At 63.6% G+C, this 57671-nt stretch carries 50 protein-coding genes and 3 tRNA genes (2 of these 53 cut by a window edge); 28 read left to right on the top strand and 25 right to left on the bottom strand.

The window, feature by feature from the left end; all coding sequences use genetic code 11:
* Window positions 1–937 carry the 5' portion of an acyltransferase family protein gene (locus WFP36_RS02670; protein ID WP_336977612.1) on the bottom strand. The gene continues 155 nt to the left of window position 1, outside the view, so only the first 937 of its 1092 coding nucleotides appear in the window; its start codon is at window positions 935–937; the stop codon falls past the left edge of the window.
* 182 nt (window positions 938–1119) lie between these two features.
* Here WFP36_RS02670 and WFP36_RS02665 point away from each other — a divergent pair, with 182 nt between their 5' ends.
* Window positions 1120–2007, top strand: coding sequence for a fructose bisphosphate aldolase (locus tag WFP36_RS02665; protein WP_336977610.1), 888 nt, complete (start codon window positions 1120–1122; stop codon window positions 2005–2007).
* Between the two features lie 262 nt (window positions 2008–2269).
* Here WFP36_RS02665 and WFP36_RS02660 read toward each other — a convergent pair whose 3' ends face one another.
* Window positions 2270–2665, bottom strand: coding sequence for a hypothetical protein (locus tag WFP36_RS02660; RefSeq protein WP_336977608.1), 396 nt, complete (start codon window positions 2663–2665; stop codon window positions 2270–2272).
* A gap of 80 nt (window positions 2666–2745) precedes the next feature.
* Between WFP36_RS02660 and thiE the strand changes: the two genes are divergently transcribed.
* Window positions 2746–3387, top strand: coding sequence for a thiamine phosphate synthase (gene thiE, locus WFP36_RS02655; protein WP_336977606.1), 642 nt, complete (start codon window positions 2746–2748; stop codon window positions 3385–3387).
* Here the strand turns inward: thiE and WFP36_RS02650 are convergent.
* The gene (locus WFP36_RS02650; RefSeq protein ID WP_336977604.1) at window positions 3362–3742 is read right to left on the bottom strand and encodes a hypothetical protein; all 381 of its coding nucleotides are present in this window, start codon (window positions 3740–3742) and stop codon (window positions 3362–3364) included. The genes thiE and WFP36_RS02650 overlap by 26 nt on opposite strands.
* 157 nt (window positions 3743–3899) lie before the next feature.
* Here WFP36_RS02650 and efp point away from each other — a divergent pair, with 157 nt between their 5' ends.
* The 14 genes from efp (at window position 3900) to WFP36_RS02580 (ending at window position 19482) form a co-directional block, all read left to right on the top strand.
* Window positions 3900–4463 (top strand): elongation factor P, encoded by a 564-nt coding sequence (gene efp / locus WFP36_RS02645; protein ID WP_336977602.1) that lies wholly within the window; start codon window positions 3900–3902, stop codon window positions 4461–4463.
* A gap of 2 nt (window positions 4464–4465) precedes the next feature.
* Window positions 4466–4891, top strand: coding sequence for a hypothetical protein (locus tag WFP36_RS02640; RefSeq protein WP_336977600.1), 426 nt, complete (start codon window positions 4466–4468; stop codon window positions 4889–4891).
* 59 nt (window positions 4892–4950) lie between these two features.
* Entirely contained in the window at window positions 4951–5772 is an 822-nt protein-coding gene (locus tag WFP36_RS02635) for an inositol monophosphatase family protein (protein ID WP_336977599.1), read from the top strand.
* A 105-nt stretch (window positions 5773–5877) separates the two neighbouring features.
* Window positions 5878–6189: a hypothetical protein gene (locus WFP36_RS02630; protein WP_336977597.1), complete on the top strand. Its 312-nt coding sequence runs from the start codon at window positions 5878–5880 to the stop codon at window positions 6187–6189.
* 48 nt (window positions 6190–6237) lie between these two features.
* A tRNA-Leu gene (locus WFP36_RS02625) sits at window positions 6238–6321 on the top strand.
* Between the two features lie 78 nt (window positions 6322–6399).
* Window positions 6400–8193, top strand: coding sequence for an SLC13 family permease (locus WFP36_RS02620; RefSeq protein ID WP_336977595.1), 1794 nt, complete (start codon window positions 6400–6402; stop codon window positions 8191–8193).
* A 107-nt stretch (window positions 8194–8300) separates the two neighbouring features.
* A complete protein-coding gene (locus WFP36_RS02615; RefSeq protein ID WP_336977593.1) occupies window positions 8301–10082 on the top strand; it encodes a MoaF N-terminal domain-containing protein in 1782 nt (593 codons plus the stop codon).
* A 15-nt stretch (window positions 10083–10097) separates the two neighbouring features.
* The gene (locus WFP36_RS02610) at window positions 10098–10610 is read left to right on the top strand and encodes a hypothetical protein (RefSeq protein ID WP_336977591.1); all 513 of its coding nucleotides are present in this window, start codon (window positions 10098–10100) and stop codon (window positions 10608–10610) included.
* Window positions 10561–11163 carry a hypothetical protein gene (locus WFP36_RS02605; protein WP_336977589.1) on the top strand — a complete coding sequence of 201 codons (603 nt, stop codon included), beginning with the start codon at window positions 10561–10563 and terminating at the stop codon, window positions 11161–11163. The genes WFP36_RS02610 and WFP36_RS02605 overlap by 50 nt, the downstream gene beginning before the upstream one ends.
* A 157-nt stretch (window positions 11164–11320) precedes the next feature.
* The gene (locus tag WFP36_RS02600) at window positions 11321–12706 is read left to right on the top strand and encodes a TIGR03013 family XrtA/PEP-CTERM system glycosyltransferase (RefSeq protein ID WP_336977587.1); all 1386 of its coding nucleotides are present in this window, start codon (window positions 11321–11323) and stop codon (window positions 12704–12706) included.
* Window positions 12706–14838 (top strand): XrtA/PEP-CTERM system histidine kinase PrsK, encoded by a 2133-nt coding sequence (gene prsK, locus WFP36_RS02595; protein ID WP_336977585.1) that lies wholly within the window; start codon window positions 12706–12708, stop codon window positions 14836–14838. Before WFP36_RS02600 ends, prsK begins: the two co-directional genes overlap by 1 nt.
* Entirely contained in the window at window positions 14838–16214 is a 1377-nt protein-coding gene (gene prsR, locus WFP36_RS02590) for a PEP-CTERM-box response regulator transcription factor (protein WP_336977583.1), read from the top strand. Before prsK ends, prsR begins: the two co-directional genes overlap by 1 nt.
* A 31-nt stretch (window positions 16215–16245) precedes the next feature.
* Entirely contained in the window at window positions 16246–18009 is a 1764-nt protein-coding gene (locus WFP36_RS02585) for a tetratricopeptide repeat protein (RefSeq protein WP_336977582.1), read from the top strand.
* A 495-nt stretch (window positions 18010–18504) separates the two neighbouring features.
* Complete coding sequence (locus tag WFP36_RS02580; protein WP_336977580.1) at window positions 18505–19482, top strand: bile acid:sodium symporter family protein; 978 nt, start codon at window positions 18505–18507, stop codon at window positions 19480–19482.
* 67 nt (window positions 19483–19549) lie between these two features.
* On the opposite strand, the gene WFP36_RS02575 is transcribed toward WFP36_RS02580, so the two are convergent.
* Both WFP36_RS02575 and panB read right to left on the bottom strand, forming a co-directional pair.
* On the bottom strand, window positions 19550–20602 hold the full coding sequence (locus WFP36_RS02575) for a DUF475 domain-containing protein (protein ID WP_336977578.1): 1053 nt from the start codon (window positions 20600–20602) through the stop codon (window positions 19550–19552).
* Between the two features lie 12 nt (window positions 20603–20614).
* Window positions 20615–21484 (bottom strand): 3-methyl-2-oxobutanoate hydroxymethyltransferase, encoded by an 870-nt coding sequence (gene panB, locus WFP36_RS02570; RefSeq protein ID WP_336977576.1) that lies wholly within the window; start codon window positions 21482–21484, stop codon window positions 20615–20617.
* Between the two features lie 240 nt (window positions 21485–21724).
* Between panB and WFP36_RS02565 the strand changes: the two genes are divergently transcribed.
* The 5 genes from WFP36_RS02565 to WFP36_RS02545 all read left to right on the top strand — a co-directional run bounded on the left by WFP36_RS02565 (window position 21725) and on the right by WFP36_RS02545 (window position 29993).
* Window positions 21725–23275 (top strand): amino acid permease, encoded by a 1551-nt coding sequence (locus tag WFP36_RS02565; RefSeq protein ID WP_336977574.1) that lies wholly within the window; start codon window positions 21725–21727, stop codon window positions 23273–23275.
* A 14-nt stretch (window positions 23276–23289) separates the two neighbouring features.
* A complete protein-coding gene (locus tag WFP36_RS02560) occupies window positions 23290–24102 on the top strand; it encodes an arylamine N-acetyltransferase family protein (RefSeq protein WP_336977572.1) in 813 nt (270 codons plus the stop codon).
* Window positions 24103–24185: 83 nt separating this feature from the next.
* Window positions 24186–24923, top strand: coding sequence for a hypothetical protein (locus tag WFP36_RS02555; protein WP_336977570.1), 738 nt, complete (start codon window positions 24186–24188; stop codon window positions 24921–24923).
* Window positions 24874–26487: a DUF6504 family protein gene (locus tag WFP36_RS02550; RefSeq protein ID WP_336977568.1), complete on the top strand. Its 1614-nt coding sequence runs from the start codon at window positions 24874–24876 to the stop codon at window positions 26485–26487. Before WFP36_RS02555 ends, WFP36_RS02550 begins: the two co-directional genes overlap by 50 nt.
* Window positions 26487–29993, top strand: a complete 3507-nt coding sequence (locus WFP36_RS02545) for an error-prone DNA polymerase (protein ID WP_336977567.1) — start codon at window positions 26487–26489, stop codon at window positions 29991–29993. Before WFP36_RS02550 ends, WFP36_RS02545 begins: the two co-directional genes overlap by 1 nt.
* Before the next feature lie 14 nt (window positions 29994–30007).
* Here the strand turns inward: WFP36_RS02545 and WFP36_RS02540 are convergent, their stop codons facing one another.
* The 11 genes from WFP36_RS02540 to recJ all read right to left on the bottom strand — a co-directional run bounded on the left by WFP36_RS02540 (window position 30008) and on the right by recJ (window position 39959).
* Window positions 30008–30457 carry a nuclear transport factor 2 family protein gene (locus WFP36_RS02540; protein ID WP_336977565.1) on the bottom strand — a complete coding sequence of 150 codons (450 nt, stop codon included), beginning with the start codon at window positions 30455–30457 and terminating at the stop codon, window positions 30008–30010.
* 131 nt (window positions 30458–30588) lie between these two features.
* On the bottom strand, window positions 30589–31278 hold the full coding sequence (phoB, locus tag WFP36_RS02535) for a phosphate regulon transcriptional regulator PhoB (protein ID WP_054530025.1): 690 nt from the start codon (window positions 31276–31278) through the stop codon (window positions 30589–30591).
* An 85-nt stretch (window positions 31279–31363) separates the two neighbouring features.
* Complete coding sequence (gene phoU, locus WFP36_RS02530) at window positions 31364–32053, bottom strand: phosphate signaling complex protein PhoU (protein WP_336977561.1); 690 nt, start codon at window positions 32051–32053, stop codon at window positions 31364–31366.
* On the bottom strand, window positions 32053–32808 hold the full coding sequence (gene pstB / locus WFP36_RS02525) for a phosphate ABC transporter ATP-binding protein PstB (RefSeq protein ID WP_336978686.1): 756 nt from the start codon (window positions 32806–32808) through the stop codon (window positions 32053–32055). The genes phoU and pstB overlap by 1 nt, the downstream gene beginning before the upstream one ends.
* Before the next feature lie 26 nt (window positions 32809–32834).
* Window positions 32835–34085, bottom strand: a complete 1251-nt coding sequence (pstA, locus tag WFP36_RS02520; protein WP_336977558.1) for a phosphate ABC transporter permease PstA — start codon at window positions 34083–34085, stop codon at window positions 32835–32837.
* The gene (pstC, locus tag WFP36_RS02515) at window positions 34078–35463 is read right to left on the bottom strand and encodes a phosphate ABC transporter permease subunit PstC (protein WP_336977556.1); all 1386 of its coding nucleotides are present in this window, start codon (window positions 35461–35463) and stop codon (window positions 34078–34080) included. The genes pstA and pstC overlap by 8 nt, the downstream gene beginning before the upstream one ends.
* A 15-nt stretch (window positions 35464–35478) precedes the next feature.
* Window positions 35479–36525: a substrate-binding domain-containing protein gene (locus tag WFP36_RS02510; protein WP_336977554.1), complete on the bottom strand. Its 1047-nt coding sequence runs from the start codon at window positions 36523–36525 to the stop codon at window positions 35479–35481.
* 85 nt (window positions 36526–36610) lie between these two features.
* Window positions 36611–37798, bottom strand: coding sequence for a sensor histidine kinase (locus tag WFP36_RS02505; RefSeq protein ID WP_336977553.1), 1188 nt, complete (start codon window positions 37796–37798; stop codon window positions 36611–36613).
* Between the two features lie 70 nt (window positions 37799–37868).
* Window positions 37869–37943: transfer RNA gene (locus tag WFP36_RS02500), tRNA-Glu, on the bottom strand.
* Between the two features lie 72 nt (window positions 37944–38015).
* Window positions 38016–38090, bottom strand: a tRNA-Glu gene (locus tag WFP36_RS02495).
* Window positions 38091–38159: 69 nt separating this feature from the next.
* On the bottom strand, window positions 38160–39959 hold the full coding sequence (recJ, locus tag WFP36_RS02490) for a single-stranded-DNA-specific exonuclease RecJ (protein ID WP_336977551.1): 1800 nt from the start codon (window positions 39957–39959) through the stop codon (window positions 38160–38162).
* Between the two features lie 63 nt (window positions 39960–40022).
* On the opposite strand from recJ, the gene WFP36_RS02485 reads away from it, so the two are divergent.
* Both WFP36_RS02485 and WFP36_RS02480 read left to right on the top strand, forming a co-directional pair.
* Entirely contained in the window at window positions 40023–40514 is a 492-nt protein-coding gene (locus WFP36_RS02485) for a flavodoxin family protein (protein WP_336977549.1), read from the top strand.
* Window positions 40515–40584: 70 nt separating this feature from the next.
* Window positions 40585–41136 (top strand): hypothetical protein, encoded by a 552-nt coding sequence (locus WFP36_RS02480; protein WP_336977547.1) that lies wholly within the window; start codon window positions 40585–40587, stop codon window positions 41134–41136.
* 6 nt (window positions 41137–41142) lie between these two features.
* On the opposite strand, the gene WFP36_RS02475 is transcribed toward WFP36_RS02480, so the two are convergent.
* On the bottom strand, window positions 41143–42114 hold the full coding sequence (locus tag WFP36_RS02475) for an NAD(P)H-dependent flavin oxidoreductase (RefSeq protein ID WP_336977545.1): 972 nt from the start codon (window positions 42112–42114) through the stop codon (window positions 41143–41145).
* Window positions 42115–42332: 218 nt separating this feature from the next.
* On the opposite strand from WFP36_RS02475, the gene WFP36_RS02470 reads away from it, so the two are divergent.
* The 4 genes from WFP36_RS02470 (at window position 42333) to WFP36_RS02455 (ending at window position 48540) form a co-directional block, all read left to right on the top strand.
* On the top strand, window positions 42333–42878 hold the full coding sequence (locus WFP36_RS02470; RefSeq protein WP_336977543.1) for an MOSC domain-containing protein: 546 nt from the start codon (window positions 42333–42335) through the stop codon (window positions 42876–42878).
* Window positions 42879–43012: 134 nt separating this feature from the next.
* Window positions 43013–44815, top strand: coding sequence for a vWA domain-containing protein (locus tag WFP36_RS02465; protein WP_336977541.1), 1803 nt, complete (start codon window positions 43013–43015; stop codon window positions 44813–44815).
* Window positions 44816–44977: 162 nt separating this feature from the next.
* Complete coding sequence (locus tag WFP36_RS02460) at window positions 44978–46444, top strand: carotenoid oxygenase family protein (protein ID WP_336977540.1); 1467 nt, start codon at window positions 44978–44980, stop codon at window positions 46442–46444.
* A gap of 95 nt (window positions 46445–46539) precedes the next feature.
* Window positions 46540–48540: a S9 family peptidase gene (locus WFP36_RS02455; protein ID WP_336977538.1), complete on the top strand. Its 2001-nt coding sequence runs from the start codon at window positions 46540–46542 to the stop codon at window positions 48538–48540.
* A 4-nt stretch (window positions 48541–48544) separates the two neighbouring features.
* On the opposite strand, the gene WFP36_RS02450 is transcribed toward WFP36_RS02455, so the two are convergent.
* The 8 genes from WFP36_RS02450 to miaA form a co-directional block, all read right to left on the bottom strand.
* Window positions 48545–49087 (bottom strand): nuclear transport factor 2 family protein, encoded by a 543-nt coding sequence (locus tag WFP36_RS02450; protein WP_336977536.1) that lies wholly within the window; start codon window positions 49085–49087, stop codon window positions 48545–48547.
* Window positions 49087–50772, bottom strand: coding sequence for a 2-isopropylmalate synthase (gene leuA / locus WFP36_RS02445; RefSeq protein ID WP_336977535.1), 1686 nt, complete (start codon window positions 50770–50772; stop codon window positions 49087–49089). Before leuA ends, WFP36_RS02450 begins: the two co-directional genes overlap by 1 nt.
* 341 nt (window positions 50773–51113) lie before the next feature.
* Window positions 51114–51764, bottom strand: coding sequence for a YceI family protein (locus tag WFP36_RS02440; RefSeq protein ID WP_336977533.1), 651 nt, complete (start codon window positions 51762–51764; stop codon window positions 51114–51116).
* Window positions 51765–51937: 173 nt separating this feature from the next.
* Window positions 51938–52957 (bottom strand): ketol-acid reductoisomerase, encoded by a 1020-nt coding sequence (gene ilvC / locus WFP36_RS02435; RefSeq protein ID WP_336977531.1) that lies wholly within the window; start codon window positions 52955–52957, stop codon window positions 51938–51940.
* Window positions 52958–53005: 48 nt separating this feature from the next.
* Window positions 53006–53458: a lysozyme inhibitor LprI family protein gene (locus WFP36_RS02430; RefSeq protein WP_336977529.1), complete on the bottom strand. Its 453-nt coding sequence runs from the start codon at window positions 53456–53458 to the stop codon at window positions 53006–53008.
* Complete coding sequence (gene ilvN / locus WFP36_RS02425; protein ID WP_336977527.1) at window positions 53455–53970, bottom strand: acetolactate synthase small subunit; 516 nt, start codon at window positions 53968–53970, stop codon at window positions 53455–53457. The genes WFP36_RS02430 and ilvN overlap by 4 nt, the downstream gene beginning before the upstream one ends.
* A 12-nt stretch (window positions 53971–53982) precedes the next feature.
* Complete coding sequence (gene ilvB, locus WFP36_RS02420) at window positions 53983–55731, bottom strand: biosynthetic-type acetolactate synthase large subunit (RefSeq protein ID WP_336977526.1); 1749 nt, start codon at window positions 55729–55731, stop codon at window positions 53983–53985.
* A 297-nt stretch (window positions 55732–56028) separates the two neighbouring features.
* On the bottom strand, window positions 56029–56988 hold the full coding sequence (gene miaA, locus WFP36_RS02415) for a tRNA (adenosine(37)-N6)-dimethylallyltransferase MiaA (RefSeq protein ID WP_336977524.1): 960 nt from the start codon (window positions 56986–56988) through the stop codon (window positions 56029–56031).
* Between miaA and serB the strand changes: the two genes are divergently transcribed.
* A protein-coding gene (gene serB, locus WFP36_RS02410) for a phosphoserine phosphatase SerB (protein ID WP_336977522.1) crosses the window boundary here: on the top strand, window positions 56981–57671 show its 5' portion. Its footprint extends 191 nt past the window's final position; the window shows 691 of its 882 coding nt (coding positions 1–691); its start codon is at window positions 56981–56983; the stop codon falls past the right edge of the window. The genes miaA and serB overlap by 8 nt on opposite strands.

The following is a 57671-nucleotide window of genomic DNA, read 5'->3' as shown; positions in this document are numbered from 1 at the left end:
AAAACAGCTTGTCGGCCACTACGTTGATCAGGGCAAGAATGAAGAGGGTGTGCCAGAGGTAGATCGAGTAGGTCAGTTGACCTAGCGGACATGCCTTCTCCAGCACTGGCAGGATTTTTCCGTTTTGATCGGCGGATATGGATACCACCATCAAGGCCGCGAGCAGTGACAGACTCAGGGCCTGGGGTGCGCTTGAAAATATCGCGACGAGTGCGGCTATGCACAGCACCGGCACGCCGATGGCCGCATAGCGGAAGTCGGGAATTCGGTCCCTTATCCTGAAGAGCAAATAGCCGGTAGCGAACCCCGCAAGCCCGCGGAGCAGGTGTGGGGATCCCAGCCATTCACCGCCAGGTGGGGTGAAGAAAGCTGCCAGCGCGATCGCGCTGGCCGTCGCGGCGGCGAGCCATCCGTTTCCCAGCCTCGCAAGGAGCATGAAGGCTGGCATCAGGATATACATGCCCATCTCGACGCTGATTGACCACGTCACGCCATTGAAGTGGATCGATGATCCGCAATCGACATATTCCTGCACCAGCAAGGTGGTCGCCGCGATACAGTCCGGCGAAAAAGATGGGGCGGAGTCGCTGGATCCCCTGCTCAGCAGGATCGCCCAAAGCGCGATATTCAGCGCCAGGACCACAAGATGAAGAGGATAGAGGCGAGCTACGCGGCGCCATAGGAAGCGGAGATATTCGGCTGTCGACCCAATTCGCGCTTCGTAGGCATAGGCTATCACGAAGCCGGAGATCATGAAGAAAAGATCGACGAAGAGGCCAAGGCCGACACTGCGAGTAAATACCGCCGTCCGCTCCTCCGTATGGATAAAATACTCATGCGAGTGATGGTAGACAATGGCGAGGCTGGCAATGAAGCGCAGGAAATCCAAATTCCTAAGATTGTCGGATTCGGTACTTAAGCCAAAAATCCGTGCCACGCAGAGTCCCCCTTGATTTTCAAGGGGTGGATTAAGTGAGGGTCTTTTTCAAGAATACCGCAGGGAAATTTTCCTCCGAAAATTGGCCCGAAATGGTGTGTGTTGCGCTGCGACGGAGCGATAGCCCGAGACGTTGTTTTAACCTGTCGCGATGGTACAGAGTTCGGCGAATGGAGAGGACGATGATCGAAGCTCAGATGCTGGAACGGATTCGCACGGGTAAGGGCTTCATCGCCGCGCTCGACCAGAGCGGCGGATCGACGCCGAAGGCGCTCAAGGGCTATGGTATCGAAGAAGGTGCCTGGTCTTCCGATGAGGAGATGTTCGGCCTCATCCACCAGATGCGCGTTCGGATCATCACCTCTCCCGCCTTCACCGGCGAAAAGGTTCTCGGCGCGATCCTGTTCGAACGCACGATGGACGGGCAGGCCGATGGCAAGCCCGTTCCTGCCTTGCTGCGCGAACGCAATGTCGTTCCCTTCCTCAAGGTCGACAAGGGCCTGGAAGACGAGGCGGACGGCGTCCAGATGATGAAGCCGATGCCGGGCCTCGACGAATTGCTTGCCCGGGCGAAGGCGCTGGGCGTGGTCGGCACCAAGATGCGCAGCGTCATCAACGCAGCGAACCCGGCCGGCATTGCGGCCAATGTCGCCCAGCAGTTCGAGTTCGGCGCACAGATCTGGAATGCCGGGCTGATCCCGATTCTGGAGCCGGAATATAACATCAAGAGCGCCGATCGCGCCGAGGGTGAGACCATCCTGCGCGAGGAAATCCTCAAGCAGCTCGACGCCATGCCCGATGGCCAGGTGGTGATGCTCAAGCTGTCGATCCCGGTCGTGGCCAACCATTACAAGGCGCTGGTCGACCATCCGGCGGTCGCGCGCGTGGTGGCGCTCTCGGGCGGCTATAACCGCCCCGATGCTTGCGCCGAACTCGCAAAGAACTCCGGTATGATTGCCAGCTTCAGCCGGGCGCTGCTGGAAGATCTGCGCGCAGGCATGAGCGATGCGGAATTCGATGCCGCGCTAGCCAGCGCGATCGACGAAATCTACCGGGCGTCGATTACCTAGGTCGTAAACTCATAAATGCCAGTCACGAGGCATCCAAATGGCGAACATATCGGGCCGAAAGGCGCGCCGCGACGGCTTGCTGCCATGGCAAGCGTCTTTCGGTTCGAGATGGAAGCCATTTGGATGTCCCGCAGGGATTTGACCAAAATGGCCCGGCGCCGCGTCGGAGAGGCTGGAAATATCGACATATTCCTACGCCTCTCCTCCTTGCGCTGAGCCATTTTGCCTCAAACCTCGTGGGTGGCATTTATGAGTTTACGACCTAGTTCCCGCCTTCGAAGCCGAAGCGATAATTCTCGGGCACCGGTTCCTCGCCGGTGACCCGTTCTGGGCTGGCCGAAGTCAGCGTCAGGATCGTGCCGTGGGTGCCATAGGATTCGCCCAGGGTGAGCGGCACTGTCTCGCGCCAGCCGGGGCCGTCAATGCGGGTGACGAGGATCACGCGGCCCGCCCAGACGCAGCGCGCATTCATCGGGCAACGGCTGTCTTCCGCCACTTCCATCGGCGTCGCCACCAGCTTGCCCACCTGCACCGGCTGGCCAAGCGCGACTTGCGCGCCGGTGGGCTGGATCGGCCCGGCGCTGACGATCGGCGCATCCTGCGTGTGCACGCAGCCGGCGAGGGCAAGGGCGGAGAGGAGGATAAGGGCGTGTTTCATCGGGCGTCTCCTGCGGGCAGACAGCTGAACCGTGCTGGAACGCTTGGCTAGTCGGCCGGGAAAATCTAGAGGCGCATTCCATGACTGCCGAAACACCACACTGCCAGCTCTATCTCATCTCCCCGCTCGAAGTCGGGGGGGACTTCCCTGCGCGCCTGGAAAAGGCGCTCGATGCCGGGCCGGTTGCTGCCTTCCAGTTCCGGGTGAAGGGCGTGGACGAACACGAGGCCGTGCGCCTTGCCGAACCGCTCCAGCGCATCTGCGCCGAACGCGACGTGGCTTTCATCGTCAACGACTCCATTGCGCTGGCAAAGCGGATCAAGGCCGATGGCGTCCATCTGGGCCAGTCCGATGGCTCGGTGAAGGAGGCGCGCGAGAGGCTGGGGCGCGACGCGCAGATCGGCGTGACCTGCCATGCGAGCAGGCATCTGGCCATGGAAGCGGGAGAAGAGGGCGCGGACTATGTTGCCTTCGGGGCCTTCTTCCCGACCACGACCAAGGAAACCGAGCATCGCGCGGAACCTGAAATTCTGGCCTGGTGGTCGGCCCTGTTCGAACTGCCCTGCGTTGCCATCGGCGGGATCACGCCGGAAAACTGCGATGCGCTGATCGAGGGCGGGGCGGATTTCCTCGCCGTATCGGGTGCGGTGTGGAGCGGAGACGAGGCGGCGGCCGTGCGGGCCTTCGCCGAAAAGATCACATCGGTGTCGCGCCGATCCTGATGCAGCGCAGGCCTGTGGGTTGGCCATTTTTATCAAGTTTGCGCAGGTAACGGCCGCTCTTTACTTCGTAGCGATTGCCCTTGAGCGGGCCGCTGGTCATCGTCACCCGGTCGCCGACCCGCAGATAGGTGCCTGCCTTGCCTTCGGCCGAATAGGCGGAGCCATTGGTGATGACGAAGCCTTCTTCCGGCACGGGAACACCGCGCTGGGTGGCTGCGTCGCCGGGCAGTTCGCAGGCATAGGTTCCGCGCTCGAGAGTCGAGAGGCGGCCGCTATCATCCGCCAGGGCGGGGCCTGCCGACGCAAGGACCGTAGCCAGCATGGCCCGGCGGAAGATGCTGCATGCCTGTTTCATGGCTCCTCTTTCCGCCGCGGCGGCTAGCATGGGCAGCCTTGGTGCGCCAGTGCGCTTGCACGTGGCTGCAGCTTGCCGAAGGCGACGCCACACGCTAGGGCGCGCGCTCTACACGCATGTTTGTGCAACGCTCTTTGCAATTGGAAAGCTGAATCCCATGAAAATCAGTGGCGTGGACATCCGCCCCGGCAATATCCTCGAATATGAGGGCGGCATCTGGAGAGTCGCGAAGATCCAGCACACCCAGCCGGGCAAGGGCGGCGCCTTCATGCAGGTCGAGATGAAGAACCTGATCGACGGCCGCAAGACCAACGTGCGCTTCCGCAGCGCCGACACGGTCGAGCGCGTGCGCCTCGATACCAAGGATTTCCAGTTCCTCTTCGAGGATGGCGACCAGCTGGTGTTCATGGACAAGGACACTTACGACCAGATCACGCTCGAGTCGGACCTGCTGGGCGAAGCCCGTGCCTTCCTGACCGACGGCATGGATGTGGTGCTCGAAATGTATGACGAGCGTCCGATTTCCGTTCAGCTTCCAGAACAGGTCGAAGCCCTAATCGTCGAAGCCGACGCCGTGGTTAAGGGGCAGACCGCCAGCTCCAGCTACAAGCCTGCTGTGCTTGAAAACGGCGTCAGGGTGATGGTGCCTCCGCATATCGAAAGCGGGACCCGCATCGTGGTGGACGTCTACGCACGCGAATATGTGAGAAAGGCCGACTGACCATGAAGAAACCGCTCCTTCTTGCCGCCACCACTGCCGCCCTGATCGCGGCGGTCGCTCCCGCAGCCCAGGCCGCGGGCGAGGAAGGGGCGGCCAATGCTGCTCCGGCCAAGCTTACGCCGGAACAGCAGGCCGATATTCAGCGCGCGGCGATCATCTTCCGCCTGTTCAACACCGCTTTCACTTCGAAGGAAGTGGAACAGCCGGTGAAGACCCGTCTCCTGACCTGCATGTATGGCAATTCGCTGGGCAAGATCAGCGTCGCCACCGGCAAGGTGCTGAAAGAGCAGGGGCTGGACGAAAAGAAGCCCGGCGACATCTACCGTGCTTCGGCCGGCGTGTGCGGCATTTCGTTCAAGGCGAATGCTCAGGCCGGCGGTGCGGCGGCTCCCAAGCCGGCCACAAAGCAGAGCGGCGAGGGCCGCTGACACATTCCGCGCATTGGAGTGCCGGCGGCGCTCCGGCGCTGTAACTGGGGAATACTTCGATGGCAGCAGTTTCTGGCCTCATTCGCGTGATGGAACGCGCCGCCCGCAAGGCGGGTGGGCGCTTGCGCCGCGACTTTGGCGAGGTCGAGCACCTGCAGGTCAGCCGCAAGGGCCCCTCGGACTTCGTGTCCAAGGCGGACCATGCGGCTGAGCGTACGCTGTATGACGAACTCAGGCAGGCTCGCCCCGATTGGGGCTTCCTGCTTGAGGAAAGCGGCGAGATCGACCCGAACCCCAACCAGCCGCGCTGGATCATCGATCCGCTCGACGGCACGTCCAACTTCCTCCACGGCATCCCGCATTTCGCGATCTCGATTGCCGTGCAGGAACCCAAGCTCGACGGTTCGGGCTGGGGCGATGTGGTGGCGGGCCTGGTCTATCAGCCGATCACGGACCAGACTTTCTGGGCGGAAAAGGCACGCGGTGCCTGGCTGCATGATGCGCGCCTGCGCGTGTCCGCCCGTCGGCACCTGTCGGAAGCGCTGATTGCAACCGGCGTTCCCTATCACGCCCATGGCGACTTCAACGAATGGACCCGCATCTTTGCGGCCATCGGTCCGCAGGTTGCCGGTATCCGCCGCTTCGGCGCTGCCTCGCTCGACCTGGCATGGGTCGCAGCCGGGCGGTTCGACGGGTTCTGGGAAAGCGATCTTGCCCCGTGGGATACGGCAGCGGGCTGCCTGCTGGTGCGTGAGGCCGGCGGGTTCGTCACCGATTATCGCGGCCGTTCCGAAGCGATCTGCGACAAGCAGGTGATCGCCGGCAACGATCCGCTCCATTCGCGGCTGCACAAGCTCGTCGCGGGCGCGATCAAGGGCTGATCCTGTCGCAATTTCGTGCTTAATGCGCCGGGTACCGCATTCGGGAACCCGGAATTAGCCACGCGTGCCCCAAATGCTCCCCATCCGAAAGATCGGGGGGCATTTATGGGTCTCAGCATATTTCTGGGCGGCCTGGCCGCCGTCAGCCTGACTGCACAGTCGCCGCAGGTCGAACTGCGCAGCGTGGTGGTACAACGCCACAAGCCGGCCGCCGTGCCGACATTCCAGCTACCGGAAGGCGTCAGGGCCGATGTCCTGCCGTCGCCCGTCGCCGCGCGGCAGTCGGTTGCCTATCCGCGCATCGCGGGGCCCGAAGCGGTCGACAAGCCCGCGGCTCTCCCATCGCTCGACTGGGACAAGGGCAATGCGGCGCTGAAAATGCGGGTCATGGGGCTTCATCTGGGGTGGAATTTCTGACCACGCTTGAACCCTGCGCTCACCCCCGCTAAGCGCGGCGAGCGCAGGGCCCCTGTGGCGGAATGGTAGACGCGAACGACTCAAAATCGTTTGTAGCAATACGTGCCCGTTCGAGTCGGGCCAGGGGCACCAGCCTTATCGCCCTGCGCATGAGGGGATTGGTGACGCGGCGGGTTCGCGTTTGGACAAAGCCTTGCTAGGCTTGCGGCAATGATTGCCATTCCGTCCCTCCACGCCATCGCTACCATAATTCTCACCATCGGCATGTTCGTCGCTTTCGCGCGCGGACGGATGCCGGCGGAGATCGTCTCGCTCCTCACTATCGCGCTGATCGCGGTTGGCCTCTATTTCTATCCCTTGCCGCATAGCCAGCCGACCGACGGGCTGCGGCTCGCCTTCTCGGGCTTCGGCCACTACGCTCTCATCACCATCTGCGCGCTGATGATCATGGGGCGGGGGCTTGTAGTAACCGGCGCGCTCGATCCCGCGGCGCGGCTGCTGGGCAGGGTGTGGGCCATCAATCACCAGCTGGGCATGCTGGTTTCGCTGCTGATCGCCTTCACTCTCTCCATGTTCGTCAACGATACGCCGGTTCTGGTGCTGCTGCTGCCGATCTTCGTGCAGCTTGCCGCCAATGGCGCAATGCCCGCTTCCAAGACCCTGATGCCGGTCAATGCGGCAGTGCTGATCGGCGGGATGGCCACGACTATCGGTACCTCCACCAATCTGCTGGTGGTTTCGATCGCGCGCGATCTGGGCATGCCGCACATGAACGTGTTCCATTTCACGCCCATCGTGCTCACTGCCGCTCTGGTCGCGCTGCCCTATCTCTGGCTGGTGATGCCGCGGATATTGCCGGATCACAGCAAGGAAGCGACCTTCGAGCCGCGCCGGTTCGCCGCGATCTTGCGGGTTCCTGCAGGCAGCGAGCTACAGGGCAAGACGATCGAGCAGGTGAGCGTGAACCTTCCGGCGGGCTTTGCTTTCGATGCCGATTTTTCCGGCCCGCTTGAGGCAGGGCATCGGCTGCGCGTGTCAGGCACGCATGAAGCCCTTGAAGAGGCGATGCGGCTATTCAAGGGGCAGGCTGCTCCCGCCTGGGCAATCGACCGGATCGAGCGGAAGGCCCGCGCTAAGGGCGACGATATCGTGGTGGTGGAAATGGCCGTGACGGCGGATTCCCGCCTGATCGGCCGGACCCTGACCACTTCGGGAATCGCCGATCTCTACAGCACGGCCATCCTGGGCATTCACAAGCCGCGCCGCCTGATGGGGCCGCCGTCGCCGATTGCGGGCGAACTGGAAATCGGGGAGGGCGATGTCCTTCTTGCCATGGGCCTGATCGAGGACTTGCAGGAATTTGCCCGCAATGACGCGCTGCTGATCCTTGACGGTGCGCGCGAGGTGCCGCGCCGTTCCAAGGCTCTCATCGCGCTGGGGATCATGCTGGGGGCGATTGGCCTCGCTTCCTTCGGCCTGCTGCCCATCGCCATATCGGCACTGGCCGGCGCGATCCTGATGTTCATCACCGGCTGCGTGAAGTTCGACCGGGTGGGGCGCGCATTGTCCGCCAAGGTCATCGTGCTGGTCGCGGCCAGCATCGCGCTTGGTCAACTGGTTCTGGAAAGCGGTGCGGCGGCCTGGCTGGGCGAGACCATGGCGCTGGGATTGCAGCATCTGCCGCCCGCAGCAGTGCTGGCGGCGATCATGCTGTTCGTGACCGTGCTGACCAATTTCGCGTCCAACGCCACGGCCGCCACGATCGGCACGCCCATTGCCTTCAGCATCGCCAGCGAACTGGGCCTGCCGCAGGAGCCGCTGATCCTGGCCGTCCTGTTCGGCTGCAATTTGTGTTACGCCACGCCCATCGCCTATCAGACCAATCTGCTGATCATGGGCGAGGGCAATTATACCTTCGCCGACTATATCCGGGCTGGCGTGCCGCTCGTCCTGCTGATGGTCGCGACGCTCTCGTTTCTGCTGGTCTTCACTTACGGGATGTAGCCGGAAGCGGAGCGTTTGGACGCTGGACGCGGCGTGGCCGCATGATAGGCTCCTCACTTGCGAATCCCGCCCGGCTGAGGCGGGGCGCTGGGAATGAGGGGGAAACGATGCCGGGGAAAGCCTATCCCGACGTGCAGCTCTATCGCTATGACTGGACCAAGCTGAGCGAGGCCGCGATTGGCGCTTCTGTCGACAAGGTGGCCATGGCTGGCCCGCAATGCGCCTCCAGCCTGGAACTGTCGCTCGCCGGCAAGACGATGCAGATCGTCACTGACGCGGATGGGTCGAATGCCGGGCCGACGCTTTCCTATCGCTTCATGACCGGCAACCGCCTGATCCTGTCGGAAAATGGCGGGGATGCGATGAATGCGGGCTATGCCGCGCTGTCGCTGGAGCATTTCACCTTTTTCGCGCACCTGCTTCCCGGAACGCTGCGCGGATATGCCGTCGCGGTGGACAATCACACCGGGCTGGTCACCGCTTTCGAACTGTGGTTCGGCGGGCAGGATGCAAAGCGCGAAGTCAGCCGTGCCGTATGGCAGGGCTATCTGTTCGAGAAAGGCAAGGACGCGCCTCCGGATCGTCACCGGCCGACCAACCGGGCTGAGGGCAAGGGCCTCTATTGGAAGACCGATACGGGCGACGAGACGCTCGAATTCTTCCCCTCCATTTCCTATTCGCACTGGGTCGAACTGACTCGCCTGGACGGCAGGCAGGGCTATTGCGCGCCGTCCGATTACATCCAGATCGACGACCGCTTCTATCTCTACACTCGCACGGAGAGCGAGTTTTCAGGCATCTTCACTGCCTATCTGATGGATCTCGACCGGCTGCGGCAGGTCGGCCTGCGGCTGGGTTTCAACGCGGCGGACGAACTGGAATTCCGCGTCTTTTCCGGCACGGGCGAATGGCTTGGGCAAATCGCCCAGTTCGAGAAGTTCGGCGATATCAGCGGTGGCCCGGCCAAGCCGCGCCCCGGACCGGGCCAGACCGGCACGCTCGATCCTGACGCCAAGGGCGCGCGCGGGGTCTATCGTCCGCTGGGCACCATGCCCAAGATGACCAGGGCGGAAGTCGCGGCGGCCGTGAAGGAGAACACCCGCGTCTTTGCCCCGCGCACCGGGGCAGGCAGCGGCGCTGCGGGCATGGCGACCAATGGCCTGCCCGCGGTGGACTGGCTTTCGGGGAAGAGCTTCACCCTGCGCTACGATGGCGGGCCGGTGATGGACTACAAGGTGACCGGTGCGGACTCGCTCCAGTGGCGCAAGGATGGCGGCAAATGGGTGACGGCGCGCTATCAGGCCTATGAACCGTCGCCCGGCGTGATCCTGTTCGGCCATGTGCTGGAAGGCGAGCCGGACCATGACGGGCATTCGATCTGCGCCGATTTCGAAAGCGGCCTAGTCACCACCTTCAACGGCTATCTCAACACCCCGTTCTTCGCCAACGAGGCGGGCGCGCGGACTTTGTTCGGCGTGATCGAGATGGAAGGGCTGGCATCGGCGGGCAAGCGCCGGCACCAGCGGACCAACGATCTGCTCGGCCGGGCAATCACCTGGAATTACGCGCCGGGCCTCACCTCGATGCATCTCTATTCCACGCCGCATACCGTATCGTGGATCATCTTCACCGATACGGGTGCGGGCGGGCTGGAATGGAGCGGGCCGGGGGACTTCGTGAAAATTCGCGACGATCTCTATTTCGCCTATTGGCTGGAAGATGCCTGCAACGGCACGCTGGGCACCATCGTGATCAACATGCGCACCATGCACGATTCCGGCATCGGCTATCATTGCGGACAGGAAGGCCTGAGCATGAGCCAGGTGGGAGCCCATGCGCGCCATGCCGGCAAGTTCGACATTGATCGTTTCTTCAAGAACAAGGCATGAGAAGGAGTTCGAAGAATGACTGGTAAACCCATGACTTCACGTCGCTCTTTCCTCAAGTCAGGAGCGATTGTCGCGGCGCCGATCGCGGTGGTGGCAGGGCCTGCCACGGCCGCCGCCATGGCGGATGACGGCAGCCGGGCCCGGCTCGCCCGGCTGGAGGATACGCGGGCCATCGAAGCACTGAACCGCAGCTTCCTGCGCCGTTTCAACGGTGCCGGGGCAGAGGCGACGGCCTCGCTCTTCGCCGATGGCAAGGCGCCGCACCTGGCCCATGGCGCCACGCGCCTCTCGCTTGATGACGCGGAAGAGCCCGCCTATTTCGAACTGGCGGAAGACGGCGCGCGGGCCAGCGCGCATTACGCCTGCACGGTGGAGACGGAACACGCGCTGGAAGGCGACAACACGCTGGTCCAGATGGCCTTGTTGCAGGGCAATTCCGCCCATCGCGGCAGCGAGCAGCGCCTGCTGAAGGCGGATTATGTCCGGCGCGAAGGCGGCTGGGCAATTGCGAGCATCCGGCTGGGCTAGGGCTGTGAATCTGCGCGGCTTTATTCGCTCAAGCCTCGTCGCCACGCTGGCCTGCCTGCTGTCGGCCTGCTGGCTGTCGGACCGGCCGCTGCTGACGGATGACAATTCGTCAGCGGTGGATTTTACCGGCACCTATCGCGGGTTGGACGAAGAGGCTCGTAGCGATCTCGTCATCGCCGCCACGGGTAGTCGTGCCTATGAGGTGCGGCAGGGCGGCGAGCATATCGCCGTGCGCTATCTCAAGCTGAAGGGCGATTGGTACCTCGCCCAATATGAAGGCAAGGATGAGGATGCCGGAGACGGGGAGGATGCCGAGGTCGTCTATCTCTACCAGCCGCTGCGCGCGGCCGGCGGGCGGCTCTACATGTATTCGGCCGATTGCGACGATACGCCGGGCGATTTCGCGGGCATGAAGCGGGAATCGGGCGCCTGTTCCTTCTCCAGCCCGGAGGGTCTCGCCGACGCTGCACTGGCCTTTATCGGCCGAGTGGAACGGGGCGAGATATCCGGCGATCCGGCAATATGGGTAAAGGTTTCCGTCACTCGCCCCTGAGGCGTCTCGGCCGGAAGCCATGGTAAATCCTCAGGTAACTGCGAAAATCGCGCTATCGCGGATGTTTCGATACTCGTTGTAAAATTTACCGACATTTCACCTCTGGCGATTATGCCTGCATGCGTCCGCAATTGGCGGGCGCTGGCCGGTTTGGGTGATGATCCGTCTTTTCAAGCATTACATTCCGCATGCGGTCTTGCTGCTGGGCCTGTTCGATTTCGGCCTGCTGATTGCGGCCGGCGAAGTGGCGTGGAAGCTGCGGGCGGGCCAGATCGGCATATCCATGGGTCTGTTTGCCGACCGCCTGCCCCTGATGGCGGGCGCGGCGGCCGTGGTGCTGACCGCGATGATCGCGGTCGGCGTCTATGGCGCGGATGCGCTGCGTTCCATGCGCTTTGCCGGGGCGCGGCTGCTGGTGGCGGTGAGCCTGGGCGTCATTGCCCTGACCTTCATCGACTTTCTCGTGCCGGGGCAGACGTTCTGGCGCTCGACCCTGGCCTACGCCATGGGCATTTCGATCCTGTTCCTGATGCTCAACCGGCTGATCGTGGGCGGCATCCTTGGTGCGAATGCCTTCCGCCGCCGTGTGCTGGTGCTCGGTTCCGGCATGCGCGCCCAGCGCCTGCGCGATCTGGGCATGCGTCCGGAAAGCGGCTTTTCCATCGTCGGCTACATCGCGATGACCGACAAGCCGCTCGTGGTGGAAGAGGCGATCCCCCGTTCGGCGATCCACGATCTCAACCGCTATGTGGAAAATCTCGGCGTGTCCGAAGTGGTGCTGGCGCTGGAAGAGCGCCGCAATGCCATTCCGATGAAGGACCTGCTGCGGATCAAGACCGCCGGCGTCCATGTGAACGATTTCTCCAGCTTCATGGAGCGCGAGACCGGCCGCGTCGATCTCGATACGGTCAACCCGTCGTGGCTGATCTTCTCCGACGGTTTCAGTTCGGGCCGCGCCGTTTCCAGCGTGGCGAAGCGGATGTTCGACATCCTCGCCAGCTCGATCCTGCTGGCGCTGACCTTTCCGCTGATCCTGCTCTTCGCCCTGATCGTGAAGATCGACAGCAGGGGCCCGGCCTTCTTCCGCCAGACCCGCGTGGGCCTTTACGGACAGACCTTCGAACTCATCAAGCTGCGCTCCATGCGCATGGATGCGGAAAAGGACGGCGCCAAATGGGCGCAGGCCGACGATCCGCGCGTCACTCGCGTGGGCCGCTTCATCCGCAAGGTGCGGATCGACGAATTGCCGCAGACCTGGAGCGTGCTGAAAGGCGAGATGAGCTTTGTCGGTCCGCGTCCGGAACGCCCGCAATTCGTCGAGGATCTGGAAGACAAGCTGCCCTATTATGCGGAGCGGCACATGGTGAAGCCCGGCATCACCGGCTGGGCGCAGATCAACTATCCCTATGGCGCCTCGATTGAGGATGCGCGCCACAAGCTGGAATACGATCTCTATTATGCCAAGAACTACACGCCCTTCCTCGATCTGCTGATCCTGTTGCAGACCCTGCGCGTGGTGCTGTGGCATGAGGGGGCACGCTGATGGGCGGGGTGTGGACCACACTGATCGTCGCGCTCCATGTGGCGAGCGCCACGGCGCTGCTCGGCCTTGGCGCCTGGCTCTATCCGCGCCGGGCGAAGCTGGGCCAGGCAAGCGATGCGCTGGTTTCCGCACTGGTCGTCACTGGCCTGTGGGCAGTGTCGGTGGCTGTTGCCGGTAATGGCGCCATCGGCACTCAGGTCCTTTTCAGCGTCAGCTATCTCGTGTGGTTCTGGGCGCTTTACCGGCTCTTCGCCAATGACGGGCGCCATGAAAGCGTGCGCCCGATCCGGCCGGTCGTGGTCGTGCTGGCCTTCGTGGAACTGCTCCAGCTCGGCCTGATCCTGCTTGCCGCCCGCGTGACCTCTCAACCCGAGATCACCGAGACGATCTTCCATGTCTCGATCACCTTCCGCCTGCTCTGCGCTGTCGGGGCACTGGTGCTGGTGCACAACCTCTATGTCGGTGCCTCGCCTGCGGGCCGGCTGACCCTGCGCTGGCCCGCGGCCGCGCTGGCGGCGATGTGGCTCTACGATCTCAATTATTACACTGTGGCCTATCTTACCGGCAGCCTGCCGCAGACCCTTGGGGAAATGCGCGGGCTGATTGCGATGGCGATGGTGACGCTGCTGGCACTGGGTACGGCCAACGGCGCGAATGAACTGCGCCTGCGGCCCTCGCGCTCGGTGGCGTTCCAGTCCTTCTCGCTGCTGGTGATCGGCGCCTATCTGGTGGGCATGGTCGTGGTGGTGCAGGGCCTTGCCTATGTCGGCAGCGACTTTGCCCATCTTATCCAGCTGGCCTTCCTGGCGGCGGCGAGCATTGCCGCGCTGCTGATCCTGCCGTCGCGCCGCTTGCGGGGATGGATCCGGGTGATGCTGGCCAAGCATCTGTTTCAGCACCGCTACGATTATCGCGCCGAATGGCTGCGCTTTACCGAGACCATCGCCCGAGGCGGGGAGCAGGTGATGCCGCTGCACGAACGCGTGGTGCAGGCCGTGGCCGACATTACCGACAGCCCGGCAGGCCTGCTGCTCACGCCCGGCGAGGATGGTGCTTTCACGCTCGATTCCCGCTGGCAATGGCCGGAAATCGACGTGCCCGCCGAAGCGCTGGGTGCAGAGGCGGCGCATTTCTTCGAACAGCATCGCTTCATCGTCGATCTCGACGATGTCCGGCAGGGGCGCCAGAGCCATGGCGAAAGCCGCCATGTGCCCGAATGGCTGGCGGAAAGCCGCCGCGCCTGGGCCATGGTGCCGCTGATCCACTATCAACGCCTGATCGGCATCGTGGTGCTGGCACGGCCGCCGGTCGTGCGCCGGCTGGACTGGGAAGATTTCGACCTGCTTCGCGTGGTCGGCCAGCAGCTGGCCAGCTATCTGGCCGAACAGGCCGGGCAGGAAGCTTTGGGCGAGGCGCATCGCTTCGACGAGTTCAATCGCCGCATCGCCTTCGTGATGCACGACATCAAGAACCTTGCCAGCCAGCTTTCCCTGCTGGCGCGCAATGCGGAAAAGCATGCGGACAAGCCGGAATTCCGCGCCGACATGCTCGTCACCCTGCGCAACAGTACCGACAAGCTCAATGCGCTGCTCGCCCGCCTGAGCCGTTACGGCGCGTCGGGCAATGAACGGCCCGAGCAGGTGGACGCCGTTGCCGCGGTGGAGAAGGTGGTGCGCCGCTACGCCGCGCAGCATCCTGTCCATCTGGTGGAACGGCAGAATTGCGTGCTGCTGGCCAAGTCGGAGTCTTTCGAGCAGGCGCTGGTCCATCTGGTGCAGAACGCCATCGACGCCAGCGATCCCGACACGCCCGTGCTGCTCAGCGTGCTGGCCGATGGGCTCAATTGCCGGATCGAAGTGCTCGATTCCGGCACCGGCATGAGCGCGGAATTTATCCGGTCGCGCCTGTTCAAGCCGTTCCATTCCTCCAAGCCCGGCGGCTTCGGCATTGGCGCCTTCGAGGCGCGCGAGTTGATCCGATCGATGAACGGCCGGCTGGACGTGGAAAGCCGCGAAGGGATCGGCACGCGCTTCATCATCCGCCTGCCGCTGGCCACGCTCGCCGATGGCGAATTCGATAATAAGGAAATCCGGCCGGGCTCGGGCCTGTCCGGCAAAGCCGAGGTTGCATGATGTCCGAGAGTAAGCCCAAATCCCTGCCCAAGCTGCTGATTGTCGAAGACGATCCGGGCCTGCAGGCGCAGCTCAAATGGGCCTATGACGATTTCGACGTCACCATCGTGGGCGACCGGGCCTCGGCGATTGCGGCATTGCGCGCGGAAGAGCCGCCGGTGGTTACGCTCGATCTGGGCCTGCCGCCCGATCCTGACGGGACGAGCGAAGGCTTTGCCGTGCTGGAAGAGATCATGGCGATCAAGCCCGACACGAAAGTCATCGTGGCCACCGGCCATGGCGCGCGGGAAAGCGCGCTCAATGCCATTCAGCGCGGGGCCTATGATTTCTACCAGAAGCCGGTGGATATCGAGGAACTGGGGCTGATCGTGCGCCGGGCCTACAATCTCCACCGGATCGAGACGGAAAACCGCGCCCTGCAAACCCGTGCGGGCGATGGCAACACCGTGCTGGGCGGCCTCATCACGGCAGCCCCGGAAATGGTCCGCGTGGCCCGCACGATCGAGCGCGTGGCGAATACCAACGTCTCGGTCATGCTGCTGGGGGCGAGCGGTACGGGCAAGGAATTGCTGGCGCGCGGCCTGCACGATGCGAGCGACCGCAAGGGCGGGGCCTTCGTGGCGATCAATTGCGCAGCGATCCCGGAAAACCTGCTGGAAAGCGAGTTGTTCGGCCATGAAAAGGGCGCCTTCACCGGGGCGGTGAAGACCACAGAGGGCAAGATCGAACTGGCCAGCGGCGGCACTTTGTTCCTTGACGAAGTGGGCGACATTCCGCTGCCCCTGCAAGTGAAGCTGCTGCGCTTCCTGCAGGAACGCACCATCGAGCGCATTGGCGGGCGCAAGTCGATCTCGGTCGATACGCGCATTGTTTGCGCCACCCATCAGGATTTGGAGGCAATGATCGCCGATGGCCGCTTCCGCGAGGACCTGTTCTATCGCCTGGCCGAGATCGTGGTGAAAATCCCCACTCTGGCGGAACGTCCGGGCGATGCCACTCTGCTCGCCAAGGCCTTCCTCAAGCGGTTCGCGCGCGAGATGAACCCGCAGGTGAAGGGCTTCGCCGCCGATGCGCTGGCCGCGATCGATGCGTGGAAATGGCCGGGCAATGTGCGCGAACTGGAGAACCGGGTGAAGCGCGCTGTGATTATGGCCGATGGCAAGCTGATCAATGCCGCCGATCTCGATCTGGAAGGCGCGGAGGAGGATGACGCCCAGCCGCTCAACCTCAAGAGCGCGCGCGAACAGGCCGACCGCCGGGTGATCCGCCATGCGCTGGCCCGGAGCGAAGGCAATATCTCCAATACGGCCAAGCTGCTGGGGATCAGCCGGCCGACGCTCTACGACCTCTTAAAGCAGTATGACCTCCACGCCTGATCCCGGACGAAAGCGGCGGGGCAGGGCGGCTTTGGCCGCGCTCGCCCTGATCGTCGCGGCACCGCCACTGCTGGCGGCGCAGGATGCCGCGCGGGCGGAGCTGCAGCAGGGGCGAGAGGCCTTGCAGCGCGGGGACGGTGTGGCGGCGGAAGTGGCCCTGCGCCGGGCGCTGGATGCGGGGGAGCCGGAACAGTCGGTTTCCGCCCTGCTGGGCGAAGCCTATCTGTTGCAGGAGGATTATGCCGACGCCCGCCATTGGCTGGGCGAAGGCAATTTCGCGCCGGACCAGCGCCGCCACGGCTTCCACATGCTCGCCCGGCTGGAAATGGCCGAGGGCAATCTCGATGGTGCCGCCGAGGCCTTCCGCAAGGCGCTGGAAGGCGATCCCGGCACAGCGGAAATGTGGGTGGACCTCGGCCGCCTGCGCTATCGCGCGGGGCAGCATCATCAGGCGCTCGCTGCCGCCGATGAGGCACTGAAGCGCGACCCGAAAGACCCGCGCGCGCTGGAATTCCGGGGGCAGCTTGCCCGCGATGGGGAAGGGCTGATTGCGGCCCTGCCGTGGTTCGAACAGGGCCTGAAGAACTCTCCCGACGACCTTTCGCTGTTGGGCGAATATGCCGCCACTCTGGGCGAGGCGGGCCAGGCGAAGGAGATGCTGCGCATTACCCGCCGCATGATCGAGCTGGACGGCGAGAACCCGCGCGCCTTCTATCTCCAGGCCGTGCTCGCCGCGCGGGCGGGGAACTACAATCTCGCGCGCCGCCTGCTCTGGCGCACGCAGGACCGGTTCGACGAAGTGCCCGCCGCGATGATGCTGGAAGGCATTCTGGAAATGCGGGCGGAGAACTGGGCACTTGCCGTCAACGTGCTCGACGAGCTGGCCCGCCGCCAACCCGATAATGACCGCGTTGCCCTGCTGCTGGGCCGCGCGATGCTGGAAAATGGCGATGCGAGCGAAGTGATCGCCCGCTACGGCCCGGCCGCAGGGCAAGCCGATGCCTCGCCCTATCTGCTCACGCTGGTTGGTCGTGCCTATGAAGTGATGGGCAACCGTGCGGCTGCTGCCCCGCTGCTGGACCGGGCGAGCAATCCCGCACCGGGCGGTGTCCTGCCCCTGCCGCTGGGCGAGGCGGGAGAACTGGCGCTGTTCCGCTGGGGCGACGATCCTGCGCGGGTGGATGCTGCCGTGCCCCGGCTGCGGCAGTTGCTCGGTGCCGGGCAACTGGATGAGGCTCAGGCCAGTGTCGCGCAATTGCAGCGGCGTTTCGTAGGCTCCGCCGATATCGAAGTGCTGGCCGGAGACGTCGCCCTGGCGCGAGGCGAGGCGGTGCGCGCGTTGGAACTCTATTCCTCCGCCGCGCAGATTCGCCGCAGCTTCCCGCTGGTCGAGCGGATGGTCGCGGCGCATCGCCTGCTGGGGCAGGAGCGGGAAGGGCGGGCAGTGCTGAGTGCCTATCTCGCCCAGCATCCGCAAGACGGGGAAGCCGCCGAATATCTCGGCTATCTCGCCGCCGGGGCGGGCGACTGGAAGCGGTCGGAGATCCTGCTCCGTTTCGCGGCAGGGCAACGCGATGGCGGCGGGCGCGATCCGCTGCTTTACGCCACGCTGGCCGATGCCGCCCTGCGACGCGGCGAGGGGCAGGCAGCACTTGCGGAGGCCGAGGCGAGCTTCGCCTCCCAGCGCACCAACCGGCGTGCCGTGCTGACGCTGGCGCGCGTGCTGGAGGCGGCGGGACGCAAGCAGGAAGCCGACGCACTGCTCGAAAAGGCGCGGCGGCTGCCTGGCGGCTAGGCTTTGCTGGGCTCGTTCACGCGGAGGCGTGGGGACGCGGATTGTTCGGGCTTCGCGCAAAGAGCGCCGAGAACACGAAGGTGTCGCGCCAAACCCACTCTCTCGTCATCCCCGCGCAGGCGGGGACCAGCAGCAAGGGTTGGAATTGGGGCGAACTATCGCGACCGGATGCAACCTCCTCCGCGCCTCTGCGAGCGCCTGAAAGCGGGATTCCGGAACCGGTCCGGGATGACCAACAAGGCCAAGTCTAGCGCAATTCTCTCCGCACTCCCGCGTCTCTGCGCGAACCCGGACCAGCATCCCGAAACCCACCGCATGACCGGTAGCGAGAGCGTTTTCCTACACCGGCAAAAGCTGCTAGCGGCGGGCCATGCTCTGTCCCAGAACCCCATGCCGCTCCCCTTCCATCGCGCCTGTTTCCTGCCCCGTCGGAGGGGTGCGGAAGTTTGCTCCATGGACTGTGTCAACCTTGTCAACTTCGACGGGAATCCGGGCATGGTGAAGCGCGTTCTGCATTACGTCGATCCGCTGGTGCGGCTGCTGCTCGGCGCGATTCTGCTGGCGACGATCCTGCCGGTTAAGGGCGAGGCACGCACAATTGCGCAGTTCATTTCCAACGCGGCGGTGTTCCTGCTGTTCCTGCTCAACGGTCTGCGTCTGCCACGCGACGAGGTCATCAAGGGCATCGGCAATCTGCGTTTCCTCGCCCCGCTCGTCTTCTGGTGCTTCGGCGCGATGGCGCTGGCGGGCTGGGGCATGGCGCATCTGTTCACCGATGCGCTGGCGGGCCTGATGCCCCCGATGGTGGCGCTGGGCTTCCTCTATCTCGGCACGCTGCCCTCCACGGTGCAGTCGGCCACGGCCTATAGTTCGATTGCCGGGGGCAATGTGGCGAGTTCGGTCGTGGCCGCGGCTCTGCTCAACATCATGGGCGTGTTCGTCACCGCGCCGCTTTTTTCCGCGCTTGCCGGAAGCGCCGGCGTGGGGATCGATACGGATGGGCTGGTGAAGGTCGGCCTCGTGCTGCTGTTGCCCTTCGCCATCGGCCAGATCGCGCAGCATCGTTTCGGCCATCTGGTGAAGGAACATCGCCACCTCGCCACCTGGATGGACCGCACGTCCATTGCCATTGCCGTCTATGTCGCCTTCTCGGGCGCAGTGGAGCAGGGCATCTGGGACCGGCTCGGCCCGTCATCCTGGGCAGGGCTGGTGGGCGGCGTCTGCGTGCTGATCGCCTTTGCCTTCGGTGGTTCGTGGGTGCTGGGCGGGATCGTCGGGCTGAGCCGGGGCGACCGGGTCGCGATGCTGTTTTCCGGCGGACAGAAGAGCATCGCCATGGGCGCGCCGCTGGCTGCCGTGCTGTTCCCGCCGGAAGTGGCCGGGATCGTGCTGTTGCCGGTGCTGGTCTATCACCTGCTGCAGCTCGTCTTCTCGGCCCCGCTTGCCAGTCGCCTGGCGAGGCACGCCGTCTGATAGCAGCGTGAGGGGCGGTGGCCGGCCATGCCCGGTCGGACGGCCGCCCGCCTGTCAGTCGATCTCGTCAGTCGAGGTCTTCGGCCACGCCGTATTTGCGGTTGTGGCGGGCCGACCACCACAGCGACAGCCCGATCAGGACGGCACCGATCAGTCCGGTGACCGCTTCGGGAATATGGAACTTCGCGGAGGCGAGCATGATGCCGCCCAGCGCGATGATCGCCCAGAAGGCGCCATGTTCGAGGAAGCGGTATTCGGTGAGAGTGCCCTTCTTCACCAGCATGATCGTCATCGAACGCACGAAGAAGGCGCCGATGGACAGGCCCAGGGCGATCACGATCATGTTGTTGGACAGGGCGAAGGCGCCGATCACGCCGTCGAAGCTGAAGCTGGCGTCCAGCACGTTGAGATAGAGGAACCCGCCAAGCCCGCTGCGGACGGCGGCCCCGGCCAGCGCGCGCTTCTGGTCGCGGATTTCCAGCCAGGTGTTGATCGCCCCCACCGAGATGAAAGTGACGATGCCCAAGATACCCGCGACGAGGAAAGTGAGGGCCTCGGCCGGATCGAGCAGGCCGGAAACGCCCCACAGCACCAGCAGCAGCACGCCGATCTCGATGGCTTCCACGGCGGCCACACGGGCCAGGAAACGTTCGATCGCGCCGATCCAGTGCACTTCCTTGTCATTGTCGAAGAAGAATTCGAGGCCGACCATGGCCAGGAATGCCCCGCCGAAACCGGCAATGCCAACATGGGCGGACGAGACGATTTCCTGATATTTCGCGGGTTCGTTCAGCGAGAGATTCACGGCTTCCCACGGCCCGATATGCGCGGCGATGGCCACGATCGCCAGCGGGAAGACCACGCGCATGCCGAACACGGCAAAGGCGATGCCCCAGGTGAGGAAGCGCTTCTGCCACACTTCGTCCATGTCCTTCAGCACAGTGGCGTTCACCACCGCATTGTCGAAGCTCAGCGAGACTTCGAGCACCGAGAGGACGGCGATGATCCACAGCATCTGCGCCGTGCCGGCAATCGAGCCGGTGCTTTCCCAGCCATACCATGCGCCCAGCGCAAGGCAGATGATGGCAAAGAAGATCGATCCGCGAAAATGGGTCAGCAAGGCAGGGGCTTTCTATTCGGGCTGATAGGTCTGTTCGGGACCGGGGAATGTGCGCGAACGCACTTCCTCGGCATATTGCGCGGCGGCGGCCGAGATTTCCTCGGCGATGGCGCCATAGCGCTTAACGAAGCGGGGTACACGCTCGAACATGCCGAGCATGTCATCGGTGACGAGAACCTGCCCGTCGCATTGCGCGGAAGCGCCGATGCCGATGGTCGGGCAAGCGACGGCCTGCGTCACTGCCACGGCGATGGGCTCGATCACGCCTTCCACCACGATGGAGAAGGCACCGGCCCGGCACAGGGCCTGCGCGTCGCTGACGATCTTCTGGGCTTCGGCTTCGCTGCGGCCGCGCGGGCCATAGCCGCCCAGCACGTTGACTGCCTGCGGAGTGAGGCCGACATGGCCCATCACCGGGATGCCGCGGCTGACGAGGAACTCCACCGTCTCGGCCATAGCCGCGCCGCCTTCCAGCTTCACGCCCGCGCAGCCGGTTTCCTTCATCAGGCGCGATGCGCTGTCGAAGGCCTGGGCGGGGGACTGCTCGTAAGAGCCGAAGGGCATGTCGACGATAACCGCCGAATGATAGGAACCGCGCACCACTGCCGCGCCATGGGCGGCCATCATCTCCAGCGTTACCGGCACGCTGGAGGGCAGGCCATAGATCACCTGGCCGAGCGAATCCCCCACCAGCAGCAGGTCGCAATGGGCATCGAGCAACTGGGCCTGCCGGGCGGTATAGGCGGTCAGCACCACGATGGGTTCTTCGGTCACGCCATCTACCTTGCGCGCCCTGATGCGGGGCACGGTAAGCCGCCGCATTGGCGCCGGGGTAGGATTGGCACGGCTGGTGGAAGTATCGAGTGTGAAGGTAGTGGACATGCGCGCCCTTTTAGCGCCGCTGGCGAATTGGGCAAAGCAAAGCGGCATATCGGGCAAAGCAAGCCGTTCAGCGGCGGCCTGATCAAGTAAATCGGCGCCTGGACCGGGCTTTTCCCCCGAATTGGCCGGTCGCCTGCCAATTTCCCGATTGCGGTAGTTTCAAAAGCGAATATTCAATTCGTGTGACACGGCCACGGAGCGCAAGGGGTTCGCGCTTTCCGGGCCAAGGGAGGTCCCTGCATGATCTTTGGCCGCATCAAGCCGCTCGACGCAATTCTTGCCACAGCGGAAAAGAAGTCGCTTCACCGCTCGCTTGGTGCCTTCCAATTGACAATGCTCGGCGTCGGCGCCGTGATCGGCACGGGCATCTTCGTGTTGACGGCCGAAGCCGCGCAGAAGGCCGGACCGGGCATGATGCTCAGCTTTGTGATCGCGGGGTTCGTCTGCGCGGTTGCGGCGCTTTGCTATGCCGAAATGGCCTCGATGGTGCCTGTATCGGGTTCTGCCTATACTTACAGCTATGCCGTGATGGGCGAGTTGATCGCATGGATGGTCGGCTGGGCGCTCATTCTCGAATATGCCGTGGCAGCGGGTGCGGTCTCGGTCGGCTGGTCGGGATATGTCGTCGGCCTGATCGAACATGCGGCCGGGATAGACATACCCAATGAACTGGTTCGCGGGCCTTTCGATGGCGGCCTCGTCAATCTTCCCGCCATGGCGATCGCCTTGCTGGTCACCTGGCTGCTGGTCATCGGCACGCGCGAAAGCGCATTCGTGAATGCGGTGCTGGTGGTCATCAAGGTCGCGGCGCTGTCGCTGTTCATCGCGCTGGCGGTGCCCGTGATCAATATGGAGCAGTTCACCCCCTTCGCTCCGCTCGGCTTCGGGGGCATCGGTGCCGCCGCAGCTTCGATCTTCTTTGCCTATGTCGGCTTCGATGCGGTCTCCACCGCGGCGGAGGAAACCAAGAACCCGCAGCGCAACATGCCGATCGGCCTGATCGGCTCGCTCGCCATCTGCACCGTCTTCTATCTGCTGGTGGCAGCCGGCGTGATCGGCACGGTGGGCGCCAACCCGCTGCTGGATTCCAGCGGCGCGGGCCTCGCTCCGGGCAGCAAGGAACTGACGGATGCCTGCGCCGCCATTTCCGATCAGGCAGTGGTATGCTCGAAGGAAGCGCTGGCCTGGACGATGCGTGAAATCGGCTGGCCGCAGATCGGCAATCTGATCGGCCTTGCCGCCGGTCTTGCCCTGCCGTCCGTCATTCTGATGATGATGTTCGGCCAGACCCGCATCTTCTTCGTGATGAGCCGCGACGGCCTGCTGCCGGCGGCCTTTTCCAGCATCCATCCCAAGTTCAAGACGCCGCATGTCATCACGATCCTGACGGGCGTGTTCGTGGCTCTGTTCGCGGCCTTCTTCCCGGTGGGCATCCTTGCGGACATCTCCAATTCGGGGACCCTGTTCGCCTTCGCGGCGGTGTCGATTGCGGTGATGGTGCTGCGCAAGACCGATCCGGGTCGCAAGCGGCCGTTCCGCACTCCGGCAATCGCCATCACGGCGCCGGTGGCGATCCTGGGGTGCTTCTACCTGTTCTACAAGCTGGGCATCGAGACGAAGCTGATGTTTATCGGCTGGGCGTTCGTCGGCCTGATCGTCTATTTCGCCTATAGCCGCAGCCGCAGCCATGTCGGCCGGGGGATCGTGGACGTGCCCGAGGAAGACGCGGACGTGCCGCCCATGCCCATCGCCTCCATGCCGGGCGCGCCTGCTCCGGGCGAAACCGAATAGGGATGCGGCCCGCCATGGTGGCGGAATACAGCTTCGATCTTCCCGCCTATCTCGATCGCATCGGGCTGAGTGAAATCCGGCCCGATGCCGAGGGGCTGCGCGCCCTGCAGCAGGCGCATATGCGTGCGGTGCCGTTCGAGAATTTCGATCCGCTGCTGGGCAAGGTTCCCCTGCTGGGCCTGCCGGACCTGTTCGCCAAGATCGTGAGTGAAAGGCGCGGGGGCTATTGCTTCGAGCAGAACGGGCTGTTCGGTGAGGCGCTGGCGGCTGCTGGTTTCCCGGTTTCGCGCTGTCTTGCCCGGGTGCGCATGCGGATGGGCGTGGATGGCGGGCGCAGCCATCTGGCACTGATCGTGGAAGCCGAAGGGCGCCGTTTTCTGGCCGATGCAGGCTTTGGCGGTCCGGGGCCGCTGATGCCGCTGGAACTGGATGTGGAGGGGGCGCAACAGGCCCCTAACGGCACTTACCGGGTGCATGAGGATACCGAGCGGGGCGAGACGGTGCTCCAGCGCCTGGCTGGGGAAGGGTGGGAGGATATCTACGCCTTCGATCATGCCCGCGTGACCGATGGCGATATCGCCAATGCCAATTTCGTCTGCGCCGTATCGCCGGAGGCGCCTTTCGGCTTTCATCTGATGTTCGGCTGCTATCGCGGGGATACGCGCTACGGTCTGTTCAACCGCGCCCTGACCATCGAGCATGCCGAGGGGGAGGAACGGCGCGAACTGGCTGACTTTGCCGAATTCGCCCGCTTCATGCGCGATGAGGCCGGACTGGGCCTTTCGGATGAGGCGCTGGAACGCGCATGGGAGAAGATCGGAGGCTGAGCGCACGCGCCCTTGTGGGCAATTGCGCTGGAATGCGAATAAGAACATAAGAGGAACATAATTCAAGAAGCGTTCCGATTCGCATGGACTGTTCCGCCCGCCCTCTTCTGCCCGGAAGTTCCGCCTTCCAGCCTGCCGCAAACTGGCAGCCCGGCCTTGTGCCTGCGCGGCATAGCGAGGTCTTTGCTCCTGCCGATGAAGCGAGCGGGGCGGGGATGGCGCTGGCCATGGCGCTCGACGGCTTGCGTGCCATAGGCGGGCTCGAGGCCGAGGGCAGGCGGATGGTGCTGTGGGTGCAGGATAGGCAAGCCCTGCGGCTTTCCGGCCGGCCCTATCGCCCCGGCCTGCCGCCGGAATTGCGCGCAGGGTTGATCCATGTCGCGGCGAAGACGGCGGAAGACGCGCTCTTCGCGCTGGAGGAAGGGCTGCGCTGCCGCGATCTGGCCTGCGTGATCGGGGAGATCGCCGGGAACCCGCGCGCGCTGGGCCTTACAGCCTCGCGCCGCCTCAGCCTGATGGCGGAGCGGCATGGCGTGCCCCTGTTCCTCGTGCGGCTGGATGCGGAAAGGGACCTGTCCTCTGCCCGGATGCGCTGGGCTGTGCGCTCTGCCCCTTCGCTGCCGCCGCGCTGGAACCCGGCAGCGCCCGGAAGGCCCGGCTGGCGTGCGGAACTGTTCCGGGCACGCGGTTTCAAGCAAGGAGAATGGACCCTGCGCGATGATGGCACCAGCCTCACTACCCAGCGGGGGAGCCCGTCCGCAGCGCCGGATCATGGCGATCTGGTGCAGCAGGCTGGCGATCGATCGCTGGCGTCATTCTGAAGATTGCCGGCCGGGCGAGGGGAGGGACGCCCATCCGCTGGCCCTGATCGAGGAGACCGCGCATGGCCCCCGGCTCGCGGCGCTGAATGCGGCTGCGCGGGCGCTGGGCCTGCGTGTGGACATGCTGCTGGCCGATGCGCGCGGCATCTGCCCTCATTTGCTGACCGAGCCTGCGGACCCGCAAGGCGACTGCGCCTTTCTCGAAAGGCTGGCGCTGTGGGCGCAGCGCTGGGGCCCGTGGAGCGCAGTGGACGCGCCCGACGGCGTGCTGGTGGACGTCACTGCCGTCGCCCATCTTTTCGGTGGGGAACAGGCAATGCTGGCAGATGTACGGGCGCGTTTTGCCGCACGTCATCTCGCGGCACGGGTCGCCATCGCGCCGACTGCCGGGGCGGCATGGGCGCTGGCTCATTATCTTCCTTCGTCATCGCGAGGGGCGCAGCCCCGCGGCGATCCAGAGCCCAACGCGCAGCCGCCCTGGCTTGCCGCGCCGCCTGCGGCGGCTCGCAATGACGAAGGGGACGAGGGCCTTGCCGCTCTCGCCCCGCTACCCGTCGCGGCCCTGCGGCTGGGGGAGGATGTGCTGCTTGTCCTGCGGCGGCTTGGCCTCAAGCGGATCGGAGATTTGGCCATGATCGGCCGCGATGCGCTCCAGCGTCGCTTCCGTAATCGCCGCGATGCCCTGGCCAATCCCCTGTTGCGGCTCGACCAGTTGCTGGGCCGCATTGCCGAACCGCTGTTGCCGGTGACGGCCGTGGAAGTGCCACTGGTGCAGCGTGGTCTGCTCGAACCGATCCGCCATTTGCCGCTCTTGGAACAGGTCGTGGGCGATCTGGCCGCCGATATGGCGCAATTGCTGGAGAGCCGGGGCGAGGGCGCCCGGCGGCTCGAGCTGAGCTTGTGGCGGGTTGATGGCGATGCCGCCTTCCGCCTGCTTGAGATGGCGGCGGCCACGCGCGATCCGGCCCATATGGCGCGGCTATTCTCGGCCAAGCTGAATGATATCGATGCAGGCTTCGGGATCGAGCTCGTGCGTCTGCGCGCGCCTTGGTGCGAGGCTCTGACGCCAGCCCAGCCGGATATGGAGACCGGGAAGAGTGAGAGCGAAGGCACCAGCCTTGCCGCCTTTATCGATCGGCTGACTGTCCGCCTGGGCGAAGGGGCCGTGCGCCGCCCCGATCCCCATGCCAGCCACTTGCCCGAACGCGCCCAGCGCTGGGTCGCGCCGCTTGCACCGTCAGTGGGCGATCAGGCGGAATTTCCCTTCCACGCCCGCCCGCTCAAGCTGCTCGACCGGCCGGAAGAGATCGCGGTGCTTTATGCCACGCCTGACGGTTTCCCCCGCCGTTTCCGCTGGCGCGGCGTGGTGCACGAGATCGCCCGGGTGGAAGGGCCGGAGCGGATCGCGCCCGAATGGTGGCGGGAACGCTCCAAGACAAGGCTGCGCGACTATTACCGGATCGAGGATGGGGAAGGCCGCCGCTACTGGATATATCGCCACGGCCTGTTCGGCGACGATCGCGGGGGCGAGCCGGAATGGTTCCTGCAGGGACTGTTCGCCTGATGCCCGACAAGCCGCTCACTCCGCCGCGTCCGCATGTTACCATCGGCCCCGAGGGGATCGGCCCGCCCGAACGCGCCCCTTTCGTGGAACTGGGGCTGGTGAGCTGCTTCTCCTTCCTGCGCGGGGCTTCCTACGCGAGTGACCTCGTGGGCACTGCGCGGATGCTTGGCTATGATGCAATCGGGATTGCCGATGCCAACACCATGGCGGGCGTGGTGCGTATCCACACCGAAGCGAAGGCGCTGAAACTGCGTCCGGTGATCGGCTGCCGGATCGAGACGGTGGAGGGGCTGGCCTTCCTTGCCTATCCCGTGGATCGGGCCGCCTATGGCCGCCTGTGCCGCCTGATCTCCGCAGGAAAAAGGCATGATCTGCAAGGCGTGTGGCAGGCCAAGGGTGTGTGCCACATCACTCTTCCTATGCTGGCAGAGCATGGCGAGGGGGTGCAGCTGATCCTGCTGCCACCGGATGATCTTGAGGCGGCGTTCGAGATCGGAGTGGAGGGTAATGTCTATCAGTTCCCCTCCTCTTCAGAGGAGGGGTGTAGGGGTGGTGGCGATGCGCAGCATCGCTCGCGAAGCGAAACTTGCGAGCAGCCTCGCACTACCCCCAAACCCCCTCCTCTGAAGAGGAGGGGGATTCTTGCTGCACTCCTTCCCCACCTCACAGCCCAACTCCCCAGTTTGCGCCACATCGCCGCCAGCTATCTCTATCGCGGAGACGATATCGCCCGGATCACGCGGCTCGATACATTGGCGCGGGAGAATGGCCTTGGTCTGCTCGCCACCAACGATGTTCATTATCACGTGCCCGAGCGCCGCCCGTTGCAGGATGTGATGACGGCGATCCGCCACAAGACCACCGTGGCGAAGGCGGGATATCTTCTCCACGCCAATGCCGAGCGGCACCTCAAGAGCCCGGCGGAGATGGTGAAGCTGTTCGCGCGCTGGCCCCATGCCATCGAAGCGGCGCGGCAAGTGGCCGATGTCTGCCGTTTCAACCTCGAAGAACTGAAATATGTCTATCCCGAGAAAGCCTATCCCGAAGGGCGCACACCGCAACAGCAGCTGGTCGTGCTCACCTGGGAAGGGGCGGCAAAACGCTATCCCGAAGGCGTGCCGGATGTCGTGCGCGAGACGATCTGCAAGGAACTGCGGCTGATCGGCAAGCTGGACCTTGCGCGCTATTTCCTGACCATCAAGGAGATCGTCGATTTCGCACGCTCCCGGCAGCCGCCGATATTGTGCCAGGGGCGGGGATCGGCGGCGAATTCCGCAGTGTGCTTTTGTCTGGAAATCACCTCGGTCGATCCGGCGCATAATTCGCTCCTGTTCGACCGCTTCCTGTCCGAAGAGCGCAATGAGCCGCCCGATATCGACGTCGATTTCGAGCATGAGCGGCGCGAGGAAGTGATCCAGCACATCTATGATCAATATGGGCGGGACCATGCCGGCCTGTGCGCCACGGTGATCCATTACCGCCCGCGCATGGCGATCCGCGAAGTGGGCAAGGCCATGGGCCTTTCGGAGGATGTCACCGGGGCACTGGCCCGCACCGTATGGGGCAGCCACGGGAAGAGCATTTCAGAAGAATATGCGGATAATGAAGCGGGGCTGGACCTTTCCGATCCTCATCTGAAGCGCGTGCTGGCGCTGACCGAGCAGATGATCGGCATGCCGCGCCACCTTTCCCAGCATGTCGGCGGCTTCATCCTCACCCGCGACCTGCTCACGGAGACCGTGCCCATCGGCAATGGCGCCATGCCTGAGCGCAGCTTCATTGAATGGGACAAGGACGACATCGAGGAACTGGGTATCTTCAAAGTGGATGTGCTGGCCTTGGGGATGCTTACCTGCATCAGGAAGGCTCTGGACCTCCTGCGCGATCATCACGGGCGCGATCTCACTCTGGCGACGATCCCGCCCGAGGACCCGAAGGTTTACGACATGCTGTGCAGGGCGGATTCCATCGGTGTGTTCCAGGTCGAAAGTCGGGCGCAGATGAGCATGTTGCCGCGTCTGCAGCCGCGCAAATTCTACGATCTGGTGGTGGAAGTGGCGATCGTGCGGCCCGGGCCGATCCAGGGGGACATGGTCCATCCCTATCTCAAGCATCGCAAGCTGGCGCGAGAGGGGAAGACCGGATTCCATTTGCCTGGCCCGGCGCCCGGACATGGCCCTGCGGATGAGCTTTCGTCTATTCTGAACCGGACCTTCGGTGTGCCGATCTTTCAGGAGCAGGCGATGAAGATCGCCATGGATGCAGCCCAATTCTCGGCCGAAGAAGCCAATCAATTGCGCAAGGCGATGGCCACCTTCCGTTCGCGCGGGAAGATGCATCAGCATGAGGAGAAGATGGTCGGCCGGATGGTGGCGCGCGGATACGATCCCGAATTCGCCCAGCGCTGCTTCAACCAGATCAAGGGCTTCGGCGAATACGGCTTTCCCGAAAGCCATGCAGCCAGCTTCGCCTTGTTGGTCTATGCCTCCAGCTGGCTCAAATGCCATTATCCGGCGGCCTTCGCGGCAGGCCTGCTCAATTCCCAGCCCATGGGTTTTTATGCCCCGGCCCAGATCGTGCGCGATGCGCGCGATCATGGAGTGACGGTGCTGCCGGTGGATGTGAATTGCTCGGAATGGGACTGCACGCTGGAAGAATGGGAAGGCGCCATCGCCTTGCGGCTTGGCTTCAGGCAGGTGGATGGCTTTCCCGAACATGCCGCGGCCAAGCTGGTGGCTGCTCGCGCAGAGGGTGGGGCGTTTCGCGACGTGGCGGAACTGCGCGAACGGGCGGGGCTGCATCCGGCTCAGGTGGAAAAGCTCGCTTCGGCCGACTGCTTCGGTTCGCTCGCCCTGCCGCGCCGTCAGGCCTTGTGGGATGCCCGTACGCTCGTCTCCGCGCCGGAACTGCCGCTTTTCGCGGCCATGGCGGCGCGAGAAGAAGGGGCGGAGCGGAACGTCACACACCTGCCCGCCATGTCGCTTTCGGAAGAGGTGGTGGCCGATTACCAGACCCAGCGCCTGAGCCTGAAAGCCCATCCGCTCAGCTTCCTGCGCCCCTTCCTGCAGGAGCGCGGTTTCCTGACCTGTGCGGATTTGCGTGAACGACCGCAACGCTCGACAGTGCAACTGGCGGGCGTGGTGCTGATCCGCCAGCGGCCCGGATCGGCCAAGGGCGTGTGCTTCATCACTATCGAGGACGAAACGGGCGTCGCGAATCTCGTCGTCTGGCCCGACGCTATGGCGCGCTTCCGGGCGGCGATCATGGGTTCCCGCCTGCTCGAAGTGCGCGGCCGGGTAGAGTATGACGAAGGCGTGATCCATGTGATCGTGACGCATCTGGCCGATGCGACAGACCAGCTTCACCGGCTTTCGGACGATCTGCTCAGCCCGGCGGTGGACCGGGCGGATCATGTGAACCGGCCACTGCCGGGCAACCGCCGTCACCCTTCTGCAGGTCACCCGCGCGATGTGCGGGTGATTCCGAAATCACGCGATTTTCATTAGCTCCGACAAGCGCCTTACTGCGGGGCTGGGCCACCCGGCGGCGGGGCGGACATGAAGATGGTCTGCACCTGGATCTTGCCATCGCGAACGATGAATTCCTCGGTCGCCTTCATTGGGCCCATTTCCCAGGTCATGAAGCCGACATCGCCTTCTTCCCACACCCGGGTAACGTTCATCTTGGGCGCAGCGCTCCCATTGGCTCCGCCAGCAGGCTGGGCAGAAGGAGCAGGTCCGGCCGGGCGCTTGAACATGGCCTCGAACAAGCCGCGGATCGCTTCCTTGCCCTGAAAGGCCCGGCCCTGCTGCAGCACCACCGCGTCATCGGCATAATCGGCCATGATCGCATCGACATTGCCGCCGGACGACACGTGGCGATTGACGATTTCCGTAGGCGTGAGATCGGCAGCCTGAGCTGTCCCTGCAATCGAGAGCGCGGCAAAGGCGCTGAGCAGCCGGAATTTCATGATATTTCTCTCCCCCGCGCGACCCGCGCCGCACCGGCGATAGCGGGAGAAGTAGGGTCGTGAAAGAACACAGGCCCCGTACGGCTGTATACCGTGCAGGGCCTGCGGTAGATCGTTAGGAAGCGAAGAAGTCAGATCGCCTCGAGCGCATAACCTGCCGAGCGGACAGTGCGGATCGGATCGGGCGAGTTGCCGACCGAGATCGCCTTGCGCAGGCGCCGGATATGGACGTCCACCGTGCGTTCCTCGATCTCGCTGCCCGTACCCCATACGCCGTCGAGCAATTGCCCACGGCTGAAGACGCGGCCCGGGCTCTCCATGAAGAACTTGAGCAGGCGGTACTCGGTAGGGCCGACCGCTAGTTGCTGGCCGCGCCGTTCCACGCGGTGAGCGACAGGGTCGAGCTTGAGGTCGCCCACTTCCAGCATCTCGCCCGCCAGTGCCGGACGCACGCGGCGCAGTACGGCAGAGACACGGGCCAGCAGCTCGCGGGGGGAGAAGGGCTTGGTCACGTAATCGTCGGCGCCGGTTTCCAGCCCGCGCACCCGATCATCTTCTGCCTCGCGGGCAGTGAGCATGATGATCGGGACATGGGCGGTCGCCTTGTCGCGACGCAGGCGGCGGCAGACTTCGATGCCGCTGGTGCCTTCGATCATCCAGTCGAGGATGACCAGATCGGGCACATCCTCATCGGCGAACATCAGGGCTTCATCGCCATCGGCGGTGGTGCGGACATTGTAGCCTTCGCTCTGGAAACGATATTCCAGCAGCTCGGCAAGGGCAGGATCGTCTTCGACGAGAAGAAGCTTAGGTGCGGCCACGTCTTGGGTTCCAGACTGTTTCAGAGCCCCACCACCACAAAGATGTTACAGGAATGCGACAAGCGCGGTCGCGTCATGTCGTAGCTCAATTTTCGCCATCTGTTTCGCTGTCCAGTTCCGGCACATAGGTGCCGGTGGCAGCGAAATAGACCATCTCGGCCACGTTGGTCGCATGGTCGCCAATACGTTCGATGCTGCGGGCAATGAACAGCAATTGCGCGGCGCTGCTGATGGTGGCGGGGCTTTCCATCATGTGGCTCACGAGATTGCGGAAAATGCTCTCGTAGAAAGCGTCGACCTTCTCGTCGCGGGCGATCACTTCGCGTGCGGTGACGGGATCACGTGCGGCATAGGCCGTGAGCACGTCATGCACCATTTCGGAAGCGACTTCGCCCATGGCGGGCAGCAGGGTCAGCGGATCGAAATGCTTGCGAGCCTGGATCTCGTTCACGCGCTTGGCGATATTCTTGGCGTAATCGCCGATCCGTTCGATCACGCCGGCGATCTTGAGAGCCGCGATTACTTCGCGCAGATCGTCCGCCATGGGCGCACGCAGGGCGATGATCCGCACGGCGAGCTTGTCGACCTCGATTTCCAGCAGATCGATCTTCTTGTCCCGCCGCACAACTTCGCGGGCGAGTTTCTCGTCATGCTTGACCAGTGCCTGAAGCGATTCCTGGATGGCGAGTTCGGCCAGGCCGCCCATCTCCGCGATCAGGCCGCGCAGCCGGGTGATGTCCTCATCGAATGCCTTGACCGTATGTTCGCTGCTCATCAGCCGTACCGTCCAGTAATGTAATCCTTGGTGCGTTCTTCGCGCGGATTGGTGAAGATATCCGATGTCTGGCCGTACTCGACCATTTTTCCAAGATGGAAGAATGCAGTGCGCTGCGAAACGCGGGCGGCCTGCTGCATCGAGTGAGTGACGATCACGATGGCAAAGCGTCCGCGCAATTCGTCGATCAGTTCCTCGATACGCGCAGTGGCGATCGGGTCCAGCGCCGAGCACGGCTCGTCCATCAGGATCACTTCGGGATCGACCGCGATGGCGCGTGCAATGCACAGGCGCTGCTGCTGGCCGCCGGAAAGGGCAGTGCCGCTATCCGACAGGCGGTCCTTCACTTCTTCCCACAGGCCGGCGCGGCGCAGCGAACGTTCCACGATCACATCGAGATCGGCCTTGCTTTCCGCCAGACCGTGGATCTTCGGGCCATAGGCGATGTTCTCGAAGATCGTCTTGGGGAAGGGATTGGGCTTCTGGAACACCATGCCCACCCGGGCACGCAGTTGCACCACGTCCATGCCGGATTTGTAGATATCCTCGCCATCCAGCATGATTTCGCCTTCGACGCGCGCGGCGGCGATGGTGTCGTTCATGCGGTTCAACGTGCGCAGGAAAGTCGATTTGCCGCAGCCGGACGGCCCGATGAAGGCCGTGACGTATTCGGTCTCGATATCGATCGAAACCTCATCGATGGCCTTCTTGTCACCGTAGAAGACGGAGACCTTGTTGGCGCTCATCTTCGGCATGTTGGCAGCGGGGGAGTTTTCTATCGTCACCACTTCTTCTCGAACCGGTTGCGCAGGTAGATGGCCAGGCCATTCATCACCAGCAGGAACAGCAATAGCACAATAATCGCCGCCGAAGTCCGTTCGACGAAACCGCGGTCGATTTCGTCGGACCAGAGGAAAATCTGGACCGGAAGCAGGGTGGCGGGCGAAGTGAAGCCGTCGGGCGGCGTGGCCACGAAGGCACGCATGCCGATCATCAGGGCAGGGGCAGTCTCGCCCAGCGCACGCGCCATGCCGATGATCGTGCCGGTAAGGATGCCCGGCAGGGCCAGCGGCAGCACGTGATGGAACACGACCTGAATCGGCGAGGCGCCCAGTGCCAGCGCGCCGTCACGGATCGTGGGCGGCACGGCCTTGATGGCGTTGCGGCCAGCGATCACGATCACTGGCATGGTCATCAGCGCGAGAGTGAGGCCGCCAATCAGCGGAGCCGAGCGATAACTGGGGAAGACAGTGAGGAACACTGCCAGGCCCAGCAGGCCGAAAATGATCGAAGGCACGGCCGCGAGGTTGTTGATCGACACTTCGATAATGTCGGTCCAGCGGTTCTTCGGCGCATATTCCTCAAGGTACAGCGCCGCCAGAACGCCGATGGGGAAGGCGAAGGCCAGCGTGACCACCATGGTCAGCATCGAGCCCTTGAGCGCGCCCCAGATGCCGACCAGCTGCGGGTCGGTCGCGTCCGAGCGGGAGAGGAAGCCGAAGTCGAAATTCTTCTGCAGCTTGCCTTCGGCCTTGAGCTTCTTTGCCAGCGGCTGAAGGCTGGCCTGGCCATCGCCCGAATAGGCCGAGGCCAGCTTGTGGGATGCCGGAACCATGACAGTGGCCTTGGCGCCGAGCAGCGAGGGATCGGCAATGATCTTCTTCGCCACGTCGCGCCAGGCTTCAGAATTGATCTGCTGCGCGCCTTCTTCGCCAAGCGACTGCGTGGCGTAGAATTCGACCACGGCGGGCAGGCCTTGCGCCTCCAGAGACTGGATTGCATTGGGCTGTGCCAGCACCGCCGGATCGCCGGTGATGCCCGCTTCGGGGAAGTCGATCTCGACCGCCAGCTCGACGCGCTTGAAGCCCGAAATCCCGTTGGAGGCCATGGTGATCAGCAGGAAGGCCAGCACGGCGATCGAGAACAGGATCGACAGCAGGCCCGCCAGCTTGAAGCGCCGCTCTGCCGCATAGCGCTTGCGGATACGCGCTTCGAAAGCCGGGGTGCGGGTGGGGAGGATTGCCTCATTCATAGGCTTCACGGAACCTCTTCACCACGCGCAGGGCCACGATGTTCAGGCCCAGCGTTACAAGGAACAGTACGAAACCCAGCGCGAAGGCGCTGAGCGTTGCCGGATGGTCGAAGCTTGCCTCGCCGGTCAACATGGCAACGATCTGCACGGTAACCGTGGTCATTGCTTCCAGCGGATTGCCGCTGAGGTTGGCGGCATAGCCCGCGGCCATCACCACGATCATCGTTTCACCGATCGCGCGGCTGATGGCTAGCATCACGCCCGCCACGATACCGGGCAGGGCGGCGGGAACCAGGACCCGGCGGATGGTCTCATTAGTGGTCGCGCCCATGGCCAGGCTGCCGTCACGCATGGCCTGTGGCACGGCGGCGATGGAATCGTCGGCCATCGAAGAAACGAAGGGAATGATCATCACGCCCATCACGAGGCCTGCAGCCAGTGCGCTTTCGCTCGAGGCATTGGAGATGCCGATGGAATTCGCCAGATCGCGGATGGCAGGGGCGATCGTGAGGGCCGCGAAATAGCCGTAGACCACGGTGGGCACGCCCGCGAGAATCTCCAGCGCGGGCTTCAGCCATTTGCGCCATGTGGGGCTGGCATATTGCGTGAGGTAGATCGCGCTCATCAGGCCGAGCGGGATCGCCACGATCATCGCGATGATCGCACCGATATAGATCGTGCCCCAGAACAGCGGGATCGCCCCGAAGCGGCTCGGATCGGCGGCTTCGACCGAACTCATCGGGTCCGGCCCCCAATGGGTGCCGAACAGGAACGAGATCGGATCGATCATTCCGAAGAAGCGCACCGTCTCGAAAACCAGCGAGAGGAAGATGCCCAGCGTGGTGAGGATCGCCACCAGCGAGGCCAGCAGCAGGGTCAGCATCACGATCCGTTCGACCCGCGTGCGGGCCCGGAAATCGGGGCGCAGGCGAGTAAAGGACCAGGCGCCGCCCAGGAAGGCAACCACCAGCGTGGCTGCAATGCCGATCGCGTTCATGCGGGTAAGCGCATCGCGATAGGGTTCCACCAGTTCCTTGGCGAGCGGATTGAACACCGCATGCGAGGCGCCACTGGCCACCGCGCGCGCTTCCGCCAGGATGGTTTCACGCTGAAGGCCGAAGACCGGCAGATGCGCCGCAGCCGGGTCTGCCATTACGGACTGGGTCACCAGCATCGGGGCGACAAAGCCCCATGCAAGGATGAACAGCAGCGCTGGAATGACGATCCACAGCGCGACGTACCATCCGTAATAGGAGGGCAGGGAGGCTAGCCGCCGGTCCGGAACGGCTCGGCGGAAGCTCCAGGCCCTTGCACGCGCCGCGAGCCATCCCGCGAGCCCGAGCCCGAGGGCGAGGAGAAGCAGAATAGCTGGCGACATCGTGCGTGCTCGTCCTTATTCGAAATCGGACGCGGAAAGGACGGTGTATTCGGTAGCCGCCTTGGTGCTCTTGGCGAGCACGTCATCGGGGCTCACGACCATGCCGATCTTGGCGAGCGGGCCGTCCTTGCCCCAGTTCTTCACCCATTCGGCGAGGAACTGCTTGAGGCCGGGGATCGCATCCAGATGGTCCTTCTTCACATAGATGAAGAGCGGACGGGCGCCCGGATAGGCAAAGCTCGAGATGTTGTCATAGGTCGGCACGACGCCGTTGACCTTGAGGCCGTTCAGCTTGTCGGCGTTTTCTTCCAAATAGGAATAGCCGAACACGCCGATTGCCTTCGGATTGCTCTCGATCTTCTGGACGATCAGATTGTCCTGTTCGCCCTGGTCGACATAAGCGCCGTCGCCGCGGACTTCGGTGCAGATCTGCTTGAATTCGTCCTCATTGCTCTCCTTGAGAGCCTTCATCGCCGGATCGGTTTCGCAACCCTTCTCCAGGATCAGTTCCTTCAGCGCGTCGCGCGTGCCGGAGGTGGAGGGCGGACCGTAGACGAGGATCGGATCGGCGGGCAGCGAAGGATCGACATCCTTCCAGGTCTTGGCAGTCTGTTCCTTGCCGAACGGCTTGGCGGCGAGAGCCTTGTAGATGATCGCCGGGGTGAGATTCATCTCGATCCCGCCCTTGTCGGCGGCGAAGGCGATGCCGTCGAGGCCCACCTGGATTTCGACGATGTTCGTCACGCCATTGGCCTGGCATTCCTCGAACTCGGACTTCTTCATCCGGCGCGAAGCGTTGGTGATGTCGGGCGTGCTGGCGCCGAGGCCGGCACAGAACAGCTTCATGCCGCCGCCAGTGCCGGTCGATTCGATGATCGGCGACTTCAGATCATGGTTCGAGCGTGCGAGCGACTCGGCCACGGCCTTGGCAAAGGGATAGACGGTGGAGGAACCCACGGCGCGGATCGAGTCGCGCGTTGCGTTATCGCCGCTGCTGCCGCAGGCCGACAGGGCGAGAGCGGCGGAAATCAGGGGAAGGGCGAGAAGTGCTTTAGTCTTCATGGTCATGTCCCGGACTGGGAGGCTGAATGCCTCGTGGCTGACTGCCCGCGCGATGTTGGAGTTATGTGACACATGTATGACAAGACTACCGAGTCTGTTCGATAGTCGGTAATTTCACGGTCACAACCGTGCCTTCACCCTTCTTGCTGGTGATGTCGAGGCGCCCCCGATGGCGTTCCACAATATGCTTCACGATCGCTAGGCCCAGCCCGGTTCCGCCCGCTGCCCGGCTGCGGCCCGGATCGGTGCGGTAAAAGCGCCTGGTCAGGTGTGGAATATGCTCCGGATCGATGCCTTCGCCGCGGTCCGTCACGGTGAAAACCGCGCGGTCGCCTTCCTCCGTCTTCAGCACCACGTTCACCGGCTGATCCTGCGCACCATATTTTAGTGCATTGTCCACCAGATTGCGGACCAGCTGCTCGAGCTGCTGCGTATCGCCGCGCACCGTCACTTCCGTATCGGGCACGCTGATCGAGACGCGCCCCTTGTCCTTTGCTGCGCCGGCATCGCGTGCAGCCTTGGAAACCAGCTTGGCGAAATCGAGCTGCTCTGCCGGCTGATCGTGCTTTTCCGCTTCGATGCGCGAAAGCGACATCAGATCGCTCACCAGGCTCTGTAGCCGCCGTGCCTCGCGTAGCACCGTGTCGAGGAACTTGGCAGAGGTTGCCGGATCGACCGAATCCCCTTCTTCCGTCAGCGTTTCGACATAACCGATGATCGAAGCGAGCGGCGTGCGCAGCTCGTGACTGGCATTGGCGACGAAATCGGTATGGGCGCGGCTGATATCGGCTTCGGTCGTGCGGTTATGCAGTTCGATCACCCAGTAGCGATCGTTGATCGAGTGCAGCGTGACCTTCCAGATGCTGCGCGGTGTAGTGAGGCCCTGGATCGTGGCCGATCCATCGCGCTTGCGGTCCAGCAGGGCGATCGCCTGCGGATGGCGGAGGGCCACGCGGGCATCCTGGCCGACGATATGCTTGCCGAAGACGACGCGCGCGGCGGAATTGGCAATGATGATGCGATTCCGATCCAGCAGCAGCAGCGGCAGGCTGAACTGCTCGATCATGTCGCGCATTCCGTCGCGGGTTAGCTGCACGGAATCGGTCTGCGGCTGCACCATCCGTTCGACCGGACGCGCAATCCAGAGCGAGCATACCCACAGCAGCAGCACGGCCGCGATCAGCCAGAGATCGGCCCCGGCCACTATCATGCCGATTCCGGTCGCAAGCGCTATCAATACGCCGGGCCAGGGTTTGGAACGGAACTCGCTCATTGCGCTTCGCGCTTAGCCGCGCTGATGGCGCATCGCCAAGAGGCAACGGAAGCTTGTCATAACTGGGAGCTGGTGACCCCTACGGGAATCGAACCCGTGTTTCAGCCGTGAGAGGGCCGCGTCCTGACCGCTAGACGAAGGGGCCGTTTGCCGGCGATCCGGTAGAAGGCGATGATTTCAATTCACCGGGTGGGATGGCTCGAAGCCATGCCCACCGTGGTGACCCCTACGGGAATCGAACCCGTGTTTCAGCCGTGAAAGGGCCGCGTCCTAACCGCTAGACGAAGGGGCCACGTCGGTGGCAGGCCGCGCATCTACGGGCGGTTTCTCGTGCGGTCAACCCCTGTGAAACGCTTTTGTCTCAATCGGCCCAAGCTGCGTCTTCGACATGCAGTTCTGCCTGTGGCCTGCTGCCCCAATCGTCGAGCTTCACGCGCCCTGCCAGCCACAGGCTGCGCCCGCGCGAACCGTGGAGTAGGGCCTGCCCAAGCTCGGTTTCCGCGGCTCTGAAGGCTACGGCCTTGAACGATCCCCCATCGCGTCCGCTGGCAATCAGGCGCACGTGATCCTTGCCGACGATATCCGCTTTTACGAGGCGCACAGGCCCCACGGCGATGCGCGGCGCAGGCCAGCCGACTCCAAAAGGCCCCGCGCTTTCCAAAGTTTCCACAAGATTCGGGGTCAGTCCGCCGGGTGCCAGAGCGAGATCCAGCAGCATGGAGCGTTCCTCCATCGCCCGCATCACGGCGGCGGAAAGGCGTTCGTCCAGCCAGTCCGCCAGCGAATCGAGCTTGTCGGGCTCTACAGTGAGCCCCGCCGCCATGGCGTGGCCGCCACCTGCCACCAGAAGCCCGTGTTCGCGCGCGGCGATGATGGCCGAACCGAGATCCACGCCGCTGATCGAACGGCCAGAGCCCTTGCCGCGCCCTTCCTCATCCGCGTCGAGCGCAACGACGAGAGCCGGCTTACCCGTCTTCTCCTTGATTCGTCCCGCCACGATGCCGATCACGCCGGGGTGCCAGCCGCTTCCCGCCAGCACGAGCACCGAACGGTTATGCTGCGCGGCCAGCTGTGCCTCGGCTGCTTCCTGCACGGCGGCCTCGATCGCGCGGCGTTCTTCGTTGAGTACGGAAAGCTGCGCGGCAATGGCGCGCGCTTCTTCCGGATCTTCGGTGGTGAGCAGCCTCACGCCCAATGTCGATTCGCCTACACGTCCGCCCGCATTGATTCGCGGGCCGAGTGCGAAGCCGAGGTCGCTGCAGGTAGGAGCCCGGTTCAGGCGGCTCGCGTCGATCAGGGCGGCCATGCCGGTATTCTCGCGCTTGGCCATGACCTTGAGGCCTTGCGCCACCAGTGCGCGGTTGAGGCCGTGCAGCGCGGCAACGTCCGCTACCGTGCCCAGTGCCACGAGGTCGAGCAGGGCGAAGAGATCGGGTTCCCGCCGGGTTTCGAAATATCCGCGTTCGCGCAGGGTACGCACGGTCGCGATGGCGAGCAGGAATGCCACGCCGACTGCGGCCAGATGGCCGTGGGCGGCACCCGTGTCGCTTTCGTCCAGGCGATTGGGGTTCACCAGCGCGGCAGCGACTGGAAGTTCGGTCGAACATTTGTGGTGGTCCACCACAATCACGTCCACCCCTGCAGCATGCGCCATGGAAAGGGCCTGATGGGCCATTGCTCCGCAATCGACCGTTACGATCAGGCTGGAGCCTTCCTCGCCCAACCGGACCAGAGCCTCGCCCGAAGGGCCGTAACCTTCCAGCAGCCGGTCGGGGATGTAATAGCGCGCCTCATGCCCCAGCATGCGCAGCAGGCGGATCAGCAGGGCGGCGCTGGTGGCCCCGTCTACGTCGTAATCCCCATAAACGGTGATCGTCTCGTTCCCCAGCACGGCCTCGGCAAGCCGGCGAGCGGCTTCGTCCATATCGCAGAACGCGCTCGGATCGGGCAGGAAGCTGCGCAGGGTGGGGGAGCGGTGCCGCTCTATATCGTCATGGTCGACACCTCTCGCTAGCAGGAGTTGAGTGACGAGGTCCTGTTCCAGCCCCGCCATTCCGGCAAAGCCTTCGCCCAGATCCATATTGCCGCCGCGCCAGCGCCAGCTGCGCCCCGCGAGTGAGCGTTCAACTCCGAAAATTGCCGATGTGCCATGGGTTGCCATGCCTGCGGCCTAACCCGGAGTCGGGGCGATTGACAATGGCGCGCCATCCCGGATGCTTGCGGTATGGATGAAACGGCTCCGCCCCTGCTGATCCTGTGGCACAGCCGAACCGGCGCGGCGCAGGCGATGGCGCGGGCGGCAGCAGAGGGTGCAGGCAGGAACGCGCGGTGTGTTCGGGCACGGGATGCCCAGCCCGAAGATCTGCTGGCCGCACGGGCCTATCTCTTCGTCTGCCCCGAAAATCTCGGCAGCATGACCGGCGAGATGAAGGAACTGTTCGACCGCTGCTATTATCCCCTGCTTGGCCGGGTCGAAGGGCATGCCTACGCCACTTTGATTGCGGCCGGTTCCGACGGGCACGGGGCGCAGGCGCAGATCGACCGGATCGTTACCGGGTGGCGCCTGCGGCGTGTGGCCGATCCGTTGATTGTCAATCTGGCCGCCCAGACGCCCGAGGCGATCCTTGCCCAAAAACATGTTCCTGCAGCCGATCTGGCACAATGCAGGGACCTCGGGGCTGCCCTTGCCGAGGGCGCGAAGCTGGGAATCTTCTGACGATTCCTCCGATTTGGACGCGGTTGTGCGGGCCGGGGGCTCGACGCGGCAGGCCTTTCGCGTCACCCTTATGGCACAAGGACTGAGGGGGCAGGCCATTAAACGGGAAGTCGCAACAGGCGGCCGTCAGGCCGCGCCGGTACTTTCGCTACTCTTCGATGCTGCCGCGCGGCCAGAGCCGCGTGCGGTTCGCGCGCTTGCCGCATCGGGAGAGTTTTCGATCACCTTCGACTCCTCCGCCCGCAATTCGCGGAGCGGGGATGGCGACTGGCTCGAGCTCTGCGTCAACGGCCTCACGTTCGACTTGCGAGGCCTTGCTCCCGGCGATCCGGGCATGCTGCTGCTCCATCCCCGCCGTTTCGGCCTGCTGCCTTCGCTCACCCATTGCGAAGCGGTTACCCTGTCGCCCGGTCCGCATCTGGTGGGCGGGGAGGGACTGGAGCCGGTGCTGCGCTCGCTCATGCTGCTGGGCGTGCGCCTGTGCGAATTGCCCGGTCTCGCCGCAGTCTGCTGGCTGCCTGCTCGCAGTCTCACCGGTGCCAGCCTGTTCAGGGACGCGACGCTGGGCTGGCTGGCGGGTCGACCGGTGCCGGACTTCCTTGCGGAGGAAGTTCCGGCCTGACGAGGCTTACAGGCCGGCTTTGATCGCCAACTCGCGCTTGGCTTCCTGATATTCGGCCTCCAGCCGGGCGACCCGCACGGAAACAGGCTCCACGGCCTTCACGGCGCCGATCCCCTGGCCCGAGCCCCAGATGTCCTTCCACGCCTTCGCCTCGCTGCCGGTGGCCTTGGCGAAGTCCATCGTGGAGGGATCGCTTTCTGGAAGATGGTCGGGATCGAGCCCGGTGCGCTGGATCGAGCTTTTCAGATAATTGCCGTGCACCCCGGTGAAGAGGTTCGAATAGACGATATCCGCTGCCGCGCCCTCCACGATGGCCTGCTTGTAGGCATCGATGGCATTGGCCTCCGGCGTCGCGATCCAGGGGGAGCCGATATAGGCGAGGTCTGCCCCCATCGCCTGGGCGGCGAGGATCGAGCGGCCATGGGCAATCGCGCCCGACAGCGCCACTGGCCCGTCGAACCACTCGCGCAGTTCCTGCATCAGGGCGAAGGGCGATTGCGCGCCGGCATGGCCGCCCGCACCGGCTGCCACGGCGATCAGCCCATCCGCGCCCTTTTCGATCGCCTTGTGAGCGAAGCGCTGGTTGATGATGTCGTGCAGCACGATGCCGCCCCAGGAATGGACGCCCTTGTTGATGTCCTCGATCGCGCCGAGCGAAGTGATGACCAGCGGCACTTTCCACTTGGCCAGCACCATTGCGTCTTCCTCCAGCCGGGGGTTGGAACGGTGAACGATGAGATTGCAGGCGAAGGGCGCGGCGGGCCGGTCGGGATTGTCGCGATCATGCGCGGCGAGTTCCTCGGTGATACGGTGGAGCCATTCGTCCAGCATGCCCGATGGGCGGGCGTTGAGCGTGGGGAAGCTGCCCACGATCCCGGCCTTGCATTGCGCGATCACCAGATCAGGGTTCGAGATGATGAACAGCGGAGAGCCGATCACCGGGATGCGCAGATTGGCAAGGGAGGCGGGCAGGGGCATGGGATGCTCCGTTTCAGATTTCGGCCGCACTGACCGGGGGGGTGTTACACCTGTTACACGAAAAACCGCTTTGGTATCCGGCGCTTGGCGAGAGGCAGGCTTGAGGTCAATATATTGAATATAAACAATTTAATTGCATTTGTAGGATGGTTCTAGCACGCAGCTGTATCTGTAGGAAAGTCTTGCCCGGCAAGGGATGTTGAGCGATGCATCTGGCCATGCAGGGAACTATCGTCGCTCTGGCCAGCGATGGCGAACATCGCTTTTCGAAGCGACCGCGCGGCCTGTTACACATCATCGCCGGGCTGGGTGTGGAGGGTGATGCGCATGCAGGCCGCACCGTGCAGCATCGATCCCGCGTGGCGAGAGATCCGGCAGCCCCCAATCTGCGGCAGCTTCACCTGATCCATGCTGAATTGCTGGACGAACTGGCCAGCAAGGGTTTCGACGTGGCGCCGGGGCAATTGGGTGAGAATATTACCACACGCGGTATCGACCTGCTGGGCCTTTCCGCCGGAACGCGGCTGTCGCTTGGCAGGGACGTGCTGATCGAGATCACCGGCCTGCGCAATCCATGCCGCCAGATCGACGACAACATTGCGCCGGGCACCATGGCGGCAGTGCTGGGCCGCGCTGCCGATGGATCGCTGATCCGCAAGGCAGGCGTGATGGCAATCGTTCTGCAGGGCGGGGAAGTGCGCAGCGGCGACAGGGTGGAAGTGCAGTGGGTGCCGGAAAAGCCCGTTCCGCTCGGTCCGGTGTAGTAAGCATATTATATGATTTAGTATGATTCGCTTACAATTATTGTAGTGTTGAATAACAAAATTACAAATTCCTTCTTATTCTGGAAAATTTCGTATAGCCTCCTCCCAATTGAGTCGCATGACGGGAGAGGGGCATGACGATGAAATTCCATCATTCGATCCGCCGCGCATTACTTGCGGGCGCAGTACCGGCGGCGATGCTGGGTGCATTGGCCGCACCCGCCTTCGCGCAGGAGGAGCAGGAGGATGAGCAGCTCTACGCTCCGATCATCGTTACCGGCACCATCCGGCAAGGCGGGGCACAGGACATCCGGCATTTCCGGGAAATATCCTTCGATGGCGGCAATGAGTTCATGCCGCCGCTGGGCAGCCTCACCATGGAGGGTCTACTGGGCGAGCACGACCTGACCCTGCCGCGCCGCGAGAACTGCCGCCAGACCTTTTGCCTGGTGGGCCATGCAATCAAGGCCGACCTGCCGCTGCGTCCGCAGGATGCGTGGTTTGTGGGGCTGGATTTCGATTCCAACATCGATGCGGAAAGCTGGAAGGCCGCGCCGCTGAGCCTGGTGGCCGTGGTGGATCGTTCCGGCTCGATGGACGGGGCGCCCATCGCCAAGGTCAAGGAAGCGCTGCTTTCGGTGGTCTCGCAAATGGGCGAGGCAGATCGCTTCGGGATCGTCCTGTATGGCTCCACGACCAATGTCCACCTGCCGGTAATGGATGTGGCGGGCCATCGCGGAGACATTCTGAACGCAATCGATTCCATCCAGATCGACGGCTCCACTTATCTCGAGGCCGGGCTGAAGCTGGGTTACGACACGGCCTATGCCGAACTGCCGCAGAGCAGGGGCAAGACAAGGCTGATGCTGTTCACTGACGAAAACCCCAATGTCGGGAACACCAGCGCGGCAGGCTTCATGGCACAGGCCAGTGCCGGTTCCGCGCGCGGGGTTGGACTCACCACTATCGGCGTGGGCGTGCATTATGACGGTGCGCTGGCCGCCAGGGTCTCCAGCGCGCCGGGCGGCAATCTGTTCTTCATCGAGCAGGATCGCAGGGCGAGCGATCTGTTCGACAAGGAATTCCGCAACATGACCAGCGAGGTCGCGCAGAACATCGCGATCTCCATGACCCCGCCCGAAGGCTATGCGATCACCGGCGTGTTCGGCGTGCCCGATGGGCTGATGACGCAGGCGCAGGACGGCACCGTCACCGTGACGATCGGCACGGCTTTCCTTTCGAGCAATGGCGGTGGAATCTACGCCTCGCTCGGGCGGGATTCCGCGCGCGATCACCTGCCGCTGGCGCCGCTCGACCCCGGCAGTCCGCTGCTGGAGGTGAAGCTGGCCTATGTCGATGCGGTCACCGGCAAAGAGGGCGGCGACCGGCTGACGGTGACACAGCCCGACGGCCCCGCGCCCGCGCGGCTGGGGGCGGCCATGGCACTGGTGGACGAATATGTCTCGCTCACCCAGGCGCTCGATCAATATCACGTCCGCAATGACAAGAAGGCGGCCTTCGCCACGCTGGACGGGCTGGACAGCCGCCTGTCTGCCGGCGGGCATGAGGGCTTCGGTAATGAAGAGGAACTGATCGGTAGCCTGCGCGACCGGATGGCCTATCTGGCGGGGTATCGGGGAGAAGTGCCGGCTGAATTGCGCCCGCTTGAACTGGTCGGTCGCTGGAAGGTTACCTATTTCAAAGGCGTCAGCGATGTGCGGCGCGGCGACGTGATCGAGATCACGAACGACAACGACTTTATTACCTATCCCGGCGGGAAGGACGAGGGTGACGAGATCTGGCAATCCTATCAGGTCAACGAGCGTCAACTCTTCATTCCCGACGGAGATCTCCTCTTCCAGTACCGCCGCACAGGGGATCGCCTGACCCTGCGTACCCGCGACGGTGAGGCGGAGATCGCCATGCGGATCGACTGATCCGCCGGCCGGGCGGGCGTACTCCCCCCTCGCGCCCCCCGGCCACACGGCGCAATCTTGATCCGCCGGATAGCGTTTTGCCTTCGATCAATTCGCTGGGGAGGCCCGCGAGCTATCGCTCTGCTGCCACGAGTCCAAGAACTCATGCGGAGAGACGATGCGATGACCCATTTTCCGAACAATCCGGGTTTCACCGGGACGCTTCGGCCCTTGCGCCTGCAGGGCGATATTCTCGACATGGAAGTGGAAGGCGAGATTCCGGCCGAACTCAACGGCGCGTTCCACCGTGTCCATCCGGATAACCAGTTCGCGCCGATGTTCGAGGACGACCAGTTCTTCAACGGCGACGGCATGGTCAGTATGTTCCGCGTGCATGACGGCAAGGTCGATTTCAGGCAGCGTTATGCCCATACCGACAAGTGGAAGCTGGAGAACAAGGCCGGGCGCTCGCTCTTCGGCCATTATCGCAACCACCTGACCGACGATCCTTCCGTCGCGGGGCAGATCAGGGGCACGGCCAACACCAATGTGATGGTCCACGCCGGCAAGCTCTATGCGATGAAGGAGGATAGCCCCTGTCTCGTCATGGACCCCAATTCGCTGGACAGCTTCGGCTATACCGATTTCGGCGGCAGGCTGGAGGCGAAGACCTTCTGCGCCCACCCCAAGATCGATCCGGTCACGGGCAATATGTGCGCCTTCTCCTACATGTCGAAGGGGCCGATGACCTATGACATGAGTTATTTCGAGATCAGCCCCTCGGGCGAGTTGCTGTTCGAAATTCCGTTTGAGAACAAGTATCTGTGCATGATGCACGATTTCGGCATTACGCAGGATTACGCCGTGTGGAACGTGATGCCCTGCATCACCAACATGGAGCGGCTGGAAAAGCGGATGCCCTATTTCGGGTTCGATCATTCGCTGCCCACCTGGCTGGCGGTGCTGCCGCGCAAGCCGGGCGCCACGGCAAAGGATTTGCGCTGGTTCAAGGCGCCGGCCAATTGCTTCACCGGTCATGTGATGAATGCCTTCAACGATGGCACGAAGATCTATTTCGACCTGCCCATCGCGGCGAAGAACAGCTTCCCCTTCTTCCCCGACGTGACCGGCGCACCGTTCGATCCCATCGGCGGGCTCTCCTATCTCACCCGCTGGACAGTCGACATGTCGAGCAATGGGGAGGAGTTCGAGCAGGTCGAGCAGATGACCAGCATCGCCGACGAGTTCCCCCGGATCGACGACCGTTACGCCGGGCAGGCCTATCGCCATGGCTGGATGATCGCCTTCGATCCGCATGCCCGCTATGAAGGCCCTCCGGGGCCCTTCGTGGGCGCGCTCAACACCTTGTGTCACATCGATCTTTCGACCGGCGACACCAAGAGCTGGTGGCCGGGCCCGACCAGCGGCATCCAGGAGCCCTGCTTCATTCCCAAATCGGCCAATGCCGCCGAAGGCGAGGGCTATATCGTCGCCCTGGTGGACGATCATGTAGCCAATTATTCGGACCTGTGTTTCTTCGATGCGCAGCGGATCGATGAAGGCCCGATTGCGCGGGCCAAGCTGCCCGTAAAGATCAGGCAGGGTCTGCACGGCAACTGGTCGACCGCAAAGCATCTGGGCGTGGCGTAAATTTCTTCCGGGGTGGGCTCGCGAGAGCCACCCCGGGATTGTGCAGGCGCTTCAAACGCGTAAGAAGTATCCTCTGAAACCGGGGGAAATGTTCCATGCGTCTGCTTTTCACCGCTACTGCGCTCGTCCTTTCGCTTCAGCCGCTCACCGCGCTGGCTCGCCCGGTGACGCCCGAGGACCAAGTGAAGGAGATTCTCGTCTCCGAGCCGGACCTTTCGCCCTCGGGCGATGCGGCGGTCTATACGGTGACGAGCGCGGATCTGGACGCGGACGAGCCGGTCTCTCACATCTGGCTCGCCCCTTGGGACGGTAGCGGCCCGCGCCAGCTCACTTCACGCAAGGGGGAGAGCGAAAGCAGCCCCAAGTTCAGCCCTGACGGCAAACAGGTCGGCTTCCTCTCCTCCCGCAATGACGAGAAGGAGCAGTCCCGGCTCTGGATTTTGCCCATGGCAGGCGGTGAGGCCAGTCCAGTGGACGGCATCGAGGGATCGGTGGAGGATTTCGCCTGGTCGCCCGATGGCAAGCGCCTTGCCCTGATCGTGGCCGACAAGCCCGAAGATCCGAAGAAGACCAAGGATGGCGAAGACATTCCGCTGCCGATCGTGATCGACCGCTATCACTTCAAGATCGACGGCGTCGGCTATCTGGGCAAGGAACGTTCGCGCCTGTGGCTCTACGATCTCGCCACCGGCAAGGCGCAGCGCATGGCCGATGGCGATTATGACGAGGCATTCCCGGCCTGGTCGCCCGATTCCAGCCGCGTGGCCTTCGTCTCGCGCCGGGGGCCGGATGCGGAGCGATCGCATAATTACGATATCTTCGTCGCGCGCGTCGATGCGCCCGGTGCCGCGCCGCTGCAACTCACCACCTATGAAGGGGCGGACGCCAATCCGGACTTCGGGTCCTATCCGGTGTGGAGCCCTGACGGGTCGAAGATCGCCTATGTGCGCGGCGGCGATCCCAAGCTGCTGTGGTATGCGGCGAGCGACCTTGCAGTCGTATCGTCCGGCGGCGGCGAGCCCGCGATCCTTACCAAGGGGCAGGACCGCAATGTCTACAATCCGGAATGGACCGCCGACGGCAAGGCGCTGCGCTTCATCGTGGAGGATGACGGGCAGATGAAGCTCGCCTCCGTGCCCTCAGGTGGGGGCAAGGTGTCGGTTGTGTCAGGCGGGGAATTCGTGCTGCGCAGCCCCAGTTCCTCCGGCAGCCGCACGGTGGTGACCTATTCGACGCCGACGAAGCCGTTCGAGCTTTACGCGCTGGACGCGGGCAAGCTGCGGCCGCTCACCAGCCATAATGCCGACTGGATGAAGGGCATCGATTTCGCCGATGCCAAGTTCACGTCCTACAAGAGCAAGGACGGCACTGAAGTTCATGGCTTCGTGATGGTCCCTGTGGGGGCAAAGGCGGGCGAGAAGCTCAAGACCATCCTGCATCCCCATGGCGGCCCGGCGGCGCAGTACGATTACAGCTTCGACATGTGGCAGCAGGTTTTCGCCGGCGCCGGCTTTGCCGTGCTGACGCCTAATCCGCGCGGCAGCACCGGGCGGGGTACGGCCTATGCCTCGGGCATCAACGCTGCCTGGGGCACGGTGGACGTGGAAGACGATCTCGCTGCCGTGGACGATGCGGTGGCCAGGGGCATTGCGGACCCCGAACGACTGGTGGTGGGCGGCTGGTCCTATGGCGGCATGTCCACCAATTACCTCGTCACCTCTGACCATCGCTTCAAGGCGGCCATGGCCGGTGCGTCGATCGCCAATGTCCTGCTCGGCTTCGGTACGGACCAATATGTCGTCGAATATGACGTCGAACTGGGCCTGCCCTGGGAGAACACGGATGTGTGGATCAAGAACTCCTACCCGTTCCTCCATGCCGACCGGATCACCACGCCGACGATGTTCATGGTCGGCTCGGCTGACGTGAATGTGCCGACCTGGGCCAGCGAACAGATGTATCAGGCGCTCAAGGTGCGGCGAGTGGACACCGAACTGGTGGTCTATCCCGATCAGACCCACGGCTTTACGCGACCGAGCTACATCGTGGACCGGATGCAGCGCTGGCTGGGCTGGTACGCCAAATATGTGAAGTGAGGACCTAGCGCCCCTGCTGCGCCCCGCCGGATGCGGAGGGCTGGGGTGGGGGCATCAGGCTTTCCACCCTGCGGCGGGCGAATTTCCATTTACCTGTCTCGCGCACCAGTTCGTCATGATAGCGGGCCATCATGGCTGCCACTGGACGCCCGTCCTCGCCCGGTACCATGTAGAACGACATGGAGGTGGAATGTGCATGGTCCGCATCTTCCAGCGTGATGACTTCGTTGAAGAAGACGTGGAAGTTGGGTTCGCGGAAACCCAGCGCATTGCTGGCGAACACCTGTTCCATCATTGCCCCGGCCTGAGTTCCGCTCACACCCTTGCCATTGCCGGCCACATAGGTCCCGTCCTTGGCGAACAGGCCGGCAAAGCCGTTGAAATCGCGGGCATCGAGCGTCGAGCCATAGGCATTCAGCAGAGCGTGGATTTCGGCCCGGTCAGCCGCTTCATCGTGCTCGCGGCGGATTTCGCAGCCCGAGGCGAGAATAAGCACCGGGAGGAGCGATGCGGCCAGAAACCGCTTCATCCCTCCCGGCCGCTTCATCAGGCCGTCTCGCGTGCAGCGCCGTTCGCGGCGGAAAGGATTGCCCGCACGCTGGCAGAGGCGACGTCCTCGTCGATCCCCACGCCCCATACGGTGCGGCCATCGGGCAGGGCGCATTCGACATAGGCGGCAGCCTGTGCGTCAGTTCCCTGACCCAGCGCATGCTCGGTATAATCGAGCACTTCCATTTCGAGGCCGAAGGTTTCCTTCAGCGTCGCCAGCACGGAAGAGATCAGGCCCTTGCCGCGCCCGGAAACGCTCTGTGCCTGGCCGTCGACTTCGACCGTGCCCACGAACAGGCGGGTGCCGTCCTGCGTGCGGCTTTCCTCGAAATCGACCAGACGATAGCGGCGCTTGTCGACCTTGATGAAATAGCTCTCGCGGAAGACCTGCCAGATATCGGCGGCGTTCAGCTCGCGGCCCAGCTCATCGGCAATGCGCTGGACGTGCTTCGAAAAGTCCGCCTGCAGCTTCTTGGGCAGTTTCAGGCCCTGATCCTGTTCCAGCACCCAGGCGAAACCGCCCTTGCCGCTCTGCGAGTTCACGCGGATCACTGCCTCGTAATTGCGGCCCAGATCGGCGGGATCGATCGGCAGGTAGGGCACCTGCCACAGTTGATCGTTGCGCTTGGTCTGCGCTTCGAAGCCCTTCTTGATCGCGTCCTGATGGCTGCCGGAAAAGGCGGTGAACACCAGTTCGCCGCCATAGGGGTGGCGCTGGTGGACCGGGATCTGGTTGCAATATTCCACCGTCTCGATGATGGAATCGATGTCGGAGAAATCCAGTTCCGGATCAACGCCTTGCGTGTACATGTTGAGGCCGACTGTAACCAGGCAGCAATTGCCGGTGCGCTCACCATTGCCGAACAGGCAGCCTTCCACGCGGTCCGCACCGGCCATCAGGCCCAGTTCGGCCGCGGCCACGCCGGTGCCCCGGTCATTATGCGTGTGCAGGCTGATCGCCACCGTTTCCCGCCGGGGGATGTTGCGGCAGAAATATTCGATCTGGTCGGCATAGACGTTGGGCGTTGCCGCCTCGACCGTAGCCGGCAGGTTCAGGATCAGCTGGTGATCCGCAGTGGGTTGCAGCACGTCCATGACCGCCTCGCAGACCTCCAGGCTGAAATCCAGCTCGGCGGTGGAGAATGTTTCCGGCGAATATTCGAAATACCAGTCCGTATCGGGGCGCTTGGCCGCCTCGTCGCGCAGGATCTTCGCCCCCTTGATGGCGATTTCCTTCACTTCGGCCTTGCTCATGCGGAACACGATGTCGCGCCACGCCGGGGACACCGCATTATACAGGTGCACAATAGCCGCGTGCACGCCTTCCAGACTGTCGAAGCTGGTGCGGATCAGATCTTCGCGCGACTGAGTCAGCACCTGGATCATTACATCCTGCGGAATCTTGCCCGAGCGAACCAGACCCTGGATGAAGTCGAATTCGGTTTTGCCCGCAGCGGGGAAGCCGACTTCGATTTCCTTGAGGCCGACTTCCACCAGCGTGTCGAAGAAGCGGTTCTTCTTCACCGCATCCATCGGATCGATGATCGACTGGTTGCCGTCGCGCAGATCGGTGGAGAGCCAGCGCGGCGCCTTGGTGATCGTGCGCGAAGGCCATTGCCGGTCCGTGATCGGAACCTGCGGGAAGGGCCGGTATTTCTCGCCGGGGGTTTTGAGCATCGCCATGGAATTGTGCCTTATCGCCTGATGCGCGCACGGCAAGGTGCGCTGCTGTTTCGACTGCAGATTTTTGGGTGGCCCTTAGGCGGGGTGCCATGCGCGATGCGCGCAGGCGGGATGACACGCCTAAGGGCGTGTAAGTCGAAGCAGGCTAAGGAGCGAGCGGTTCGTCATCATTTGTGCAGATGGACAATCGCACGGCATTTTTCAAGGAAAAGGTTTGGCAGGCGGGCGGAAAAGCCAGTGTCGTCATTGCGAGCGGCAATGCCGCGAAGCAATCCAGGGCGCCACGCAATGGGCCCTGGATTGCCACGGAACCTTCGGTCCCTCGCAATGACGCGATAGGCTTACTGCTTTTCGAAAGCAGCCGCGATGTCCAGATCGACCGTATCGGTTACTGCGGGCGCGGCAAAGTTGATGCCGAACTCCGAACGCTTGATGCGCGCGGTGCCCTTGAAACCGACGGTTTCCTTCTTGCTGTAAGGGTTGGCGCCGGCGCCGACGAATTCGGCGTTGATCGTCACAGGCTTGGTCACGCCATTGAGGGTGAGGTCGCCAGTAATGGTGGCCTTGTTGCCGCCGGAGGACTTGACCGAGGTGGACTTGAAGGTGGCGTCGGCCGGGCTGGCACCGAAGAAATCGGGGGCCTTGCCGTCCTTGCCTGCCGCCAGCAGGTGAGCGGTCAGGCCTGCATTCGCGGTGGTGACCTTGCCTACGGGGATCGTCACTTCGACCGAGCTGGCGGCAATGTTTGCCGGATCGAGCTTAAGCGTGCCCTTCACGTCGCCGAACAGGCCGAAATAGTCGGAGAAACCGAAGTGATTCACCTTCCAGCCGACCAGCGTGTGGCCCGGATCGGCAGCATAGGTGCCGGCGGTGACGACCGAAGCGTCGGCCTTGCCCGGGCTGCCGAGATCGCCGTTCTGCGCCTGAGCGCCCACGACATAGAGCAGGGCCGCGCCGGTGAGCGCCGCGATACCCATTTGAACTTTACGCATCCTTGAATTCCTCCCTTTGAGTTTAGCCCATGGAATGGATGGCCGGCACCTTGGCGTGCCGGTTTGATAAAGTCTACTGCCCATGCGTCTGACGCGCAGGACGGATAACAGAACGCCGCCGGCGGGGATATGATCCCGCCGGCGGCGCATGTTTCCGCAAAATGGAACGCGGATCAGTTCTTGGTCTGGTCGACCAGCTTGTTCGCGCCGATCCAGGGCATCATGGCGCGCAGGCGGGCGCCGGTCTGCTCGATCGGGTGAGCCGCGGCGGCCTTGCGGCTCGCCTTCAGTTCGGGCTGGCCAGCGCGGTTGTCGAGCACGAAGTTCTTCACGAAGCGGCCGGACTGGATGTCTTCCAGCACCTTCTTCATTTCCCACTTCGTTTCTTCGGTGATGATGCGCGGACCAGTGACGATGTCGCCATATTCGGCCGTGTTCGAGATCGAATAGCGCATGTTGGCGATGCCGCCTTCATACAGCAGGTCCACGATCAGCTTGGTTTCGTGGAGACATTCGAAATAGGCCATTTCCGGGGCGTAGCCAGCTTCCACCAGCGTTTCGAAACCGGCCTGGATCAGGTGAGTGATGCCGCCGCACAGCACGGCCTGCTCGCCGAACAGGTCGGTTTCGCACTCTTCCTTGAAGTTGGTTTCGATGATGCCGCTGCGGCCGCCGCCGACGCCCGAGGCATAGGCAAGGGCGATGTCATGCGCATTGCCGCTGGCGTCCTGGTGGACGGCGATCAGGCACGGCACGCCGCCGCCCTTCACATATTCGCCGCGCACGGTGTGGCCCGGGCCCTTGGGCGCGATCATGATCACGTCGATGTCCGACGGAGCTTCGATCAGGCCGAAGTGGATGTTGAGGCCGTGGGCGAAGGCAAGGGCGGCGCCCTTCTTCATGTTACCCTTCAGGTCGTTTTCCCAGATCGCGGCCTGGTGTTCGTCGGGTGCGAGGATCATCAGGATGTCGGCCCATTCGGCCGCTTCCTTGTTGCTCAGCACCTTGAAGCCGGCAGCTTCTGCCTTCGTGGCCGAAGCCGAGCCGGGACGCAGCGCGATGGCCACTTCCTTCACGCCGCTGTCGCGCAGGTTCTGCGCATGGGCGTGGCCCTGGCTGCCATAGCCGAGAATGGCGATCTTCTTGCCAGTGACCAGGTTCAGGTCCGCATCGGCGTCGTAATACACTTTCACGTCAACTATCCTTTCGCTTCACCGCCACGGCGGCGACATATTCAATGATCAGGACCCGTGCCGCAGATCTGCGGGAATTTTCGAAACGTTGAAATCCAGATCCGCCGCGCGGGCGGAGATGAGCATCTGCTGGCAACGCTGGGTGAGCCCGTATTCCACCAGCCCGTTCCGTTCAACCGTATAGAAGCGGCACGCGGCCGCCTGATATTCCATCCAGGCGTCTTTTTCGGCGACCAGGGCCTTACCTGCCGGAGTTCCGGTGCCGCCAACCGCCGCCAGAGCCGCGAACCAGGACTTGCCCAGTTCATCCCAGGCCCAGGCGACCTGTTCGTCAAAACAGGCGCGCGCGGCGGCTTCATCCGGGGTCTGCGAAATGCAGACGTCCTTGCCGGACGACTTGGAAACGGGAGCCAATACAGGCTCTCCGTCCTGCTGTGCTGTCGCAGGCACGGCGAGAACCGTGCATGCAGCCGCCAGCAATGCCGTCCGCAGGGAGGTCATGAGCCTTCCGGCCCGCGCATCATGCCGACCACCCCGGTGCGGCCCACTTCGACCAGCCCCAGTTCGCGCATCAGCGTGACGAAGCTGTCGATCTTGTCGGGCGTTCCGGTGAGTTCGAAGATGAAGCTCTGGGTCGTGGTGTCGACCACCTTGGCGCGGAACACATCGGCAAGGCGCAGGGCCTCGACGCGGTTCTCGCCCTTGCCGGCCACCTTGATCAGCGCCAGCTCGCGCTCGATATGCGGGCCTTCCTCGCTCAGGTCGATCACCTTGTGGACCGGCACCAGCCGTTCCAGCTGGGCGTGGATCTGGTCGATCACGGCCGGCGGCCCGTTGGTGACGATGGTGATGCGGCTGACCGCGTGGTTTTCGGTGATGTCCGCCACGGTCAGGCTGTCGATATTATAGCCGCGTGCGGTGAACAGGCCGGCAATCTTGGCGAGAATCCCCGCCTCGTTGTCGACGATGATGGTGAGCACGTGGCGTTCGGATGCTCGCTGCTGAATCTTCATTTCGGGCGCCCCTTACACCAGTGCCTTGGCTTCGTCTTCCATCGTGCCCGCAACCTCGTCGCCATAAAGCAGCATCTCGGTATGTGCGGCGCCCGACGGGATCATCGGGAAGCAGTTCGCTTCCTTTGCCACGCGGCAATCGACGATCACGGGCCCGTCATGCTCGATCATCGCCTTGATCCCGGCGTCGAGCTGGCTTTCATCCTCGATACGGATGCCCTTCCAGCCATAGGCCTCGGCCAGCATCACGAAATCGGGCAGACTGTCCGAATAGGAATTCGAATAGCGGCTTTCATAGGTCAGTTCCTGCCACTGGCGGACCATGCCCATGAATTCGTTGTTGAGGATGAACACCTTCACCGGCAGGCGGAACTGGCTGGCGGTGCCGAGTTCCTGGATGTTCATCTGGATCGATGCCTCGCCGGCAATGTCGATCACCAGGCTGTCCGGATTGCCGAGTTGCGCGCCGATTGCGGCAGGCAGGCCATAGCCCATCGTGCCCAGACCGCCGGAGGTCAGCCACTTGTTCGGCTTGTCGAAGCCGAAATATTGCGCGGCCCACATCTGGTGCTGGCCGACCTCGGTGGTGATGACCGGATCGTGTTCGCGGGTGAGGGCGAACAGACGCTCGATCGCGAACTGCGGCATGATGTCGCCGCTCTTGCTCTTGGCAGGATAGGCGAGGCTTTCCCGCGCGCGCCAGCCTTCGATCCGCGCCTTCCATTCGGAAAGATCCGCGGCCTTGCGCTTGCCCCACACGGTGATGAGCTGTTCCAGCACCGTCGCGCAATCGCCCACGATGCCCAGATCGACCGGGATCACCTTGTTGATCGAGGAACGGTCGATATCGATGTGGATCTTGGTCGAACCGGGCGAGAACGCATCGAGGCGGCCGGTCACGCGGTCATCGAAGCGCGCGCCGATGCAGACCATCACGTCGCACTGGTTCATCGCCAGATTGGCTTCGTAAGTGCCGTGCATTCCCAACATGCCCAGCCAGTCGGCATGATCGTGCGGGAAGGCGCCCAGGCCCATCAGCGTGCTGGTAACGGGCGCGCCGGTGAGCGACTGGAAGTGGCGCAGCAATTCAGTGGCCAGTGGGCCGGAATTGATGATGCCGCCGCCGGTATAGAGGATCGGGCGCTGGGCATTGGCGATCAGTTCGATTGCCTCGGCAATGTCTTCCACGCTGCCCGCCGTCTGCGGCGAGTAGCGGATCTTGCGCTGCACTTCGCCATCATGCCACATCGCGGTGGCGACCTGGACGTTCTTGGGAATGTCGATCACGACCGGGCCGGGGCGACCGGTCGTGGCGATCTGGAACGCCTCGTCGATGGTCGCGGCGAGGTCGGCCGGGTCCTTCACCAGGTAGTTGTGCTTGGAGCAGTGGCGGGTGATGCCGATCGTATCGGCTTCCTGGAACGCGTCCGAACCGATCAGGTTGGTCGCGACCTGCCCGGTGATGACCACCAGCGGGATCGAATCCAGGAAGGCGTCCGCAATACCGGTGACGGCATTGGTCGCGCCCGGACCCGACGTGACGAGCACGACGCCCGGCTTGCCGGTGGAGCGGGCATAACCCTCTGCCGCATGCGCCGCGCCGGCTTCGTGCCGGACGAGGATGTGGCGGATACGCTGATCGGAAAACAGCTCGTCATAGATCGGAAGCACCGCGCCGCCGGGATAGCCGAACACATATTCGACCCCCTGCTTGACCAGACTCTCGACCAGAATAGCCGCGCCGCTCTTTTCCTCGGCCACGTAGAATTCCTTTTTCTTCCTCGGGTGCCGGACTGATCCGGAACCCCTCCTCGAACGTGCCCCGCGCGATGTTTCGCGGCAGGGGCTTCACTAAATACCGACCCGGCATGGTTGGCTGCGTCGGCCAGTCCTATTCTAAAAACCGACCCGGCGCAGTCGGCTGCGTCGGCCAGTCCCTATTCTAAAAAACCGACCCGGCGCAGTGGGCTGCGCCGGGTCGCCTCTCCATCCGTTTGCAAGGCCCAGTGAGCCAAACTTGATGTGGCAGCTAGGAGATCGTTTATAACGCGTCAATGGTTAAATGAGTAATAATCTTTCAAAATATCTCTCAATGGGGAAATCGTGTGATGTGAATCTTTGCCAATCGCCCGGAAACTGGTGCTTTGCCCATGTAAATTGCCGCTTCACGTAATTTCGTGTCGCCTGAGTGCCCTTTGTTTGCGCCTCCTTGAGGCTCCATTCTCCGCGCAAAAAGGCGGCGACTTCGGACACGCCGATTGCGCGCATGACGGGTAGGGCGGGGTCCAATCCACGGGCGAGCAGGGTTGCAACTTCGTCCATTGCCCCGGTTTCCAGCATCCGGGCGAACCGGGTATCGCAGCGGCGGTAAAGCTCATCGCGCGGAGGGAGCAACACGGCGGCATGGAGATCGACCGCGCCAGCGATCCCGCCTTCGCTCCGCGCCTGCCAGAATGCGAGGGGCTCGCCGGTGGAGCGCACCACTTCAAGTGCCCGGGAAATCCGCGTAGTATCGGCTGCATCGAGCCGGGCAGCCCGTTCCGGGTCCTCGATCCTGAGCGCCGCATAGGCTTCGGCCACGGGCAGGGCGCGCACGGCCTCCCGCACGGTGGGATCGATTTCCGGCACCGGGGCGATCCCGTCCAGCAACGTGCGGATATAGAGGCCGGTGCCACCGACGAGGATCGGCACGGCGTCCCGTGCCTGAATTTCCGCAATCTCCCGCTTGGCGGTGCTGGCCCAATCGGCGGCGGAACAGGCGGTTGCACCGTCCCACGCACCGAACAGGCGATGCTCCACCCCCTGCATCTCTTCTGCCGATGGGCGGGCGCTCAGCACCGAAAGATCGGCATAGACCTGCGAGGCATCGGCATTCACTACCACGCCCCTGCGGCCATGCTCTGCAAGGGCGAGGGCGAGCCTTACGGCGAGATCGCTCTTGCCGCTGGCGGTTGGCCCTGCAATGAGCGCCAGCGCCGGTAGTTGGCCGGCCGAATTCGGAGACTGATCCTTGCTCATTGCCCGGCTGATAGCAGACCCTGCCACTCTTTCGGCAAGTCTCGATGCGGCAAGTGTCGCGCTGGAGCGCGAAGGCATGCGTCTTGCCATGGCGCAGATGCTGGATTTCTGCGGGGGCGCGCTGGAGCTTTCGCTGCCCGAGGGTGATAACGCGGCCCTGCGTGCGGTGCTGGACGAGCATTTTAGCCCCTCCGACCTGATCGTTGCCGAAGCCGATTTCCGGATTCCCAACCTGTTCGTCTCCGACATGGATTCGACCATGATCCAGGCCGAATGTATCGACGAGCTGGCCGATTTCGCCGGGATCAAGCACCAGATCGCCGCCATCACCGAACGCGCGATGCAGGGCGAACTCGATTTCGAAAGCGCCCTGCGTGAGCGCGTGATGCTGCTGCGCGATCTTTCCGAAGGCGCGATCTTCGAATGCCTCGACACGCGGATCGAGCCGATGCCCGGCGCACGGGTGCTGGTCGAAACGCTCAAGAGCAAGGGTTGTCGCACTGTGCTGGTGACCGGCGGTTTCCACCAGTTTGCCGATCCTGTGGCCGAACAACTGGGCTTCGAGCGCGTGGTCGCCAATCGCCTCGCGGTTGAAGGTGGCGTGCTGACCGGCGGGCTTGTCGGCGGGATCACCGATAGCGGGGTGAAGAAGGCCGTGCTGCTGGAAGAAATGGCCGAACTGG

This window comes from Fulverythrobacter fulvus (genome assembly GCF_037154085.1).
Lineage (GTDB): Bacteria > Pseudomonadota > Alphaproteobacteria > Sphingomonadales > Sphingomonadaceae > Andeanibacterium > Andeanibacterium fulvum.
The sequence above is the reverse complement of the archived record's forward strand: the minus strand, read 5'-3'. Positions and strand labels throughout refer to the sequence as shown.

Coding starts and splice junctions, on each gene's coding strand:
- WFP36_RS02665 (WP_336977610.1), top strand. CDS start 1,120: ATGATCGAAGCTCAGATGCTGGAACGGATTCGCACGGGTAAGGGCTTC.
- WFP36_RS02660 (WP_336977608.1), bottom strand. CDS start 2,665: ATGAAACACGCCCTTATCCTCCTCTCCGCCCTTGCCCTCGCCGGCTGC.
- thiE (WP_336977606.1), top strand. CDS start 2,746: ATGACTGCCGAAACACCACACTGCCAGCTCTATCTCATCTCCCCGCTC.
- WFP36_RS02650 (WP_336977604.1), bottom strand. CDS start 3,742: ATGAAACAGGCATGCAGCATCTTCCGCCGGGCCATGCTGGCTACGGTC.
- efp (WP_336977602.1), top strand. CDS start 3,900: ATGAAAATCAGTGGCGTGGACATCCGCCCCGGCAATATCCTCGAATAT.
- WFP36_RS02640 (WP_336977600.1), top strand. CDS start 4,466: ATGAAGAAACCGCTCCTTCTTGCCGCCACCACTGCCGCCCTGATCGCG.
- WFP36_RS02635 (WP_336977599.1), top strand. CDS start 4,951: ATGGCAGCAGTTTCTGGCCTCATTCGCGTGATGGAACGCGCCGCCCGC.
- WFP36_RS02630 (WP_336977597.1), top strand. CDS start 5,878: ATGGGTCTCAGCATATTTCTGGGCGGCCTGGCCGCCGTCAGCCTGACT.
- WFP36_RS02620 (WP_336977595.1), top strand. CDS start 6,400: ATGATTGCCATTCCGTCCCTCCACGCCATCGCTACCATAATTCTCACC.
- WFP36_RS02615 (WP_336977593.1), top strand. CDS start 8,301: ATGCCGGGGAAAGCCTATCCCGACGTGCAGCTCTATCGCTATGACTGG.
- WFP36_RS02610 (WP_336977591.1), top strand. CDS start 10,098: ATGACTGGTAAACCCATGACTTCACGTCGCTCTTTCCTCAAGTCAGGA.
- WFP36_RS02605 (WP_336977589.1), top strand. CDS start 10,561: ATGTCCGGCGCGAAGGCGGCTGGGCAATTGCGAGCATCCGGCTGGGCT.
- WFP36_RS02600 (WP_336977587.1), top strand. CDS start 11,321: ATGATCCGTCTTTTCAAGCATTACATTCCGCATGCGGTCTTGCTGCTG.
- prsK (WP_336977585.1), top strand. CDS start 12,706: ATGGGCGGGGTGTGGACCACACTGATCGTCGCGCTCCATGTGGCGAGC.
- prsR (WP_336977583.1), top strand. CDS start 14,838: ATGTCCGAGAGTAAGCCCAAATCCCTGCCCAAGCTGCTGATTGTCGAA.
- WFP36_RS02580 (WP_336977580.1), top strand. CDS start 18,505: ATGGTGAAGCGCGTTCTGCATTACGTCGATCCGCTGGTGCGGCTGCTG.
- panB (WP_336977576.1), bottom strand. CDS start 21,484: ATGTCCACTACCTTCACACTCGATACTTCCACCAGCCGTGCCAATCCT.
- WFP36_RS02565 (WP_336977574.1), top strand. CDS start 21,725: ATGATCTTTGGCCGCATCAAGCCGCTCGACGCAATTCTTGCCACAGCG.
- WFP36_RS02560 (WP_336977572.1), top strand. CDS start 23,290: ATGGTGGCGGAATACAGCTTCGATCTTCCCGCCTATCTCGATCGCATC.
- WFP36_RS02555 (WP_336977570.1), top strand. CDS start 24,186: ATGGACTGTTCCGCCCGCCCTCTTCTGCCCGGAAGTTCCGCCTTCCAG.
- WFP36_RS02550 (WP_336977568.1), top strand. CDS start 24,874: ATGGCGATCTGGTGCAGCAGGCTGGCGATCGATCGCTGGCGTCATTCT.
- WFP36_RS02545 (WP_336977567.1), top strand. CDS start 26,487: ATGCCCGACAAGCCGCTCACTCCGCCGCGTCCGCATGTTACCATCGGC.
- WFP36_RS02540 (WP_336977565.1), bottom strand. CDS start 30,457: ATGAAATTCCGGCTGCTCAGCGCCTTTGCCGCGCTCTCGATTGCAGGG.
- phoU (WP_336977561.1), bottom strand. CDS start 32,053: ATGAGCAGCGAACATACGGTCAAGGCATTCGATGAGGACATCACCCGG.
- pstB (WP_336978686.1), bottom strand. CDS start 32,808: ATGCCGAAGATGAGCGCCAACAAGGTCTCCGTCTTCTACGGTGACAAG.
- pstA (WP_336977558.1), bottom strand. CDS start 34,085: ATGAATGAGGCAATCCTCCCCACCCGCACCCCGGCTTTCGAAGCGCGT.
- pstC (WP_336977556.1), bottom strand. CDS start 35,463: ATGTCGCCAGCTATTCTGCTTCTCCTCGCCCTCGGGCTCGGGCTCGCG.
- WFP36_RS02510 (WP_336977554.1), bottom strand. CDS start 36,525: ATGAAGACTAAAGCACTTCTCGCCCTTCCCCTGATTTCCGCCGCTCTC.
- WFP36_RS02505 (WP_336977553.1), bottom strand. CDS start 37,798: ATGAGCGAGTTCCGTTCCAAACCCTGGCCCGGCGTATTGATAGCGCTT.
- recJ (WP_336977551.1), bottom strand. CDS start 39,959: ATGGCAACCCATGGCACATCGGCAATTTTCGGAGTTGAACGCTCACTC.
- WFP36_RS02485 (WP_336977549.1), top strand. CDS start 40,023: ATGGATGAAACGGCTCCGCCCCTGCTGATCCTGTGGCACAGCCGAACC.
- WFP36_RS02480 (WP_336977547.1), top strand. CDS start 40,585: ATGGCACAAGGACTGAGGGGGCAGGCCATTAAACGGGAAGTCGCAACA.
- WFP36_RS02475 (WP_336977545.1), bottom strand. CDS start 42,114: ATGCCCCTGCCCGCCTCCCTTGCCAATCTGCGCATCCCGGTGATCGGC.
- WFP36_RS02470 (WP_336977543.1), top strand. CDS start 42,333: ATGCAGGGAACTATCGTCGCTCTGGCCAGCGATGGCGAACATCGCTTT.
- WFP36_RS02465 (WP_336977541.1), top strand. CDS start 43,013: ATGACGATGAAATTCCATCATTCGATCCGCCGCGCATTACTTGCGGGC.
- WFP36_RS02460 (WP_336977540.1), top strand. CDS start 44,978: ATGACCCATTTTCCGAACAATCCGGGTTTCACCGGGACGCTTCGGCCC.
- WFP36_RS02455 (WP_336977538.1), top strand. CDS start 46,540: ATGCGTCTGCTTTTCACCGCTACTGCGCTCGTCCTTTCGCTTCAGCCG.
- WFP36_RS02450 (WP_336977536.1), bottom strand. CDS start 49,087: ATGAAGCGGCCGGGAGGGATGAAGCGGTTTCTGGCCGCATCGCTCCTC.
- leuA (WP_336977535.1), bottom strand. CDS start 50,772: ATGGCGATGCTCAAAACCCCCGGCGAGAAATACCGGCCCTTCCCGCAG.
- WFP36_RS02440 (WP_336977533.1), bottom strand. CDS start 51,764: ATGCGTAAAGTTCAAATGGGTATCGCGGCGCTCACCGGCGCGGCCCTG.
- WFP36_RS02430 (WP_336977529.1), bottom strand. CDS start 53,458: ATGACCTCCCTGCGGACGGCATTGCTGGCGGCTGCATGCACGGTTCTC.
- ilvN (WP_336977527.1), bottom strand. CDS start 53,970: ATGAAGATTCAGCAGCGAGCATCCGAACGCCACGTGCTCACCATCATC.
- miaA (WP_336977524.1), bottom strand. CDS start 56,988: ATGAGCAAGGATCAGTCTCCGAATTCGGCCGGCCAACTACCGGCGCTG.